The 57,138-nt window shown below is 55.1% G+C and carries 56 protein-coding genes and 1 pseudogene (1 of these 57 running past the window's edge); 12 read left to right on the top strand and 45 right to left on the bottom strand.

What is annotated here, in order from left to right:
* A partial coding sequence (locus ACTQ33_RS06495) for a hypothetical protein (RefSeq protein ID WP_441463169.1) occupies window positions 1-1,016 on the top strand: 1,016 nt, incomplete at its 5' end.
* A gap of 134 nt (window positions 1,017-1,150) precedes the next feature.
* Window positions 1,151-1,660: a hypothetical protein gene (locus ACTQ33_RS06490; protein ID WP_441463167.1), complete on the top strand. Its 510-nt coding sequence runs from the start codon at window positions 1,151-1,153 to the stop codon at window positions 1,658-1,660.
* Here the strand turns inward: ACTQ33_RS06490 and ACTQ33_RS06485 are convergent.
* The 4 genes and pseudogenes from ACTQ33_RS06485 to ACTQ33_RS06470 form a co-directional block, all read right to left on the bottom strand.
* Window positions 1,634-1,960, bottom strand: coding sequence for a helix-turn-helix domain-containing protein (locus ACTQ33_RS06485; protein WP_441463165.1), 327 nt, complete (start codon window positions 1,958-1,960; stop codon window positions 1,634-1,636). The two genes, ACTQ33_RS06490 and ACTQ33_RS06485, sit on opposite strands and share 27 nt — an antisense overlap.
* Before the next feature lie 129 nt (window positions 1,961-2,089).
* Entirely contained in the window at window positions 2,090-2,389 is a 300-nt protein-coding gene (locus ACTQ33_RS06480; protein WP_441463179.1) for an NlpC/P60 family protein, read from the bottom strand.
* Window positions 2,368-3,239, bottom strand: a pseudogene (locus tag ACTQ33_RS06475) (choice-of-anchor A family protein). Before ACTQ33_RS06475 ends, ACTQ33_RS06480 begins: the two are co-directional and overlap by 22 nt.
* Before the next feature lie 192 nt (window positions 3,240-3,431).
* Window positions 3,432-3,722 (bottom strand): hypothetical protein, encoded by a 291-nt coding sequence (locus ACTQ33_RS06470; RefSeq protein WP_441463163.1) that lies wholly within the window; start codon window positions 3,720-3,722, stop codon window positions 3,432-3,434.
* A 145-nt stretch (window positions 3,723-3,867) separates the two neighbouring features.
* Here ACTQ33_RS06470 and ACTQ33_RS06465 point away from each other — a divergent pair, with 145 nt between their 5' ends.
* From ACTQ33_RS06465 to ACTQ33_RS06455, 3 genes are all read left to right on the top strand, one after another.
* Window positions 3,868-4,596 (top strand): NAD-dependent protein deacylase, encoded by a 729-nt coding sequence (locus ACTQ33_RS06465; RefSeq protein ID WP_441463161.1) that lies wholly within the window; start codon window positions 3,868-3,870, stop codon window positions 4,594-4,596.
* An 89-nt stretch (window positions 4,597-4,685) separates the two neighbouring features.
* Window positions 4,686-4,865 (top strand): hypothetical protein, encoded by a 180-nt coding sequence (locus ACTQ33_RS06460; protein WP_441463159.1) that lies wholly within the window; start codon window positions 4,686-4,688, stop codon window positions 4,863-4,865.
* A 455-nt stretch (window positions 4,866-5,320) separates the two neighbouring features.
* Window positions 5,321-7,312, top strand: coding sequence for a methyl-accepting chemotaxis protein (locus ACTQ33_RS06455; RefSeq protein ID WP_441463157.1), 1,992 nt, complete (start codon window positions 5,321-5,323; stop codon window positions 7,310-7,312).
* A gap of 74 nt (window positions 7,313-7,386) precedes the next feature.
* Here the strand turns inward: ACTQ33_RS06455 and ACTQ33_RS06450 are convergent, their stop codons facing one another.
* Window positions 7,387-8,142 (bottom strand): hypothetical protein, encoded by a 756-nt coding sequence (locus ACTQ33_RS06450; protein WP_441463155.1) that lies wholly within the window; start codon window positions 8,140-8,142, stop codon window positions 7,387-7,389.
* A 14-nt stretch (window positions 8,143-8,156) separates the two neighbouring features.
* Window positions 8,157-8,894, bottom strand: a complete 738-nt coding sequence (locus tag ACTQ33_RS06445) for a cell division ATP-binding protein FtsE (protein WP_441463154.1) — start codon at window positions 8,892-8,894, stop codon at window positions 8,157-8,159.
* A 60-nt stretch (window positions 8,895-8,954) separates the two neighbouring features.
* Between ACTQ33_RS06445 and ACTQ33_RS06440 the strand changes: the two genes are divergently transcribed.
* Window positions 8,955-9,893, top strand: coding sequence for a C39 family peptidase (locus tag ACTQ33_RS06440; protein ID WP_441463152.1), 939 nt, complete (start codon window positions 8,955-8,957; stop codon window positions 9,891-9,893).
* 80 nt (window positions 9,894-9,973) lie between these two features.
* Here the strand turns inward: ACTQ33_RS06440 and ACTQ33_RS06435 are convergent, their stop codons facing one another.
* The 3 genes from ACTQ33_RS06435 to fliD are packed head-to-tail and all read right to left on the bottom strand — an operon-like array spanning window position 9,974 to window position 13,212.
* Window positions 9,974-10,375, bottom strand: a complete 402-nt coding sequence (locus ACTQ33_RS06435) for a hypothetical protein (protein WP_441463151.1) — start codon at window positions 10,373-10,375, stop codon at window positions 9,974-9,976.
* Window positions 10,372-10,767 (bottom strand): flagellar export chaperone FliS, encoded by a 396-nt coding sequence (locus tag ACTQ33_RS06430; protein ID WP_441463149.1) that lies wholly within the window; start codon window positions 10,765-10,767, stop codon window positions 10,372-10,374. Before ACTQ33_RS06430 ends, ACTQ33_RS06435 begins: the two co-directional genes overlap by 4 nt.
* A gap of 36 nt (window positions 10,768-10,803) precedes the next feature.
* A complete protein-coding gene (fliD, locus tag ACTQ33_RS06425) occupies window positions 10,804-13,212 on the bottom strand; it encodes a flagellar filament capping protein FliD (RefSeq protein ID WP_441463147.1) in 2,409 nt (802 codons plus the stop codon).
* Between the two features lie 193 nt (window positions 13,213-13,405).
* Between fliD and ACTQ33_RS06420 the strand changes: the two genes are divergently transcribed.
* A complete protein-coding gene (locus tag ACTQ33_RS06420) occupies window positions 13,406-14,194 on the top strand; it encodes a ParA family protein (protein WP_441463145.1) in 789 nt (262 codons plus the stop codon).
* Window positions 14,195-15,064: a late competence development ComFB family protein gene (locus ACTQ33_RS06415; RefSeq protein WP_441463143.1), complete on the top strand. Its 870-nt coding sequence runs from the start codon at window positions 14,195-14,197 to the stop codon at window positions 15,062-15,064. It abuts the gene before it with no gap.
* Window positions 15,065-15,143: 79 nt separating this feature from the next.
* On the opposite strand, the gene ACTQ33_RS06410 is transcribed toward ACTQ33_RS06415, so the two are convergent.
* The 36 genes from ACTQ33_RS06410 to ACTQ33_RS06235 all read right to left on the bottom strand — a co-directional run bounded on the left by ACTQ33_RS06410 (window position 15,144) and on the right by ACTQ33_RS06235 (window position 52,541).
* Entirely contained in the window at window positions 15,144-16,451 is a 1,308-nt protein-coding gene (locus ACTQ33_RS06410; protein WP_441463141.1) for an EAL and HDOD domain-containing protein, read from the bottom strand.
* Window positions 16,452-16,466: 15 nt separating this feature from the next.
* Entirely contained in the window at window positions 16,467-17,393 is a 927-nt protein-coding gene (locus ACTQ33_RS06405) for a chemotaxis protein (RefSeq protein WP_441463139.1), read from the bottom strand.
* Between the two features lie 30 nt (window positions 17,394-17,423).
* Entirely contained in the window at window positions 17,424-17,909 is a 486-nt protein-coding gene (locus tag ACTQ33_RS06400; protein ID WP_441463138.1) for a chemotaxis protein CheD, read from the bottom strand.
* Window positions 17,902-18,525 carry a chemotaxis protein CheC gene (locus ACTQ33_RS06395; protein WP_441463137.1) on the bottom strand — a complete coding sequence of 208 codons (624 nt, stop codon included), beginning with the start codon at window positions 18,523-18,525 and terminating at the stop codon, window positions 17,902-17,904. Before ACTQ33_RS06395 ends, ACTQ33_RS06400 begins: the two co-directional genes overlap by 8 nt.
* 17 nt (window positions 18,526-18,542) lie before the next feature.
* Window positions 18,543-19,286, bottom strand: a complete 744-nt coding sequence (locus tag ACTQ33_RS06390) for a flagellar hook-basal body protein (RefSeq protein ID WP_441463135.1) — start codon at window positions 19,284-19,286, stop codon at window positions 18,543-18,545.
* 17 nt (window positions 19,287-19,303) lie between these two features.
* Entirely contained in the window at window positions 19,304-20,062 is a 759-nt protein-coding gene (locus ACTQ33_RS06385) for a flagellar hook-basal body protein (protein WP_441463133.1), read from the bottom strand.
* Between the two features lie 21 nt (window positions 20,063-20,083).
* Window positions 20,084-20,911: a sigma-70 family RNA polymerase sigma factor gene (locus ACTQ33_RS06380; RefSeq protein WP_441463131.1), complete on the bottom strand. Its 828-nt coding sequence runs from the start codon at window positions 20,909-20,911 to the stop codon at window positions 20,084-20,086.
* Window positions 20,912-20,916: 5 nt separating this feature from the next.
* Window positions 20,917-23,022, bottom strand: a complete 2,106-nt coding sequence (gene flhA / locus ACTQ33_RS06375; RefSeq protein ID WP_441463129.1) for a flagellar biosynthesis protein FlhA — start codon at window positions 23,020-23,022, stop codon at window positions 20,917-20,919.
* Between the two features lie 6 nt (window positions 23,023-23,028).
* A complete protein-coding gene (flhB, locus tag ACTQ33_RS06370; RefSeq protein ID WP_441463128.1) occupies window positions 23,029-24,102 on the bottom strand; it encodes a flagellar biosynthesis protein FlhB in 1,074 nt (357 codons plus the stop codon).
* A gap of 38 nt (window positions 24,103-24,140) precedes the next feature.
* Window positions 24,141-24,917, bottom strand: a complete 777-nt coding sequence (locus tag ACTQ33_RS06365; RefSeq protein ID WP_441463126.1) for a flagellar biosynthetic protein FliR — start codon at window positions 24,915-24,917, stop codon at window positions 24,141-24,143.
* 13 nt (window positions 24,918-24,930) lie between these two features.
* A complete protein-coding gene (locus ACTQ33_RS06360; protein WP_441463124.1) occupies window positions 24,931-25,176 on the bottom strand; it encodes a flagellar biosynthetic protein FliQ in 246 nt (81 codons plus the stop codon).
* 22 nt (window positions 25,177-25,198) lie between these two features.
* The gene (gene fliP / locus ACTQ33_RS06355; protein ID WP_441463122.1) at window positions 25,199-25,858 is read right to left on the bottom strand and encodes a flagellar type III secretion system pore protein FliP; all 660 of its coding nucleotides are present in this window, start codon (window positions 25,856-25,858) and stop codon (window positions 25,199-25,201) included.
* 6 nt (window positions 25,859-25,864) lie between these two features.
* On the bottom strand, window positions 25,865-26,227 hold the full coding sequence (locus ACTQ33_RS06350; RefSeq protein WP_441463121.1) for a FliO/MopB family protein: 363 nt from the start codon (window positions 26,225-26,227) through the stop codon (window positions 25,865-25,867).
* On the bottom strand, window positions 26,227-26,592 hold the full coding sequence (locus tag ACTQ33_RS06345) for a response regulator (RefSeq protein WP_441463120.1): 366 nt from the start codon (window positions 26,590-26,592) through the stop codon (window positions 26,227-26,229). The genes ACTQ33_RS06350 and ACTQ33_RS06345 overlap by 1 nt, the downstream gene beginning before the upstream one ends.
* Window positions 26,593-26,610: 18 nt before the next feature.
* Window positions 26,611-28,032: a flagellar motor switch protein FliN gene (fliN, locus tag ACTQ33_RS06340; protein ID WP_441463118.1), complete on the bottom strand. Its 1,422-nt coding sequence runs from the start codon at window positions 28,030-28,032 to the stop codon at window positions 26,611-26,613.
* A 4-nt stretch (window positions 28,033-28,036) separates the two neighbouring features.
* Window positions 28,037-29,047: a flagellar motor switch protein FliM gene (locus ACTQ33_RS06335; protein ID WP_441463116.1), complete on the bottom strand. Its 1,011-nt coding sequence runs from the start codon at window positions 29,045-29,047 to the stop codon at window positions 28,037-28,039.
* Window positions 29,048-29,096: 49 nt separating this feature from the next.
* Window positions 29,097-29,924 carry an OmpA/MotB family protein gene (locus ACTQ33_RS06330; protein WP_441463114.1) on the bottom strand — a complete coding sequence of 276 codons (828 nt, stop codon included), beginning with the start codon at window positions 29,922-29,924 and terminating at the stop codon, window positions 29,097-29,099.
* 35 nt (window positions 29,925-29,959) lie between these two features.
* Entirely contained in the window at window positions 29,960-30,790 is an 831-nt protein-coding gene (locus ACTQ33_RS06325) for a motility protein A (RefSeq protein ID WP_441463112.1), read from the bottom strand.
* A 34-nt stretch (window positions 30,791-30,824) separates the two neighbouring features.
* Window positions 30,825-31,043 carry a flagellar FlbD family protein gene (locus tag ACTQ33_RS06320; RefSeq protein ID WP_441463110.1) on the bottom strand — a complete coding sequence of 73 codons (219 nt, stop codon included), beginning with the start codon at window positions 31,041-31,043 and terminating at the stop codon, window positions 30,825-30,827.
* 61 nt (window positions 31,044-31,104) lie between these two features.
* Window positions 31,105-32,184, bottom strand: coding sequence for a flagellar hook-basal body complex protein (locus ACTQ33_RS06315; RefSeq protein WP_441463108.1), 1,080 nt, complete (start codon window positions 32,182-32,184; stop codon window positions 31,105-31,107).
* A 97-nt stretch (window positions 32,185-32,281) separates the two neighbouring features.
* Window positions 32,282-32,653 (bottom strand): TIGR02530 family flagellar biosynthesis protein, encoded by a 372-nt coding sequence (locus ACTQ33_RS06310; RefSeq protein WP_441463106.1) that lies wholly within the window; start codon window positions 32,651-32,653, stop codon window positions 32,282-32,284.
* A gap of 35 nt (window positions 32,654-32,688) precedes the next feature.
* The gene (locus tag ACTQ33_RS06305; RefSeq protein WP_441463104.1) at window positions 32,689-33,297 is read right to left on the bottom strand and encodes a flagellar hook capping FlgD N-terminal domain-containing protein; all 609 of its coding nucleotides are present in this window, start codon (window positions 33,295-33,297) and stop codon (window positions 32,689-32,691) included.
* Window positions 33,298-33,325: 28 nt separating this feature from the next.
* Window positions 33,326-34,465: a flagellar hook-length control protein FliK gene (locus ACTQ33_RS06300; protein WP_441463102.1), complete on the bottom strand. Its 1,140-nt coding sequence runs from the start codon at window positions 34,463-34,465 to the stop codon at window positions 33,326-33,328.
* A gap of 27 nt (window positions 34,466-34,492) precedes the next feature.
* Window positions 34,493-34,939, bottom strand: a complete 447-nt coding sequence (fliJ, locus tag ACTQ33_RS06295; protein WP_441463100.1) for a flagellar export protein FliJ — start codon at window positions 34,937-34,939, stop codon at window positions 34,493-34,495.
* A 34-nt stretch (window positions 34,940-34,973) separates the two neighbouring features.
* Complete coding sequence (locus ACTQ33_RS06290) at window positions 34,974-36,275, bottom strand: FliI/YscN family ATPase (RefSeq protein ID WP_441463098.1); 1,302 nt, start codon at window positions 36,273-36,275, stop codon at window positions 34,974-34,976.
* 27 nt (window positions 36,276-36,302) lie between these two features.
* Window positions 36,303-37,127 carry a FliH/SctL family protein gene (locus ACTQ33_RS06285; protein ID WP_441463096.1) on the bottom strand — a complete coding sequence of 275 codons (825 nt, stop codon included), beginning with the start codon at window positions 37,125-37,127 and terminating at the stop codon, window positions 36,303-36,305.
* Window positions 37,120-38,151: a flagellar motor switch protein FliG gene (fliG, locus tag ACTQ33_RS06280; protein ID WP_441463095.1), complete on the bottom strand. Its 1,032-nt coding sequence runs from the start codon at window positions 38,149-38,151 to the stop codon at window positions 37,120-37,122. The genes ACTQ33_RS06285 and fliG overlap by 8 nt, the downstream gene beginning before the upstream one ends.
* Window positions 38,148-39,788, bottom strand: coding sequence for a flagellar basal-body MS-ring/collar protein FliF (fliF, locus tag ACTQ33_RS06275; RefSeq protein WP_441463093.1), 1,641 nt, complete (start codon window positions 39,786-39,788; stop codon window positions 38,148-38,150). The genes fliG and fliF overlap by 4 nt, the downstream gene beginning before the upstream one ends.
* A gap of 55 nt (window positions 39,789-39,843) precedes the next feature.
* Window positions 39,844-40,152 (bottom strand): flagellar hook-basal body complex protein FliE, encoded by a 309-nt coding sequence (locus ACTQ33_RS06270; protein ID WP_441463091.1) that lies wholly within the window; start codon window positions 40,150-40,152, stop codon window positions 39,844-39,846.
* A gap of 32 nt (window positions 40,153-40,184) precedes the next feature.
* Window positions 40,185-40,640, bottom strand: coding sequence for a flagellar basal body rod protein FlgC (flgC, locus tag ACTQ33_RS06265; RefSeq protein ID WP_441463089.1), 456 nt, complete (start codon window positions 40,638-40,640; stop codon window positions 40,185-40,187).
* Between the two features lie 13 nt (window positions 40,641-40,653).
* Window positions 40,654-41,043 (bottom strand): flagellar basal body rod protein FlgB, encoded by a 390-nt coding sequence (gene flgB, locus ACTQ33_RS06260; protein ID WP_441463087.1) that lies wholly within the window; start codon window positions 41,041-41,043, stop codon window positions 40,654-40,656.
* 447 nt (window positions 41,044-41,490) lie between these two features.
* The gene (locus ACTQ33_RS06255) at window positions 41,491-45,081 is read right to left on the bottom strand and encodes an S-layer homology domain-containing protein (protein WP_441463085.1); all 3,591 of its coding nucleotides are present in this window, start codon (window positions 45,079-45,081) and stop codon (window positions 41,491-41,493) included.
* Window positions 45,082-45,158: 77 nt separating this feature from the next.
* Window positions 45,159-50,099: an S-layer homology domain-containing protein gene (locus ACTQ33_RS06250; protein WP_441463083.1), complete on the bottom strand. Its 4,941-nt coding sequence runs from the start codon at window positions 50,097-50,099 to the stop codon at window positions 45,159-45,161.
* Window positions 50,100-50,131: 32 nt separating this feature from the next.
* Window positions 50,132-50,746, bottom strand: a complete 615-nt coding sequence (locus tag ACTQ33_RS06245; RefSeq protein WP_441463081.1) for a PilZ domain-containing protein — start codon at window positions 50,744-50,746, stop codon at window positions 50,132-50,134.
* Window positions 50,747-51,118, bottom strand: a complete 372-nt coding sequence (locus ACTQ33_RS06240) for an EscU/YscU/HrcU family type III secretion system export apparatus switch protein (RefSeq protein WP_441463079.1) — start codon at window positions 51,116-51,118, stop codon at window positions 50,747-50,749.
* Window positions 51,105-52,541, bottom strand: coding sequence for a hypothetical protein (locus ACTQ33_RS06235; protein ID WP_441463077.1), 1,437 nt, complete (start codon window positions 52,539-52,541; stop codon window positions 51,105-51,107). The genes ACTQ33_RS06240 and ACTQ33_RS06235 overlap by 14 nt, the downstream gene beginning before the upstream one ends.
* Before the next feature lie 169 nt (window positions 52,542-52,710).
* Between ACTQ33_RS06235 and ACTQ33_RS06230 the strand changes: the two genes are divergently transcribed.
* The 4 genes in view from ACTQ33_RS06230 to ACTQ33_RS06215 are tightly spaced (at most 35 nt apart) and all read left to right on the top strand, a layout consistent with a single transcriptional unit that may run on beyond the window.
* Complete coding sequence (locus ACTQ33_RS06230) at window positions 52,711-54,801, top strand: chemotaxis protein CheW (protein WP_441463075.1); 2,091 nt, start codon at window positions 52,711-52,713, stop codon at window positions 54,799-54,801.
* Between the two features lie 14 nt (window positions 54,802-54,815).
* On the top strand, window positions 54,816-55,280 hold the full coding sequence (locus ACTQ33_RS06225) for a chemotaxis protein CheW (protein WP_441463073.1): 465 nt from the start codon (window positions 54,816-54,818) through the stop codon (window positions 55,278-55,280).
* 21 nt (window positions 55,281-55,301) lie between these two features.
* A complete protein-coding gene (locus ACTQ33_RS06220; RefSeq protein WP_441463071.1) occupies window positions 55,302-56,120 on the top strand; it encodes a CheR family methyltransferase in 819 nt (272 codons plus the stop codon).
* A 35-nt stretch (window positions 56,121-56,155) separates the two neighbouring features.
* A protein-coding gene (locus ACTQ33_RS06215) for a protein-glutamate methylesterase/protein-glutamine glutaminase (protein ID WP_441463069.1) crosses the window boundary here: on the top strand, window positions 56,156-57,138 show its 5' portion. Its footprint extends 64 nt past the window's final position; 983 of the gene's 1,047 nt are visible here — the first part of the coding sequence; the start codon lies at window positions 56,156-56,158; the stop codon falls past the right edge of the window.

Below are 57,138 nucleotides of genomic sequence, written 5' to 3'. Positions count from 1 at the left end.
TCCGTACCTGCGCCAACTCATCACTAAGCGCAGACATTGTCATCTGTTTATCCATGGTCTTATTATATCACTTCTGGCAGTATCGCGCCTACTTTTCTGTGCGGTATTGCCTTAATATGAAAAAATTCTTATCTTTTATTCTCGTGTTGGCGATAATCTGCACTATTTCCATTTCGGCATTCGCTACAGAGTCTACCTCTATATTTGGTGAGCCTGAGCAAGCATTTGCATCTCATCAACTGCCCGATGATCCCGACATTTATGTTGACTTGGAAGACCCATCAGCGCTTATTGGAGAACTTGATGAAGACGCCACGTGCACAACTACAATCTCCCTTGATTCTCCTGGTGCTGGGCTTGTTCAGCCAAATGATATTCATATTCCTAATTTTATTGAGGTTTCATTAACACCGGGTAAAAAGGGGTTTGTAGTTTCTGTAACAAATATTGGTGTAGATGCACTGACTACGTTACATCTTGATTTAAGATTAACTGACTATAATAACAAGTACATTGATTCTCACGCTATTAATGACGTTAATATTCCAGTAGGTGTACGCACTTACACATGGTTAAAGAACAAATCTGCTACTATAAAGGAAAATATTACTTATTCTGGATATGCAATTGATGGACCCAAATACGACTTGGGTCCCATGTCTACATATCGGTACAACTTTGCTGGAGGAGCATACGGATCCATGAGTTCTTATGAAGGACAACGTCACCACATTCCGTCCGATGCTGTGAATGGGCTTACTACTTATTCTGGACCATGTATTCGTATGTTAACAGAGGATCATAAAAAAACATCCAGTTACGGAAGTAGTACATCTGCTAAAGAATTTCGTGCAAAGGAAGAAAAACTTGTTAAAGAAGGCAAATTTGCAGAAGCCATGCAAATGGGAATTAATGATATTCGAAAGTTATTTGGGACAAAATATGATGATGCAATCGACGAAATGATTTCTTATGCTGTTGCAAAAGAGTATATTGAATTGGGTTCTGTTAAATAAGTTACTCCAAAATTTTGCAAATTTACTTTTTACATACACGTATTTATGCTATATAATATAGTAAATCTGCTGCCAATAATAATTGGGGGTAAAATAATATTGATTGGCAGTATTTTTAGAAAAGGAGAATTCAAATGCTTTTTACAATACTGCCGTTAAAAGGAATTCAATGGGACAATCAGTATATCTTATTAGGAAACACGAGAGAAGCGGTGGAAGCAAAGCTAGGACAGCCTGAAATAGTTGGAAATTCATATTACTATTTCAAAAGTGAACTCCGCCTTGACTTTTCAGGAGAAGATAAACTCGAATTTATTGAATTTTTAGCGGGTTATAACGGTGATATTCAGCCGCTTATTTATGGAGTTCAGGCATTTCAAGTCGGTGCAGACGAACTATATCATGTTTTGAAAGAACACAATTATGGTGACATTATTGATAATGAAAATGGGTATTCGTTTGCGTTTCCTAACATTGGGATTGGAATTTTTCGAGAATCCATCCCAGACAATGTTACCGATTTGATAAGTGAAATGAAAGAAATGGATATAGATATTACAGAGAATTCCAACATCGAAGAAGAACGGTTAAAGGCTTCACATTGGGCAACTATCTCTTTAGCATCCCCCAATTATTCTTGGTAACGTAACACATCCAACGTCATTGCAAATTTTTGCTTTTGGCTCGTTCTCCACGGCAAATAAAATGTGCATTATGCTGATGATGTTTTTCATATCCGGTACTTTCAATATTTCGGTAGATACATCCAGCACATCAGAGATTTTCTCTAGTACAGCCGGTTGTGGTGATCCCTTGGCGAATTCATAATGGTACATCCGACTTCTGTTATTTGAAGTGAAAAGCCAACCAAATTCACTCAAATGATTTAGGATTAGTCCTTTCTGCTTCCAAAACAACTTGCTTCTTTTACCGTTAGTTTCCATACTTCCCCTGCATAATATGATACAAACTAGGGCAGCGGTTCCTCGCTGCCCTAGTTTTTCATCCTATTAAAGCTGGGATTCCTACTCACCGCTTCTGCATTTGCAGTGTTAATCATGGCGGCAGCGTCTTTATTTCCCTCCGTAAAAGCCCGGTCTGCCAACGGCTGCAAAATACTCCTGGCCGGTAATGACCACGCCGCCGCTGGGTGTACAATGGACGATCAACAGATTACCGTCTGCATCCCAGCCGCCTACAATACCCACATGGCTGTCATCCGGGTAAAATACCAGGTCACCGGGCTGGGCCTCGTCCCAGGAGATCGATGTACAATATGTGTGCTGCGACTGTGCGCCGCCGCCATGGCCCATCACATACGCACCGTTGCTGACATTGTAGAATGTCCAGTCTACGAAGCCCGAACAGTCCAGACCGTACTGCTGGTGCTCGACGTGGTACTGCTGGTGCTTGATGTCGTGCTGCTGGTGCTGCCGGTGGTGGTGCTGGTAGTCAGCGCGCAGTCCACGGGGTCGGGCAGCTCTCCGATAAACAGCTCATTGTGGCTTTCGGCGTTGCCGGAAAACGATGCCAGCATAATGTTGCCGTTGATCTGGCTGAAGGTAGTGCTGGCCGCCGCGAACGGCGCCAGCACGGAGCCATAGATGGCCGTGGTGCTGTTGGACCAGGTCAGTGCCCCGGGGAAATTCCATAGAATGCGCCGGGCATTTTCCCGGGTAGCCGCCGTACCGTTGCGGAAAATCTGATAGCTGCCGTACTGGATATTGGGGCCGGTGACGTTGATGAGGATGGTGGAGCTGACGGGTGCAATGATGTTGATGCCGTTGAGCTGATTCAACGCCAGACCGGTTCCATACACGTTGGTGCTGTCGAACTGGAAGATATTGAGGATTTCGCTGGTACCGGTCAGATTCAACTGGCCAAAGACCACCCCGCCGACGCCGTTGGCGGGCAGTGTATTCCAGAACACGGACACACATTTGAGATAGCGTTCTGTGTCGCTGAAGTCAATAGGTTGGCCCACCACCAGGGAACCGTTTGGATTGCCCATGGTGTAGTTCAGGACTGTGCTGGTGGGGCTGATGACCGTATTGCCGCTGGCATTGGAGCCGCCGGAGACGTTCAAGTTGCCGCCCACCACAAAGGATGGGTCGGTGTTGGCCGGCGGCAGGGGCGTAATGCCCGCGCCGATACCGTAGTTGCTCAGGGTGGCGTACCGCCGACGGCCACCCGGCCTTCGGCATCGGTGTTGCTGAGGTTCATATTGCCGAATACAAAGACGTTATATCCATTGGCAGGGCCAAAATTGATTGCCATGCTGGGATTCCTCCTCGGAAAGAAATCGTGCAGCCCACTGGCTCCACAGTACAGTGTATGCGTCGAATGCACCACCGTGTCCCCAGGGCAGCGAAAGGAGGATGCCGCTTGCCGCAGCATCCTCCCGTGGAACTACACTCAGACCGAAGGCTGATCGCCGTCGCACAGACAGCCGTCGAACACGGCCAGCTTGGACTGGAGAATCATCTCCAGACGGGACACGGCCCCCACCATGGACTCTACCGACTTGTTGACGGCCATCAGAACCTCGGGGGTCACATCGGACATGGCCACAACCTTCTGGATTTTCTCACCCTCGGCATTGAGGATGTGGGAAAGGGCGGTCTCCTGCAGGGCTACCGATTCAATGATATCGGTGACGGCCTGCGTGCGAGTGGTGTTGCTGGGGGTGATTACGGGCATTCCCATGATAAAATTCTCTCCCTGTTTTCATAAAATTGCGCCTGTGCTCCCCATATCCTATGCGCCTCGTGGAATGCTGGTGCAAGGCATCCGCTTGTATCCCCGACCGATTCGTGGTACACTGGCAAAAAAGGGAGAGGAGCGTATGGATATGAACGAGTCCTTACAGACCTTGCAGCGCTGGATTGACGAGAGCCGCTGCACCGTTTTTTTCGGCGGCGCCGGAGTGTCCACAGAATCGGGAATCCCCGATTTTCGCAGTGTGGACGGTCTGTACAACCAGAAGTACCGCTGGCCGCCGGAGACCATTCTGAGCCGCAGCTTTTTCGACCGGAACCCCGAGGAATTTTACCGGTTTTACCGGGACAAAATGCTGTGTCTTGCGGCCCGGCCCAATGCCGCCCACCGGAAACTGGCGGAACTGGAAGCGGCGGGCAAGCTGCGGTCCGTGGTAACTCAGAACATCGACGGTCTTCATCAGATGGCCGGGTCCCAACGGGTCTGGGAGCTCCACGGCTCCGTCCACCGCAACCACTGTATGCGATGCAAAGCCGCCTATCCGGTGGAATTGATCCGCGACAGCACCGGCGTCCCCACCTGTACCTGCGGCGGCATCGTCAAGCCTGACGTGGTCCTTTATGAAGAAGGACTGGACAACCGCGTAATCGAAGGCGCGATCCACGACATTCTCAGCGCCGACCTGCTGATCATCGGCGGTACCTCTCTGGCCGTTTATCCGGCTGCCGGGCTTATCGACTATTTTTCCGGCCGCCATCTGGTTCTCATCAACAAAACGCCTACGCCCTGTGATGACCGGGCCGACCTGGTTTTGACCGGTCCCATCGGCCAGCTGCTGAACCAGATTCACGCCGACGCCTGACGGTCTCCGCCATGAGTATGTCCCATCCGAAACCGGCCATACTAGGAAAAACCGGCCCATGGCCGGGTAGGATGGAAGGAGGCGATCCCATGGCCAAACAGGGAATGGCACGGCCCGACTGGACCGAGACGCGGCCCCGCAATGACGAACCGCCGGTACCGGAGATTCAGGGTAAGGCCAAGCATGGCAAAACCCCGGCCCGGCCCATCATCAGCGGCACCAGCGGGCCCAATCTGAAGGTTTACCACCACAAGCCCCACGGAGACTGACAAACGGGAGGCGGCCTCTTCGCCGGAGGCCGCCTCCTTTGTATACTCTTTTTCATTGACTGGGTATGAATCGTATGGTACAGTATACAACTGTTCGGATATTACCAGATTGCGCTGGTTTTATCCTGTATTTTTTAGATTTTGTACCGCGATATAAGGAGTTATACCATGAAGCATCCCATCCGGCTGGTCCAGTCCTGACGATGAGGGTGGCCAACTTGCGCAACTCTGAACGGACTGACTGGCGCCGTCCTCTGGGCCCAGAAGCTGAATGGCGCTTCCTCCCGCTCCATGGAGTCTGTTCCCTCCCAGCAAAAGCGTCCACTGAATGGGCGCTTTTGTTTTTGGGAATTTTTTTACCATCATATTATTTTTTTATGTTTTTTGCCGATAAAATAATATAGAGTATATAGTTTCGCACTATTGTTCTAGTATACGCTTTGGGAGGTACATCCATGAAAAGCATTCAGCGAAAAATCGCCATTCGAGTGTTGTCGATGATTGGTGTCGCCGCACTTCTGTGCGGCGGTATCGGCATCTTCACCAATTACAACAGCAGCCAGAATCTTTTACAACAAAACCTGGAAACTACCGCGTCTTTAGCCGCAGAACGCGTTTCCTATGAGCTGATGGCCTATAAAAATGCCGTTGCGTCCCTGGGTATGGTGCCTCAGCTCAGTGACAATACGCCCATCGCACAAAAGCAGGAAATCGTACAACAGTGGGTTGATAACTACGGCATGGTCTGCGGCAATTTGCTGGATACCACCGGCAACAGTCTTTTTGACGGCAATAACTACGCCGACCGGGAATACTTTCAGAAAGCCCTGGAAGGCAACATCTGGATTTCTACTCCTACCATCAGCAAAACCACTGGTGAGTTGTCGATCATGGTTGCAGCTCCTGTATGGCGCGATGGAGAAGCCAATTCCGTTGTTTCTCGTGTAGTCTATTTGGTACCGCCGGAAACCTTCCTCAATGATATTGTAAATTCCATCCAGATCAGCGAAAACAGCATGGCATACATCATTTCCTCTGACGGCACCACCATTGCCGACCCGGACATCTCCCTGGTGGCCACGGAGAACATTGAAGAAGAGGCCAAAACCAACAGCGACTACGCGGACTTGGCAGCCATTCACGCCAAAATGCGCAATGGTGAAACCGGCCAGGGCACCTACACCCTTGACGGTGTGAAAAAAACTGTGGGCTATGCGCCGATCCCCGGTACCGACGGCTGGAGCATCGCCATCAACGCCCATACGGCCGACTTTATGAGTTCTACCTACCAGAGCATCTTCTTGATTTTCGGTATGCTCATTGCCGTATTGATCATTGGTTCCCTGATTACCATTCGTATGTCCCGGAACATCAGTCAGCCCATTCAGATCTGTGCACGCCGTCTGGAGCAGTTGAGCCAGGGCGATCTCACCACCCCCGCGCCGCAGATGCAGCGGGATGATGAAATCGGTATTTTGGCCACCGCCACCTCCGGTATTGTATCGACGCTGACCGGTCTAATCCACGATATTGACTATCTGCTGGGTGAGATGGCAAACGGTAATTTCCGCGTTTCCTCCCGGAATTACAAGTTATACCAGGGCGATATGTCCCAGATTCTCACCTCCCTGCGGAATATCAAGTATAACCTGAACAACACCCTGCGCCAGATGGATACGGCGGCCTCCCAGGTTTCCGCCGGCGCCGAGCAGGTCTCTTCCGGTGCCCAGGCCCTGGCCCAGGGCGCCACTGAGCAGGCCAGTGCCGTACAGGAGCTGTCGGCTACGGTGGCGGATATCAATACCGGTGTTCAGAACAACACCGCCGCCGCCCAGACCGCCAAGGAAAAGGCCAACGCCGCCGGTACCCAGGTAACGCTGAGCAACGAGAAAATGCACGAGCTCCGCGACGCCATGGCCACCATTTTGGAAGGCCATCAGGAAATTGGTCAGATCATCACCACCATCGAAAACATTGCATTCCAGACCAATATTCTGGCTCTCAACGCCGCTGTCGAGGCAGCTCGCGCCGGTAATGCCGGCAAAGGCTTTGCCGTGGTGGCCGACGAGGTCCGCAATCTGGCCTCCAAGTCCGATCAGGCCGCCAAACACACCAAGGAGCTTATCGAGCACTCCACCGTCAGCGTGGAGGAAGGCAGCCGCCTCAGCGAGGAGGTTACCGCTACTCTGGATGAGAGCAAGGAACTGACCAGCGTCGCCGTCACCTACATTGAGCAGGTGGTGGAGAACGCCATGAACGAAGCCAACTCCATTGCCCAGATCACGGAAGGCATCGACCAGATTGCCAGCGTGGTGCAGACCAACTCCGCCACGGCTCAGGAAAGTGCTGCTGCCAGCGAAGAGTTGTCGAGTCAGGCCCAACTGCTTAAGGACCTGGCCGCTCAGTTCCAGCTGCAGGAAGATACCTCTACGGCTGGCGCAAACTGATACAAAAAGTGGACGCCTGGAAAGGCGTCCACTACCAGACAGGGAGCGCCGCATTGCGGCGCTCCCTGCTTCCCTTATGACCGATTCAATGGCTCCGCCTGATTGTCCCCGTTGAGCCGGTAGATAGTACTGCCGTCCAGAGACATCAGATAGATTCCCACGATTTCCCGCGTGTCCACTGCCGTCCGGCGGTACAGCTTCAGACGGTAGCACGCCTCATCGTCGACCATGATGTAGCCGTCATCGGCATAGACCATATACGTCTCTCCCTCTGGAACTCCCAGTTCTTCCGGCGTCATGGATTTCAGTTCTGCCACAGCCGCAGTGACACCAATGGGTTCCTTTTCCGGCTCTGCCGGGTCTTGCAACTGCATTCCCTCCAGAATGGAAGCTGTCAGCTGACATGTGGTTTCCGCCCACTGGATATCCAGGCGCAGGATTCCGGAACCGTCGGCCATATCCTTGCCCACCAGAATCGAGCCCTCCGCGTCGGTGACAGCCGCATTGGCTTGACGCACGCCTTCCTCATCCATGGGGGAGCAGCCGTACTGCGTCTCTAACGCCTCCAGATAGGCCGCTGCAGTCTCCTGACCCGATGTCAGGCCACTATAGGCATAGATGGTCTCTCCCGTCTCGCTGTCAGTGGTGACCTCACAGGACACGCCTTGTTCCGTACCGACGCCCTGATCCTCGCCCATGGCAGGCAGCATCTCCTGACCGAATACGTAGTTGTTCGGCAGGGATGCGGCCTCCTCTGTTTCTCCGCAGCTCGTCAACAACAGCAGCAGCGCGCCTGCGGTACCCAGCGCTTTCCATACATTCTTTCCCATGCGTTCCTTCCTCCCTATCCGCGTGCGGCGGTTCCATCGTCCCGATTGGAAAGCACGTCGCCGTAGCGGCCCTTGGGCACGTCGCCGAAGATGCTGCCATCCACCAGGGTAATCACCCGCTTACGCATCATATTGACAAACATTTTGGCGTGGGTCGCCATGATCACGGTGGTGCCCCGGTGATTCAGCTCTTCCAGCAGGTGAAAGGCATCCCAAATGGCATCCTCGTCCAGATTGGCCGTCAGCTCATCCAGCACCAAAACCGACGGACTGGTGATGATGGCCCGTGCCAGTTCCACCTGTCGGCACTGGCCCTGGGACAGCTCCACCGGATACCGGTCAATCACATCCCGCAGGCCCACCATGGCAAGGGCTTTTTGTACCCGCTCCTCCACCGTGCCATCCAGACGTCGTCGGTGAGCCATGATGACCTGTTCCAGGTTCTGACCGATGGTGCGACGGCGGATCAGCTGCGGCAATTGGGGCACATAGCCAAAGTAGTTGCGCCGCCGGAGCAGCCCCCAACGGGCAAGCCGTACCACATCCATGTTATTGACATAGACTTTGCCCTGATCCGGGCGGAGTTCGCCGGTAATCAGCTTCAGCAGGGTGCTTTTCCCCGCACCGCTGCTGCCGGTGACAAAGATAAATTCTCCCTGCTCTATGGTCAGATCCACCTGCCGGATGGCAAAGTTTTTCCGTCCCTCCTGCATGAAGTATTTGCTGACGCTGTCCAATCGAATCTGTGGCATGGTTTTTCTCCTGTTCCGGACCGTGTCGGGTCTATGTCTAGTTTAATTTGAGGTGTTCCCATGAAAGGTCGTCGTAAAACCGTTCTGAAAATCGCCGCTATTCTCTGTCTGGCGACGGTATGCATTGGCGGTGTAGAGCTGGCGGTCTGCCGCTTTGCCGCGCCGGACCTGTACCGGCGTGTCACCGCTCCGGTGATCGCCGCGGCCCATCGGGTGGGAGACACCGGAAGCGCCATTGTCGACGAAGCAGTTCAGGCCGGTCACGCACTGGTCGTTCGGATATCGGCCGCCTGGAAGCCAGAAGAAACAGAAACACCGCCCCCCGCCGAGGAGACCGCAGAACCAGAGGAACCCCTGGAAAGCCAGTTGGCCGAAGCCCCTGCTGTGAATGAGAATCGCCCAATCGAAGATCCAGCTGTCACTGAGCTGTCTGAACGGGACGGTCTGGAAGTGCTTACAGGCGGCAGCGCCGAGTTTGTATACTATTGCCAGAGCGAAGCGCCCTGGGCCGACGCACCTTATGGGCCCGATCATGTGGGCGGCTATGGCTGCGGCCCCACTGCCATGGCCATGGTGGTCTCCACTCTTTCGGACACCGTGGTAAATCCGGCACAGATGGCTCAGTGGGCCTATGAAAACGGCTACTGCGCTCCCGGCAGCGGCTCGTACCATGACCTGATTCCCGCCGCCGCCGAGGCTTGGGGTCTGGAGGGAATCATCTGGGAGGACCGCACTGCCGACTCGATTCTCAGCACATTGGCCTCCGGCAAAATTTTCGTAGCACTGATGGGACCCGGCCACTTTACAGCCGGCGGCCATTTTATCATTCTGCGGGGCGTTACTCTGGACGGCCGCATATTGGTATCTGATCCCAACAGTCGCCAACGGAGTCTCACCGCTTGGGAGCCAGATCTTATTATAGACGAATTATCATCATCCCGCAACGACGGTGCGCCGCTTTGGTGCATTACTACTCCGGGTGGAAAGAAAGCCTTCTGAACCGATGCCGGTTTACTCCAACATAACTAACAGGGAAGTCCCCTGCCGCGGTCACGCCCGGCAGGGGACTCTTGTTTCTGTTACTGGGCTGCCTTTTGCTCATAGAAAGACTTCTTGCCGCCCATACGCCGGTTGATGCGTTCATCCATTCGGGTGATTTGCTCCAGCAGCTGCCGGTTCTGCCGGACGGTCCGTTCCAGTCCCTGAGTGGTCGCTGTTCCGCCACTCTGACCATTAAGGACCTGTCGTAACTGTGCACTCTCTGCCTGTGGCAGTGAGCTGCACAGCCGCCGCAGGTGGGCGTCACAAATCCGCAGCCGCTCCAAAGGCTCTTGGCGCATGCTTAGAAACAGCTGTACCGAAACCTGATCCTGCCGTTGAATGGCCTCCGATAAGTCGGTGGTCAGTTCCAACAGTTCCGACAAGGCCGTATACATTGTACGGCATGCGCCATGGGCCTCGGTAATCGTCTGTTGGTTCAAAGCTGTGCCTCCATCTGCTTGTCTGATGTGGTATTTTTATCGGCCTGTCGGAAGCTGTCACGCAACTCGTCAACCATGTGAGTCACCCGCTCCAGCTCTATCTGGTTGCGTCCCGCTTCTACACGGCAAAGCTCATAGCAGAAAAATTCGTACAAGCGATCTAACTTTTGGCTGATCGGATAGCTGTGATCCAATGTATCAGACAAATAGTGGATAATGGCCACCGACCGGTGGAGTGCCTGTTCAAAGGTATCATATTGCTGCCGTTCCAGCTCCATTTCCGCCAACTTCAGCCGTTTGACCAGTTCATCATAGAGCAACAGCAGCAGCTCTCCTTGGGTCATAGTATCGAGAGAGTCCTCCCGATACCGCTGATAACCTCTTATATCCATCTGTTGGTTTTCCTTTCTTATGACGTCATCCGCACATCAATAGCCGCCTGTCAAGCCAGCCAGAGCAGAACTCTGGGAATTCATCTGGTTGATGAGGACCTCCAGCTGAGTGAATCTACTGGTATAGTAATCCACCTGATTGTTCATTTTTTCCTGCCATCTGCTAATCTGCTCCTCGATATCCTGCATTTTGCTCAACATCGTATTTTTCAAAGAAGCAGTAGGAGAGTACTTGGAACCGGCTCTCTCAATCAGGATGCCCTTTGTGGCGCCTGTAGTAGATGCATAGCGGTCAATGACATCCTGCAGTGCTGCCATGACACCATCGCTGCTGGAACCGGTATCTTTACTGCTGGTAAACGCATTACGGACACCATCCAAATCGCTTTCCAAAGCTTCGGTCAATTTGGTTTCATCCACCGACAGCGTGGTCAAACCATTTTCATAGCTTGTAGTAATGCCAATGGAACGCAGATATGCTGCATTACTATTGTTGACCACAGCATCACGCAGAGCCGAATAGAGGCTGGATAAGTCACGATCCATAAAGAGAATACCAGTCTTAGCTTTTTCTTCATAAGCTTTGATCTCATTTTCGGTCATATCCGCTTCATCTTCAGCACTCAAAGGCTCATATTTATCTCCATTAGACTGCTGCAGCGGCATATCTGAATAGGCTTTCTTGACCTCTGTGGCAATGGTATTAAAATCAGAAACCATCTGCTTGATGGCCTCTACGATTTTACTCGAGTCGGTCTTGCTGTTAAATGTAACACCTTGTGTACCATCAATTTCCTGAATATTGGAGGTATCATTTCCATTTTTATCTTTTGCCGAAAACTTACCTTCCAGTGTAACTTTCAGGCCATCCAAATCTACCGTATTGGAACTACGGGTGTAAGTGGTCGTTTGGCCGTTAATGGTTGCCGTAAATTCAGCGTCATCTCCAGTGACTGTCTGCACACCAAACAGGGCCGCACCCAAATCGTCGGCGGTTGTTTCGATCTTGCTGGCTTTACCGGTTTCATCAGACACCAGATTGAACTGATTGGTCAACTTCGAGTAGCTAACCTGTATACCGGCGTCAGATGCGTTGATGGCATTCATGATCTTGTCTATGGTAGCATTCTGATCAAACGTCATCGTCTCTCCATTAATGGTCATTGTATACTCATAAATTTTCTCGCCGTTCTCGTCCACTCCCTTGTCTGTTCCCGTCAGGGTCGCGCCGGCCAGTTTCAATGTTCCATCAGCTTCAAGGGTTCCCAATGCCTTTAGTGACTTGCTGGTGTCCAGGTAGCTGGTCATACCGCCGTCAAAACCCATAAACTCATCCACACTGGACTGAACCGACAAAGTGGAACCCTTCTGTACGGTAAAGGAAAGTTTCCCATCTTGTGTAACATCTGCCGTAACGGTCCCATCGCCAAACGCTTTTCCCAGCTGTTCATTCAGCTTTGTTTTGAACTCATCCGCAGAGGTAATAAAACTACCATTCGGCTTCACCACATCTTTCAGAGCGATGGTCTTGGTTGTACCATTCACCGTCACGCTGATTGTCTTATCCGACAGATATTCTGCCTTGCTGACCTGCGACGTGGCGGCAGTGCCCGCTACGTCAAGGGATGTGACTTTCCCATCTGCCTCCAGCTGGTCTTTCAAATTCAGCGTCTCTGCCAGCTTACCTGTAGCGCCGCTGATATAGGCCTCTCCAAACGTGATCTGCCCATTCTCTACTTTGACATCAATCCGTTCATTTGCAGCAACACTGCCAATCGTGGTTTCTCCCAGCTTTTTCACAATGGCATCTTTCAGCTTGTCTGCGGAAATATTGCCGCTTCCGTCACTATTCTCACCGAGGAGCTCCTGCTCATCAAAAGAAATCGTGACTTTCTGAGCGCCATAGGTCAGAGTCAAAGAACCTTCCAACTTGCTGATGTTGACTTTATCGGAAAAATTCAATTTTTCATTAGCTGATACGGTGATCGCACCGGTTCCCTGATCGACAGAGGTACCCGGGGCTGTTATCGGACTGTAAGCCTGGGCAGCTTTTGCCAGTTTTGTAACACTGTTAATCACAATCTCGCTACTGCTCTTGCCTGTGGCCGTAATCATATTGGCATAGTCGCCCTTAGCAGTGGTAACCACAGAATTATTAAAGAACGCAGAACTCATCAAATTGCTGGTAGAAGAATAGGATATGTACTTCCTGCTAAATTCTACCAGCTTATCAGAAATGCTCTGATACGACTCCTGCTGCCATTGGACCGTGGTCTTATTTTTCTGCAGTTGCAGGATCTTCTGCTTGTATCCCTGCACCATACCCTCAATCATGGCCTCGGTATCCATGCCACTGGCCAGACCGGTGATCATATTATTTGTTCGGTTGCCATAAATACTGCTGGATGATGAACTGCTGCTCATAAGACTGGTAATCGATGCCATAATAATTCACTCCTTAAAAACCCTTTGGTTTGATACGTCCGATTGACAAATACTGCAATACCCGATAAAATAATTTATGATTATCAGTATTGCTGTTTCTTTTCATCTACTATATCGGCCAAATATAAAGAAAAATAAGCCGTCTGCGCTGATTTCTTTTACAGGCCCAAAAAACAGGAGGAATCGACCCAGGATGCCTGCCACCATCACCACCATTACCAACCAGAAAGGCGGCGTCGGTAAAACCACTACTGCCGCTGCTCTGCTGTCCTGCCTGTCCCAGCGGGGCGCCCGGGTCCTGGGCGTAGACCTGGACCCTCAGGGCAGTCTCGGCTTCAGTATGGGTCTGGACATTGAGCACTGTGCCACCATCTATGATGTCTTTCGCGGCGTTGCCGAACCGGCGGATGTAATTCGTTCCACCGATGTCTGTGATGTTCTGCCATCCAACATTTTACTTTCCGCCGCTGAACTGGAGTTTAACAAGCCCGGCCGGGAATTTCTTCTCAAAGCTGCCCTGTCCAAGGTGGCCGATCACTATGACTATATTCTCATTGACACACCTCCGGCCCTGAATATTCTCACAGTCAACGCCTATGTGGCCTCGGACAGCCTGATTATCCCCATGGCGCCGGAGGTCCTGAGCCTCCTGGGCGTATCCCAGATCAAAGAGACCATCGAGAGTGTGCGCAGCTATTACAACTCCCGTCTCCAGGTTCTGGGCATTCTCCTCAACCGCTACAACGGCCGGTTGAATCTCAGCCGTGAAATGCTGGAGCTGGCCCAGGAAATTGCCCGGCAATTGAATACCCGGGTGTTTAACAGCAAAATTCGCAGTAGTGTTTCCGTGGCAGAGGCCCCGGCCCACGGCCAGAGCATCAACGACTATGCCCCCCGCTCCAAGCCTGCCCTGGACTTTGCAGCCCTGTGTGAGGAGATTGCCGGCGATGTCTTCCCCCTGCCCACTGAGGAGGTAGACTAAATGGCGACAAAGAAAAGCAACCGCAGCAGCAAGACCGATCACGTTTTGAGTCTGCTGTCCAACAGCAGTGCCCCGGAACCGCCCACAGAAGACGTTCCGGCAGCCGAAGCTCCCAGTGGGGAGCCCCCGGTAAAAGTGGCGGCGCCTGCCGCTGAAGTCCCAACCGGTGGTGCCCAGCGGCTGTCGCCGCCTATTCTGGAAGTGGCCCGTACCAACAACGAAGCCCTGGAAGCAACCATTCAGCAAGCTCTGGAAGCCGCCTTGGAGGAGGATATACCCGCTCCTTCCGCCCCGGAAGCCATGCCCCCGCAGGCTCCCATTGCCCCGACAGAGACAGTGTCTGTGCCGGTATCGGAATCTGTGCCCGATTTGTCAGCCATGTCCGAGCCAGCTTCCACGGAGGTGCCTGAGCCCGTGGCGGAATCGGTCCCCCAGCCGGTATCGGAGCCTGTGGCAGAGCGTATTCCGGAACCGACACCCGCAGCGGTTTCCGCCGCTGAACCGACACCGGTCTCCGTGTCCGTACCGGAACCGGACACAGTCGCATCGATTGTTCCGTCAGACCCAGAAGCCGCAGCTACCAGGCAAATCCTGCCCGATGGTTCCCGGATGATCAACGTCATGGAATATCTGGTAAGTCAGAAGGTGGAATACTACGCCCGCATGTTCCATCTGTGCTGCTGCCCCCGCTGTCTGGCTGATTCTATGGCTCTGGCTCTGTCCCGGCTCCCCGCTAAGTATGTGGTTCTGCCGGAGCAGTCCTATCGTCCCATGCTGAGTTTTTTGGAAGCCAAATTTGATTCTATGGTAACAGCTCAGGTCATTTATGCTTGCAAACAGGTGCTGGAAGTACCGCGTCACAACTTATAACATTATAACACCGAACGGGAGCGCCGCAGCATGCGGCGCTCCCGTTTTATTAAAGAATTATGTAGTTTTGCGCTGCATCTTACACCGGTTGCTTTTCAGCATTGGCTTCCGTCGTTTCCTCCGGCGGCAACTGGTTGGGCTCGGGGCTGGTGATTTCCTTCCAAATCCGGTTGACTTCTTCCATGCAGTTGAAATAGACGCTGGTCAGCAGATTCGTGGGAATACCCAGTGCTTCCGCCAGATCATCAATCCGGCCCCAGTCGGCTTCTTCATAGCTTAAGGCCAGATCATAGAGCATACCACAGCGGCCCGTCCGCTTCAGCAGCGCTTCCTTGACCTCATCCCGCAGGGGTACCTGCTCCAGAATCTCGTCCATAGGCGCGTCGATCAGGTAATTCAGTGTGGAGAACATACCCATCATATAGGCATCCGGCTTGGAAATGGGCATGTTTTTTGCATAGTTCATCAAAGCGCTGCAAAAACTGGCCCGCATAAAGGACAGGCGCAAGAAGTCCTCGGCGCCATCTTCCAGCTGGTTCTCTGCGTTGCTGGCGCTGAGCAGATAGGCCCACTGGCGCAGTTCGCTCAGGCCCATGATGACAATGGCCTGCCGAACGGTATTGACCCGGTGACGCAGGGCAAAATAGCAGGAATTGACCATTTTGAGAATGCCATAGGTCAGGGTAGCGTCCACCGAAATGATTCGCTCGATTTCCTCCATATTGGGTTCATTCTGCGTGATGGCCATCAGCAGCCGGAAGAAATTGCTTTGCAGATATCCGCTGCTGTGGGCCTTGGTAGTCAGCTGGGAAGCCACATAGGTACCCTGTAAAGCGTCTACACCTACCTTCATGGCTCTTTCATACAGTTCCTGGCTGTCCACTTCGGTAGCAATGCACTGTTTATTCATGCTGTGGGCAATATCGACAATATTTTTCAGCGTCATCTGAGAGGTCGTCTTCAGATTCAACTTGATATAATCAATGGTGTCCAGCAGGGCCAGATACCGGGGGGCAAACTGGAATTCATTGACGGCCACCCGATAGCCCTCTTTGACGTACTGCTGAACGATGTGCATAGCCAGGGGATGGATGATCACACTGTCATCAATCTGAATGACAACCTCGTCTTTTCCGAAGAGCCGGGGTGTTTTCTTCATCAGCAGCGTGGTGGTAAATGTCATAAAGTTCAGTGTACCACGGAGTAATTTGTCGGTATTTTGTGTCAAAAAGCTGTAGATGGTATCCGCCGCAGCGAAATCAGTAACGGTAACGCTGCGTTCACCGTCGCTGAACGCATGGTTTTCGCCGTGGTAGCGAATCTCATAGCCAATGGTCTTTTTGTTGCAGTCCTTGATGGGCTGCCGCACAATGTATTTGCTGCTCATTTAGGAAACGCCTCCTTAGATGCCGTTGCCGCTGACTTCCAACAGATGATCGATAACGCCGATGAGATGGCCGATTTCCGGCTTACTCAACTGCTCGTCAGCGCCCAACTGCTTACCCTTGATATACATCTCCGGTGTGATCAGAGAGGAGAAGATAATCAAAGGAATCCGCTGCAAGACGGCGTCATCTTTCATCAGCTTGGTCAGCCGGTGGCCGTCCATCTGAGGCATCTCAATATCGGTGATTACCAGCGCTACCTGGTTGAACAAATCCTTGGAATCCCGGATTTTCTGCGCCTGCTCCCACAGCTCGGCACCGTTGGAGAACGCCCGCAGATTGTCATAGCCAGCCTTGCTCAGCGCCTCCTGAATCATGCGGGACAGGAGGATGGAATCCTCAGCAATCCAAATGGGCTTATCGCTGCGGTTGCGGTAGCCCATGTCCTCCACCTCTTTCATCTGAATGGTGGTCTCCGGAGCGATCTCCGCCACAATGCGCTCAAAGTCCAAAATGGTCACCAGCTGCTGACCGCACTGGGCAATACCGGTAGCCACACCGTCAGGACCCCCGGACACGGTCTTGTCAGGCTTCTGGATATCCTGCCAGGAAATCCGGCTGATCCCCACAACAGTATGAACCCGGAAAGCAATAAACATCTTATTGAAGTTGGTGATGATGAATAAGTCCTTCTCGCCCTTTTCCTCTTCCCGCTGGTTGAGGTATTTGGGCAGATCAACCACCGTGATCACCTGATCTCTGGGCTTGAAAATGCCCTCCACGGCCATATGGGAATGGGGCATGGGACGCACTTCCTGCGCCAGCATGATCTCCCGCACCTTGGCCACGTTGATGCCATACAGATTCCCGTCGATGGTAAACTGCATAATCTCAATTTCATTGGTTCCCGATTCCAGTAAAATGCCGTTTTTACCCTGATCCATGGCGCTTTCCTCGCTCTCTTAATTCTTGATTTACAGAATCTGTTCCGGCCGGTTGTAGCTGCGAATCCGGCCCACGCCGGTGGCCACATCGAACAGCATCGTTCTGGCCACGGTGCCGCCCACGTCCTCTTTCAGAAGCCGGATGTTCTCCCGCTTGAGGGTCATATGGGCGCTCTCAATGTTGCGCTGGCCGATGTTGCCCAGGCTGCCGCAGCCCGGCGTGTCAAACATCCGGGCGCCGCCGGCCATTTTGGCCACAATGCGGCTGCGCTTGGCGCCCTGGAGTTCCATACGGCGCAGTGTCTCCCGGATTCCCGTATCGGCATATTTCAGCGGCGATGTCCGGCCGGTTTCCATGTTGATGGGCAGCATTACATGGACCAGGGCCCCCAGTTTAATGACCGGGTCATAGAGACATACACCCACGCAGGAGCCCAACGCATATGTAATCAATTCTCCCTCCCGCTGGGCCATTTTCATATCGGCAATGCCGATGGTCAATTTGTTACTAGTCATCCAATACCCCCAGCTTTCTCAGCAGGAAGTTCAGGGAACGCACATCCGGCGACATCAGCAGACGGCATGGTACCGTGCAGTCATCATCAAAAATAAAGTTGGTGCCGATGGCCATAATATAGTCCGACTGACCGCCAAATTCCGCCATGGGCACCGCCATAATGGCGCCCTGCATATCCACCGCAAAGGCCGGAACCGTGGGCCGAATCTTCATATTGGTCAGCCCCGACATGGCATTGGTGTAGGCGGAGATCATAATGTTGCCCACTTCCCGCAGAGCGGAAATATCCATCTCCTCCAGCTCATCAAAGCTGTGGAAAGCCCGCCCCAGGACGCAGGCCAGAACCTGCTCTACAAAGGCTGCCTGCTCAATACAGAGGATAATGCCGTTGATCTCGCCCTCCATACGGGCCAGTACACCGGCGGTAATGATCTCCGGACCACCAATCCAATCGATGGCCTCATTGTAGCCCATGATACGGACCTCGGGCATCTCAATGCGAACGCGGCGTCCAATCATACCTGACAGGGCGGTTGCAGCATTACCGGTACCCATGCTGCCGATTTCCCGGAGTGTATCCAGCTCCATGCTGTTGAGTTCATTATAATTCTTCATTCGTCCACACCATCCTGTCAGTTGGCCAGATTGACCACCGTGGTCTCCACCTCGTCGGCAGTAGTCACCATGCGGAGTGCATAGCTGTACGCCCGCTGGGCCTCAATGACCTTGCCCAGCTCCGTGGCCAGATCCGCATTGGAGGTCTCCAGATAGCCCTGGCGCACTTCCGCCTGGCTAATCCAAATCTGTCCGTTTTTATCGCCGGCCACAAACCGGCCGCTGCCCACATGCTGTAAGCCATCCTCATACTGAATGGTGAAGACGCCTACGGGTTGGACGTCGTCATAGCCGCCGTCCCCCACCACAATGGGGTAGCCCTGGCGGTCCAGAACCTGCCGTCCCTCGCCGTCGGTCAGATAGAACACCTGCTCATAATACGGCTCTTCGCCCTCTTCCTCCACCAGCTGCTGGAAGGAACCCAGTGCAAAGGAACCGTCTCGTGTAAAGGAAATCTCCTCCGTCGCCGGATCGTAAAGGCCAAAGTATCCTTCTCCAATGATGGCGTAGTCCTGTTTCCGTCCGGTCTCCTCGATGGCCGCATCGCTGAAATCTGTGCCGGTGGACACCACCGCCGCGCCGCTGCCTCTGGGCAGATTTCCCTCGGTGCCCTCTACCATACCGTACATCAGAGCGCCAAAGGCTGCCCGTTCGGCCTTAAAGCCGTAGGTATTGACATTTGCAATGTTGTTGGCCTGGACGTCCATCTTTTTCATCTGCTGCTGGGCGCCGATGGCCGCACTGTAAAACCCTTGAATCATGGTACTACCTCCAACCCTTACAATCTGCCGACATCGCTGGTGGCCTTGGTCAGCACGCCGTCATAGAGCTGCAGCACCGTGGCCGCGCCCTGCAAGGCCCGCTGGGCCGTCATCATACGGCTCATCTCCTGGATCATATCCACATTGGAATTCTCCAGGCTCTTCCACACCACCTGGGCGTTGGAAGCCGCCGCCTGCTGACCGTTGGCGCCGAACAGGCCGCTTTCATTCTTCACCAGCTGCTGCGGATCGGCAAAGGTGAACACGCCGATCTGGCCATAATAGGCCGTTTTGTCACCGGCGTTATAAATTCGGCCGGTATCATCGGCCTCTATGTAATCGGTATCCAGATGGATGGGCTGTTGGTCCGTCCCCAGCACCCGGCCGTGATTGGGCAGATACAAATATCCCTCATTATCTAGGGAGAAGTTGCCGTTGCGGGTGTACTCCACCCCGTTGGCCGTGTCAATGGCAAAATACCCGTCACCGTTGATGGCAAAATCCAGCGTCAGTCCTGTCTCCTCCACAATGCCCTGGTCATGGTGGATGTACAGCTCACTGGGCACCAGCATATAGCTGGCCTGGCCGATTGGGGCGGGATTGGATTTGTCAAGATTGCCTGTGCGGCTGAGCAGCACCTCCTGGAAGGTGGTGTCTGTATACGTCTCCCGCTTGTAGCCTGCCGTAGTCAGGTTGGTCATGTTGTTGCCCACCACGTCCAGACGACGGGTTTGGGACAGCATACCGGATGTCAGATCATAAAATCCTCTTGTCATTTCCGTCACTCCCTCCTGGCGCTACTGCGCCATCTGCTCCTTCAGGTGCGTCCGCAGCCGCGCAATGGCGTGACTGTGAATCTGCGAGACCCGTGGGGCGCTGATGCCCAGCACCTCGGCGATCTCCTTCATGGTCAATTCTTTTTCATAGTATAGCGATAGCACCAACTGTTCGTTGGGCCGCAAGTTTTCGATGCCTGTGATCAACGCCTTGTGGAGCTCCTGCTCCTCGAAGTGAACCTCCGGCGAATCCAGCCGTTCCTGCCGCTCCAGCGGCTGGCCTGTGACGCTGCCGTAGGCGTCCAGCAGCATCTCAAAGGACATCAAGTTGGCGCCCGCCGTCTCCGACAGGGTCTTTTCATACTCCTTGAGACTCATGTTTAAGCGCCGGGCCACCTCCCAGCTGTAGGGTGTGCGGCCCAGCTCCATGGACAGTTCATCCACCGCCCGATTGACCTTGGTGAATTTCTGCCGCAGCTGCCGGGGCAGCCAGTCCTCTTTGCGGCTCAGATCAATCATCATGCCCCGCAAACGCTTGGTCACATATGTCTCCAGCTTCACACCTTTGTCCGGGTCGAAGCGATCCACAGCCCCCAGCAGCGTCAGCAGTCCTTCATGGACCACATCTTCCAGCTGATTGCCCCCCACTCCTATGCCATAAGCCCGGGCGGCGATGCGGCGGATCTGGTTCTCAAACCGTAAAACCAGCTCCCATTTAAGGGCGTCGTCTCCGGTTTCCTTGTACCGCCGCAGCAGAGACTCGCTGCTTTCCTGGCCGGTGTCCGGTCCCTCTTCGGGACCGTCCGTGGCCATGGCGGCACTGCCGTCATATCTTGTCATGGTCGTCATGGCGGTTACCGTCCTTTACTCTCGGTACGTTTCTCCTTGGTGGGCAACGTGATATTGCCAATGGCCTGAATCTGGACGTTGCTGGTGATCTCATTGAACGATAGCACGTAGACATCCGGATAGAACTGGGCAATCATCCGACTGACATAAACGCGGATTACCTGGCTCGTCAGCACAATGGGTGTCTGAGACAATTCGTTGAACTTTTTGCGCAGCTCGCCCAGTTCTGCAATGATCTGCTGCATGATTTCGGGACTCAGCGCCAAATAGACGCCGTGTTCGTTCTTCGTCAGCGCCGACAGAATCTTCGTCTCCACTTCGGCGTCGAATGTTACCACCCGCAGCTGGCCGTTTTCGCAGAACTTGCGGGTAATGGTACGGCTCAACGCGCTGCGGACCTGCTCGGTAATCAGGTCCATATCCCGTGTGGTGGCGCCCACATCCACAATGGTTTCCAGAATGGCGCTCAGGTCCTTGATGGGAATGCCCTCCCGCAGCAGATTCTTGAGAATCTTCTCCAGGTTGGCGTAGGTGACAATATTGGGGATGGCGTCGGCCACCAGATCGGGTTCGGTCTTCTTGAGGTTTTCCACCAGCTGCATGGTCTCCGTACGGTTGACCAGCTCGTGGACATGCTTCTTGACGGTTTCCGACAGATGGGTCAGCATAACCGTCAGCGGCGTAATCACCGTATAGCCATAGATTTCGGCCATCTCCTTGTTCTCCGGCAGAATCCACCGGGACGGAATACCGTAAGCCGGTTCCACGGTTTCAATACCGTCGATTTCACCGCTGGGGTTGGCCGGCTCCAGGGCCAGATAATAGTCCACCAGAATTTCGCCGGAGGCCACTTCCTCGCCGCGAATCTTGATGACATACTGGTTGGTTCCCAATGCCGCGCCGTCGTGGAGTCGGATGGAGGGGATGACAAAGCCCATATCCTGCGCAAACTGGCGGCGGAAGATGACAATGCGGCTAATGAGTTTGCCGCCGCTGCTCTCATCCACCAGAGGAATCAGGCTGTAGCCAAACTCCATCTCAATGGGTTCCACATTGAGCAGGGAATAGACATTGTTGATGTCCTTGAAGTAATCGGCTTCGCTGGGGGCCTGCACCTCCTGGGCCGCCGCCATCGCCGGGGCTTCCTCCGGCGGAGGCATCAGCTTCTGCTGCTCCATCCGTCTGGAACTGAAAAAGCCGCCAGCGCCCAGACCGCCGCCCACCAAAATCAGGGGCACAGTAGGCGTACCGGGAATTACAGCCAGGAAAAGCAGAATGACACCGGTGGACAGAATAGCCCTGGGCTGGGCCTTGAACTGGCCGATGACATCGGTATTGAGGCTGCCGTCGGACACGGAACGGGTGACGATCATACCCGTGGCCGTGGAGATCATCAGGGCTGGAATCTGGGAAACCAGGCCGTCACCGATGGTGGCAATGGAATAGGTGCTGATAACGGTGCCAATGTCGCCGCCACCCTGGACAATACCGATGATGGCACCGGCCACAAAGTTGATGACCGTAATGATCAGGGACATGATGGCGTCGCCCTTGACGATCTTGGTGGCGCCGTCCATGGCGCCATAGAAGTCAGCTTCCTTCTGAATCTTGTAGCGCCGCTGCCGGGCCTCTTTTTCATCAATGAGGCCGGAGCTCAAATCGGCGTCAATGGCCATCTGCTTGCCTGGCATGGCGTCCAAGGTGAAGCGGGCTGCCACTTCAGAGACACGTTCGGCGCCTTTCGTAATGACGATGAACTGCACCAGGACGATGATGAGAAAGATCAGCACGCCGATGACGATATTGCCGCGGGTGATGAGTGTACCGAAGGATTTTATGACCACACCGGCATTGCCGCCCTCGGACAGGATCAATCGGGTGGAGGATACATTCAATCCCAATCGGAATAGCGTTGTGATCAGCAGCAGCGATGGGAAAATGGAAAACTCCAGCGTCTCCTTGATGTTCATGGTGATCATCAAAATCAGGATGGACATGGAGATGTTGACAATGATCAATACGTCCAGCATGAAAGCCGGCAGGGGGATCACCAGGAACAATACGATGACCACGACCATCAGCGATATGGCGTTGTTGAGAATCTTGTTCATGGTATCTTAGTTTCCTACTTTCTTGCCTTTTTTCAGCTTGCCGTCCATACGATAGAGGTACACCAGTACCTCGGCCACCGCATTGTATAGTTCCGGTGGAATGGGCATATTCAACTCAGTGGAGGCGTAGAGGGCACGCGCCAGGGGAACGTTTTCCACCACAGCAATCTGGTGCTCTTCGGCGACACGGACAATGCGCAGCGCCAATTCATCCTGACCCTTGGCCAAAACGACGGGCGCATCGTCCCGTTCGGCGTTGTACCGCAGGGCCACCGCAAAGTGGGTGGGGTTACGGATGACCACATCGGCCTGAGGCACCTGCTGCATCATCCGGGACTGTGCCCGGCGGCGCTGGGCCTCCTTGATCTTGCCCTTGATCTGGGGATCGCCTTCCATCTGTTTGTATTCTTCTTTGATTTCCTGCTTGGACATACGCATCTGCCGCTCATAGTCCCACCACTGGTAGAACACGTCGGCGCCGGCCAGAATCACATAGACCAGAAGGATTTGGTTTACCATCTGGAACGTCTCGTCAAAGAGATGGGCGCAAGCCGTTAGCAGGTCGGTATCTAAATATTTGGTAAACAGTCCCACCGCACCGGAAATGAACTGATAAATCAGCACCAGCAGCAGTAGGATTTTCAGCAGGCCCTTGAGGGCCTCAATGATACTGCGCAGGGAAAACAGCCGGGTAAATCCCTGAATGGGATTCAGACGGCTAAGCTTGGGGCGAATGGATTCTCCCGACACCAAAAACTTTGTCTGGAAAAATGTAGCGCCCAAACCTACTGCCACAGAAACAGCCAGCAGCGGCCCTGCAGTTTTTGCAAACGTGACCAGCAGACGAATGACCAATTCGGTATCTGGCAGCTCTGCGGAATCCGCAGACATCTGCATACAGAGACGAAAAAATGACGCCAGCTCTTCCGCCGCACCGGGACCCAGCAATTTGATGGTCCAGAAGCAAGCCAGCAGCACCACGACAGAAACAGCGTCATTACTAAAAACGATATGACCTTTCTTTCGCTCATCCCGTCGTTTCTTTGGTGTGGCTTTTTCAGTTTTGGAGCTGTCGGCCATGGTCTGTCACCACCTCCTCCGCCGTCCGTCACGGTTCCCTAGGCACCCGCCGCCAAATGTTGCAGCATATGCTCCAGCTCCTGCAACATCTCTTGTTCGATCCCCAACAGAAATTCGTGAATAGGTGTGAGAAAGAAAAACAACAATCCCATTCCAATGATAACCTTCAACTCCATATTGATAACAAAGGCGTTGATCTGCGGAATGGCTTTCATTAAAATGCCCATGCCGATTTCACCCAGCAGCTCTGCCGCCAAAATCGGCAGCGCCAGTTTGATGGACAAAAGCATACAGCTCACAAATATCTCTGCCGTATAGGTAGCCAGCTCTCGGCTCAGCGTAACCGTACCGTAAGGCAGCAGCTCCCCTGACAACGTCAATATTCGCAAAAGCGTATAATGCCCGTTGGCCGTGAAAAAAATCAAAACCATCAAAATATTAAGCAGAGAGCCGGTAACGCTCATATTGCTCTGGTTGCCGGCATCGTAGATTTGGGCCATTGTAAGGCCCATCTGGGTATCGATGACACTGCCACCGGTCTGAACCACCGAGAAAAACAACCGCATGATAAAGCTGAGAGCAAAGCCTGCGGCCAATTCCAACAGCAGAATTACAGAAAATTCCAGATAGTGCTCCGGCACCGCCACCGTCAGCTCCGGCCCGGTGCCGTAAACCGCCATGGTTAATACCAGAATAAATCCCGCCTTCACCAGGCCCGGAAGATTATTCCGGCCCAGCAAGGGATTAAACAGAACGAAGCCTGTCATCCGCACGAAAATACATTCCAGCAGCCACAGCTGCCTCCAGTCGATCACAGGCCCACCTCCGTCACATCAAGGTGAACAGATAGCGGGTGTAGTCCAGCAGGACCTCCAGCATCCAGCTGCCGCCTACCAGTAGCACCCCCACTACCACAATCAGTTTTAGAATAAACGCCAAGGATTGCTCATGGATTTGGGTTACTGCCTGGAAAATGGCTACCAATACACCCACCAGCATACTGAGAAGCAGCATGGGGCCGCTGATTTTTATAATTACGCCAATGCCCTGGCGCATAATGTCTACCACTTCCATGAATCACCCAGTCTCCTTTCCGCTATCGGAATCCCTGCACCAGCGTGGAAAACAACAATTCCCATCCGTTAAGCGCCAGAAACAGCAACAGCTTAAAGGGCATGGAGATCATGGCCGGCGGCAGCATAATCATACCCATGGACATCAGCGCCGTCGCAACAACGGCATCAATGAGCACAAAGGGGATGTACAGATAAAACCCAATGAGGAACGCCCGCTTTAACTCGCTGGTCATAAACGCCGGCACCAGAACCCGCAGGGGCAGATCAGCGGCCTCCTGGTCCTGTGGCTGATCCATATGGGCCAGGTCGGTAAACAGCTGCAAGGCGCTGCTCTCCGTTTGCCGGGCCATAAACTCCTTTAAAGGCACCTGGGCGCGGTCGATAAATTCCTCCTGGGTGATCTGATCCTGCGTATACGGCGTGTACGCCTCCTGCTGAATCTGATCAATGACCGGCGACATGGTAAACAACGTGAGAAAGAGTGCCATACCAATGAGGACCATATTAGGCGGGTTCTGCTGCAAGCCCATGGCCGACCGCAGAAAGGAAAAGGAAATTACATACCGGGTGAATGACGTCATCATCACCAGGATGGAGGGCATCAGGGTAATGAGCGTGGTGAGTAAGAGGATTTGCAGGGTTTGGACCTGCTCACCGTTCACATTAATCAACGCATCCACAGCTTCTCACTGTCCCCCCTTGTTTTTCCTCTGCTCCAGGACCTGCCGAAGTGCCGCCTGAAAACCGGGCGTCCGGGTATCTTCACCAGTTTGATCCCAGTGCTCTGCCTCTTCCGGCGGCACCTGCCGTAAACAGGTTACGGTTCCCTGGCTCACGCCCAAAAACTGATAGGTGTCTCCCAGCTTTACCAGCAGCAGATGGCTGTCCTTGCCCATAGAGACCCTTTCCAATATGCGAATCCGCTGACCGCTGCCAGTGACGGTACCGGGCAGCCGTCCCGCCAGCAGACGGGTGCAGCCATAAGCCAGCGCCATCACCAGGAGTACCGTAACCACGGCGCCCAGCAGCGTCAGCAGTTCGTCTCCCATCAGGGATTGCCCACGATGGAGGTCACGGCCTTCATGAGACGATCCTCCTTAAACGGCTTGACGATAAAGTCCTTGATACCGGACTGCACGGCCTCCACAACCATGGCCTCCTGGCCCATGGCAGAACACATTACTATATTCGCATTGCTGTCCTTGGCGCGGATAGCCTTCAATGCCTCCAAGCCATCCATGTTGGGCATGGTAATGTCCATGAGCACCAGATCCGGCTTCAGCTCAAAGTACTTTTCCACAGCGTCCGCACCGTCCACCGCTTCGTGCAGATCGGTATACCCATTTTTGGAGAGGGTGTCGCGGATCACCTTGCGCATAAATGCGGCATCGTCAACAATCATAATCTTGGCCATAATTCCCATCCTTTTTTATCAATTCTTCTGAGGATTATTTGCAGACAAATTCAGCAGCCCCGGCTGGCGGAGCACCTCGGTGATACGAACGCCGAAGTTGTCGTCTACCACTACCACATCGCCACGGGCCACGCACAGCCCGTTGACAAACAGGTCCACCTGATCGCCGGCCAGTTTGTCCAGCACCACCAAGGACCCCTTGGAGAAGGTGAGAATGTCCTCCACCTTCCGTCTTGTGCGTCCAATTTCCACCGATACCTCCAACGGCACCGACATGATCAGCTCCAGATTCTGGGCCTGTTCCTCGCCAAGCTGCTGAGCAACATCCAAAGGCTCCATCTGCAGGGGGCGGGCACTGATGACCTTGGGCTCCTGCTGTGGGTACATGGGCTGCTGATACATCGGCTGCTGGTACATGGGCTGCTGATACATCGGCTGCTGGTATGCAGGCTGCGGCGCTGCCGGCTGCTGGTATGCAGGCTGCGGCGCTGCCGGCTGCTGGTATGCAGGCTGCGGTGCTGCCGGCTGCTGATAGGCTGGCTGCTGCTGTGCGGGAGCCGGCGCCGGTGCCGCTGCTGGAGCAGAGGCTGGATCCGGAGCTGCAGTACCACCGCCGCCCATCAGGCGTTCGATCTGTTCCTGGCTCAGGACACCGCCGGAATCCGATGCCGGTGCCGATGCAGGCGCAGGCGCCGCGCCGCCGCCGCCCATCAGGCGTTCGATCTGTTCCTGACTCAGGACGCCGCCGGAATCCGACGCGGGAGCCGGGGCAGGCGCCGCAGCAGGTTCTGCAGCAGGTTCTGCAGCGGGAGCCGGAGCAGCGGCAGACTCCGACATGTTGCTGAAGTCCATGCCAAAACCGCTCAGCAGCTCCCGGGCCAAATCCACGGACATGACGTTGACAAATTCACTGTTGAGGACATTTTCGATGCGCAGCATAAAGCGCACCACCACCAGGGGACCATTGACGCCCTTGAAGTGCTCCTCCTTGAATGTGGGCAAATCATCCAGGGTGTAGGACTTCGGCGTTGAGATGTTAACGGGCCGCCCCAGAAAATCCGACAGGGCCGTGGACGAAGCGCCCATCATTTGATTCATGACCTCGCAGACGGCGCTGATGGTCAGATCATTAAACTCGAACTCCTCATCGGACATTTCCGTGCCCATGAGAATATCCACAATCACCTTTACGTCGCCGCGCTTTAGCAGCATAATATTGCTGCCTTCCAGACCGGACACATACTTGATCTCCACGGCGATAGCCGGTTCCAAAGCGCCCAGTGAGAAATCTTCCACCGACACCAACGACGCCGACGGCGTTGTGATATCCACACGATGGTCCAACAGATTGGACACCGCCGTAGCCGAGGATCCCAGGCTGATATTCATGACCTCGCCAATGGCGTCCAATTCCATTGCGCTAAATATGTTCTGCTCCATAGCCCTACTGTTCCCTTCTTCCCTGATTGTCATAGGTCTCCATGATCTTCACGGCCATATTCTTATTCTGTGTGCCGATTTTGCCGCTGAACCAGGGCGCATTGCCCACATACAGCTGAATGGTGCCCGACGCGGGCTGTCCCAGATCGATCACATCACCTGCATGGAGGAAATAGATGTCCTGTAGCTGCAGCTTGGTCCGTCCCAGCTCCGCCACCACATCCAGCTCTGAATCCCGCAGAATATCCATAATCTCTTGGCGATTGTCTTCACCGCTGCCGCGACCCGTTTGATTGGCCGCCGCAATCTGGGTAAAGATGTTGGTCAGCGTCAAGCCCGGCAGGCAGATATTGAGCCGACCCTCGCAGTTGGAAAATCGGATATTGATACCGACTATGACCACCGTCTCGTCCAGACCAATCAGCTGTACCAAAGTGGGGTTGGTCTCCACCCGTCGGTACTGAAAATCCAGATCCACATAGTTCTCCCAGCTGCTGCCCAACGGCGTGATCATATCCTTGACCATATTCTCATACAGTTTCAGTTCCAGATTGGTCATGGAATAGCCACTGGAAATCTTGTTGCCCAGGTCACCGTCGCCGCCCATCAGGCGGTCCATCATACTGAGCATCAAGGTGGTGGTATAGTGGAACAGTACCGGTTGTGCATCGGGCTCAGTACGATGCTCCACACACACATCGGATAAGGCCAACACATCTCCCTCGGATAGGCCGTTGGAAAACTCGTAGTAGCGCTGTTCCTCCACCGATTCCACCTGCATTTCACAGGTGGTGTGCAGCTGTGCGTTGATACGGGAATTGATGAGCCTCGTATAGTTTTCAAAGATACCGTTGAGCATTTTCAATCGGTCTTTGGTAAACTTTCTCGGGCTGTAAAAGTCGTATTTTCTATATTTTTTGTCGTTTTTCTCCGCTGAGGCGGATAGATCCATCTCTCCGCTTCGCGCTGCGTTCAGCAATGCATCGATTTGGCTCTGCGACAGAACCTCTGCCATGTTGTTACCTCCCTACGGGACAACGGTCCACGTTCGCGTTGCGTTCCTCTCAGGACGAAGGAATTGCCTGCGAAGCGGTTTCCTCCGTGACGTTGACCGCCCCTTCGTCACGCATGGTGTAATACTGCGTCAAGCTGTCCCCTTCGGTACTGTCGGGCTGTATACCGCTGATAATCAGTTCCACCCGGCGGTTTTGCGCCCGTTCCTCGGCTGTTCCATTGCCGGTGATCGGCCGCCATTGGCCGTAGCCCACACTGACCAGCCGGGCTGGATCAATAATGTTCTTCTCCTGGAGATAGATCGTCACCACGGTGGCGCGGTCCGAGGAGAGGAACCGGTCCACATCCACATAGTTGGGCCGGTCCGGCGAAGCCTGCGCCGTGTGACCCAGAACGCGGATCTCATTGATGGATTCACTGGCCTCTGCCAGCGGGACAGCGATCTGGTCAAGAACGGCCTTGCCGCCCTCCTTGAGCACAGAACTGTCGCCGTCAAAAAATATAGTATCGTCAAAGGAGATGAATACATAGCCGCTGCCCTTGCTGAGACTGACCATGTCCTGAAGGCCAGCGGAAGAGACTGTCTCCGCCATAGAGAGATACAGTGTCTCCAACGCCTCCTCCACCTGTTCCTCGGTCAGCCCCGACGGCAAATCTGTCACCGGCTCATTGGCAATTTCGCCGCCCACAACAATCTGCGACGGCTCATCCACCGCATAGTCGGGATTAAACGACTGCACCAGGGCAATCCATTTGCTTTCATCCATTCTGGACATGGAGTAGAGCATAACAAAGAAACACAGCAGCAAGGTCACCATATCGCCATAGGTGTCCATCCAGTTGGCACCGCCGCCGCCGCTCTTTTTGTTCCGTTTCATTGGGTCCATCTCCTTATATGGTCAAGACAATGCGTTTATTCTTCGCTGCTCTTACCGCCGCGCTTGCCCTTACCGCCGGATTCCCCATCGCGCTTATTCTGGTTGGTAAAGGTCAGCAGACGCTCCCGCAGGTACTTGGGATTCTCGCCGGACTGAATGGCCATGATACCCTCCAGAATAATCTCCCGACAAACCATTTCCTCTTCGTCGCGGGCCGTCAGATTGGCGGCAATGGGGTTAAAGACCACGTGGGCCAGTAAGGAGCCGTAGAACGTCGTAATTAGGGCCACGCCCATGTTGGGACCCAGGCTGCTCATATCTGCGTCATCCAGGCCGTAAAGCATTTTGATCAGACCGATCAGGGTACCGATCATACCAAACGCCGGAGCAGCGTTGGAACCACGCTCATACATGGCAATGACCTCCTGATGGCGGGCAGAGGTCTGTTCAATATCATTGGTGAGAATGCTGCGGACCCGGTCGGGGTCCGTGGCATCCACAATCAGCATGATCGCTTGCTTGAAAAACGGGTCCGGCTGGGCGTTGGCCCGCTCTTCCAGGGCCAGCAGGCCGTTTTTACGGGCAATCTGTGCCAGTTCCACCAGCTCGTCAATATATTTCTCCGGATTAAACGCCTTAGCGCCCAACATAATGCGGAAATGCTTGAGCATGGACCGCACCTGCTTGGGATAGCAGGCTACAACCACGGCAATGGTGCCGCCCACAACAATCAGAATACTGGCCAGATCAAAAAATTGAACCAGTGCCTTAGGATCGAATGGCGGCGTTGCCTTGAGGTCCACCATGATACCAAACAACACAAATACAATCGCTAACAGCAGGCCAATTAAATATACGATATTCATATCCAACTACCTTCTTTATACGCTGCAGGACCGCTTATACACGGAAATCATTAACCGAAATCTCCCGCCGGATATCCTGCACTTTTGCATTGTATTCCGCGATCTTGTGGATAATCTCCTCCACCGTATCCTTTACGATGTAGTAATCACGGTTCATCATGACGATCTTGCTTTCCGGAATCAGTTCGATATACTCGATTTGATTGTGGTTGAGCACAAACCGTTCGCCGTTCATCTTCTGCAGTACGATCATGTCGTTCCCTTTCCCCTCTGGACCGGCGGGCATCAGCCCGCCGGTACCTGTAACCTATAAATTATCGTTTGATGTTGACCAGCTCTTCGAGCATGGTGTCGGTAACGGTGATGATACGGGTATTGGCCTGATAGCCTCTCTGGTAGATGATCATATTGGCAAACTCCGTGGCCAGGTCCGTGCCGGAAGCTTCCAGGAAGCCGGGCATCAACGAAGCGCCGCCCTTGCCAAGCAACTGTTCGCCGGTGGTGCCATCCGGTGCATTGTTAAGATATCGATCTGACAAGGAACCACCAGGGGCGCTGATGGACATCTCGCCGCAGCCTTCCATGGCCTGATAGTAGGAATCGCTCATATGGGTCAGGCCATTGGGGTTGGTGACCGTAGCCAGCGCAATATAGCCGAGAACTACCGGTTCTTTGGTGGTGCCGTTGGTGCAGGTGATCTTGCCATCTTTGCCGATACTGAGATTGGCATAGGTGATGCAGGAATGGTTATTCAGGTTCGTATCGTAAATATGCTCATTGTTATTTACGCCGGGGTAAATTGCATCGCCAGGCTGTGCACCCGTCGGTTCACCCGCGGCACCAGCAACACCTGTTGCTGCCAGCGGGAGCCGAATCGGTACCAGTTTGGTACTGACATCCGTACCATTGAGACCAGAGGTTGTTTCCTGTGCCGTACCATCCGCATTCATGTTGCAGGTGATAAAGCCATAGACAACATTGCCTCTGCCGTCGGTGAGATAACCGTCCGCATCGATTTTAAAGTCGCCATAGCGGCTCAAATACATGCTTTCCGGGTCGGTCAGACCTTTTTCGCCCACCAGGAAAAATCCGTCGCCCTGGATAGCGACGTCACCGTTGACGCCGGTAGGTTCCAGGTTTATGGAGGACATATCCAGATCGATTGTAGAAATGTTGCAGCCATAGCCAATCTGACGGGGATTGGTGCCGCCGCTGACATCGTTACCGTTGGAACCAGCGGCTTCCGTGGAGTAAATGCTCTCACGGAAGGTGACACGGCCGGGCTTATAGCCATAGGTGTTGACATTGGCCACGTTGTTGCCCACTACGTTCAGGGCATCCATCTGGGCCTTCATGCCGGAAATACCTGTGCTCATTGCACCTGACAAAGCCATAGTGATTAGTCTCCTTCTCTGATTGCCGTTCGACGGGCCGCCGGGGCCGTATCATTCGGACACGCCCCAGGGCATCCTTACGGTCCTGCCCTCTGTGTTACAGGATCACAGCGCCGTCGATATTGGTGAATATGCTGTCTTTCATCTCATCCTGGGACATGGTAGTAATGACCCGGCCATGGGGAACGTTGATGATAAAGGCCAGGCTCCGGTCCAGGGCCAGAATATTGGTGGCGCCTTTGGCTTCCGCCCGGGCCACAGAATCGCTGAGCCGTTCGATGAGATGGGGCGTCACCTCGATGCCCCGTTCCTCCGCCCGCGCCATGGCGTGCTTGGAAAAGGCCACCGTCTGCTGTTGGGTCCGCTCCAGTTCCTGCCGGAGGGCCGATGCAAAGGCGTCGCCGTTTTGGCTTCCGGAGACGGACTTCTGTCCCGAGACCGGTGTGAGCCGCTCAATACGGTCGATCATGGGACCGCCTCCCTCCTAAATTGTGGTGCTCTGCCTCAGTGCAGACTCATGGCAGACGGATCGGTTTCCCCGTCGCCGGGATTTGTCTGGTCCGTCGGAACAGTGGTATCTGTCTGGTTTGTGGATTCCCCGGGTTCCTCAGGCAGATCGGGCAAAGTGCCCACAGCCATGATATCATTGAGATAATACATTTCGTTGTCATCCAGGAAAATGACAAATGCGCCCTGATATGTACCGGTACCGGTGACCTTGCCCACCACTTCCTGAAGATTGCCATCACTATCCAGCTTGCCCACCGTGACGGTCTTTCCCACCAGGGACGCCGAATAGCTGAGGGAACTGGCATTGATCAAAGCCTCCATGCTGTCCTGCACCGTGGCAAGCATCTGTACCGTGGACATCTGCACCATCTGGTTCAGCATCTCACCGGTGTCCGCCGTGTTGTCCATAGTCTGATTCTGGAGCTGCTGGACCATCAGCTGTAAAAAGTCTTCAAAGTTGAGACCGAACTGATCGTCCTCATCCTTGACGGTAATACCCAGTTTCTCCAACTCACTGTAATCCGTGGCGTTGGCCTTGGCATACTGAGCCCGGCTCTGGGCCGAAAGTCCTGTCAAAGACATGGGCATAAATTCTGTATCCATATACTGTCAGCCTTCTTTCTCAGAGTGCTTATGTAGGAAGCAAGCCCAACCGCAGCTGCTGCAGGAACCGCTCCGGGTCTGCCTGCTGCCGGCGCTGCTGTTGCTGCTGCCCCCGGCCCTGGCCGCCGTTCTGATCCGGCTGCTGCTGGGAGTTCTGGTTCTGCTGAGACTGCTGCACCTCTACCCGCACTTCCGTGTGCTGTGTATTTTGCAGCATCAGTCCCAAGGCGCTGGAATGCTCACTGAGGAGTTTCGCTGCCTGACTGTTCTCCGTACGGAGCACCACCTGCAGCACACCTTCCGGGTCCCGCTGCATCTCAATGACCACGCGGCCCAGGTTCTCAGGCGTCAGACGGATCTCCACCCGCTGGCTGCCCTTGGACAGCGCCTCATTCAACTTGGTGGCCAGCTTGCTCTCCAGGTCACCGCTCTCGGTATCGATCACCGGGGCGTCGCCTACCCGTTGGGGCATGGTCTCTGTGTCCGTAAAGAGGGGTTTCGACACTCCGTCGGTCTGTACCGCCGTCTCATCCACTTCCTGCTCCTGCCGCCGGACCGGTGCAGCGTCCTGTTCCACCGTAACCTGAACTTCATCCTCCACCGGAAGGGTCTGGGTCTCCGTCTCCGGCGCAGCTGTTGCAACGACCGGCGTCTCCGCTTCCACTGGAGCCTCTACACTCTTCTGCTGGGGTTCCTCCGTGGGAACCGCCACCGGCTGGGCCGTCGCTTCCGGGACCGGCGTCTCCACCGCGGTCTGCATCTGCGGCAGTACCGTCTCCTGGGGCAGGGCCTCCTGCACCACCGTCTCCGGCATAGCCGTCGATACCATCGTCACGGCTTCCACCGCCGATGCGTCACCATTGGGAATTGCAACCGCAGTGTTCACCACAGTCGGAATCACTGCGGTATCCGTCACCATAACCGCCAACTGCTGCATCACCGGTGCACCGTTGGCCGCGACCTGAGACTGCTGGGCCGTCTCGGTGGCTGCCGCACCTGCTTCAGCTGTCTTGCTCTCCCGTTCCGTCCGCTTTTCGTCCATCAGATTCTGGAAGCTCTTGCCGTCCTCCGTGCGGGTCGGCTCCTGGGTCTGGGGCAAGGTGCTCTGCGCCACCTGGGCGGCGGCATACGTCATTTGCAGCACCAGCTCGTTGATATCCATTTTCATCGCTCTCACCTCCTTTCCCTGATTGCATCAAGGGGCCGTAGCCCCCCATTGGGACGCCACCAGTTCTTCAATGAACAGCTCCTCGCTCTTCTGAACCTGATGGCGGTATTCTTCGTGCTTCCGCTCCCGCACCTTTTCCAAAGAGGCCGTCTCCTGCCGTGCCACCACCAGTTCCGCCCGCTTGGCCTCGGCGGCCCGGCGGCACTGGACCAAATGGGCTCTGGCCTCATGAATTTGCTGTTCCCAATAGCGCAGGGCGCTCTGGTATTTCAAAGCCTCAGCGACTGTAATGCCTTTGGCCTCCGCCTCCCGCAATTCCCGATTACAGCTGCGGTAGGCTTCCTCCAGTTCTTCCAGCCGCTGCTCCGCTTCCCGGACTCGGTGGACCAACTGTGCGTGCTCGTTCTGCAATCCCTCCTGCACCTGCTGCTTATAACCCAGCACCGTGCTGAGGGAAAATTGAAACTTTTTCATGTCACCCACTCTTTCTCCTGTTCAGGGATATGACTTACAAAAGTTTTCGCATAATATCCAAATCCTGTTCGTAGGTAAAGGACTCGTCCACACCCTGGCACAAAAACCGGTTAATGCCGTCGATTTTTCCCAGGGCATAATCCAGTTTGGGATTGGTGCCGGCCTTATAGGCGCCGATGGACACCAGATCGGAGTTCTTTTCATAGACGGCCAGCACATCCCGGATTTGGGCGGCCAGCTTCTTGTGTTCCGGCGAAACGATATCGGCCATCAGACGGGAAATGCTTGCGCTGACATCAATCGCCGGGAAGTGACTGCTGTTTGCCAGCTTTCTCGACAGGACAATATGGCCGTCGAGAATACCGCGGACCGTATCGGCAATGGGTTCGTTGGTATCGTCGCCTTCCACCAGCACCGTATAGACACCGGTGATGGAACCTCTCTGGAAATTGCCGCTGCGCTCCAGGAGCTTGGGCAGTTCCGCATAAATAGACGGCGTGTAGCCTCTGGACACCGGCGGTTCGCCGACGGCTAAGCCGATTTCACGCTGTGCCATGGCAAAACGGGTCAGGGAATCCATCATCAGCAGCACATCATAACCCTGGTCCCGGAAATACTCTGCCACACCGGTGGCCACCGACGGGCACTGTTTCCGCAGCATGGCGGGCTGGTCGGAGGTCGCAACCACCAGGACCGACCGGGCCATACCCTCAGGACCCAAGTCCTTTTCCATGAACTCCAGCACCTCACGACCACGTTCGCCCACCAGGGCAATGACGTTGATGTCAGCCTTGACGTTCTTGGCGATCATACCCATCAGGGTACTCTTGCCGACGCCGGAACCGGCGAAGATGCCGATACGCTGGCCCTTGCCGATGGTCAACATGCTGTCAATGGCCTTGACACCAAACTCCATTCGCTGGCGGATGGGGGGGCGGTTCATGGGATTGATATAGTTGTTGTTTTCCACGCAGAACAAGGTTCCACCGCTGAACGGTCCCTTGCCGTCAATGGGCTGACCCAGGGCGTTGATGACGCGGCCTTTGAGAAAGGGTCCCATCTTGAGGCTCAGCCGGTGACCCGTGTTACGGACAAAGTTGCCCGCGGAGATGCCGCTCATATCGGAGTAGGGCATCAGCAAAATGCGGTCGTTTTTAAATCCAACCACCTGGGCCATGACCTGGCTGCCGGTGGCGCTGTTGTAAATCTGGCAGATATCGCCCACGGCGGCATGGCCGCCGGAAGCCTCGATGGACATACCGACAATGTTCTCGATTTTTCCCGTATAGCTGATGGTTTCTGCATTTTGTACCTGTTGGATCAGTTCCCGGAACATCGTCTCGCCTCCATCTGGAATGGATTTCTAGGACTGGCCCAGAATTTCCCGGATATTCTGCAACTGGGTGGAGGCGCTGGCATCGATGATGGCGTCGGGCATTTCAATGATGCACGCGCCGCGCTCGTCCTCCGGCATGGGTGTAATTTTAATATGGTCGGAGATACCCGACAGGGCCATGGTCAGCTCCGGCGTGATCTGAGACAGTTCCCGGGCGCTGTAACCGCCCACATAGATATGGACCCATTCGCGCCGCCGCAGCTTCTCCGTGGCCATCTGAATCATCCGGCCAATGACGTCCAGGCTGCTCTTGAGACTGATATGAATGACCTTCTCCGCAATGGCAACGGTCAAATCCAGCAGCTCGTCCCGGGTTTTTTGCAGCATATCCTCCCGGGCTTCCTGAGCCTGTTCCAGAAATTGCTGCACCTGTCGGGCCTGTTCCTGGAGGTACTGCTCCATCTGCTGCTGCCCCTCCACACGGGCCTGCTGTACGCCCTCAGCATAGCCCTGACGGTATCCGTCATCGTGGGCTTCCTGCCGGACGCGCAGAGCCTCTTCCTCCATATCCCGGCGGTGCTGCTCCAGCATGGCTTCAGCTTCCCGTCGGGCGGCGGCCACAATTTCATCGGCCTGTACTTTGGCAAAGGAGATGACGGAGGCGGCGTTGGCCCGCTCCTCATCTTCCTCCGGCTCCGGCGCTTGATCGTCTCCGTCGTATTCCGCGACGGCCGTATCTTCTTCCGGCTCCGGATCGGCTTCCACTGGAATGTCCTCTACCTGGGGGAAGATGTACTGGTCCACCGACCGTTCATCACTGGACTTCCAGAAGCTCTTAAAAATATTAGGCAATGATATCGTCCTTTCCGCCCTTGCTGATGATCAGCTCGTTCTTTTCCTCCAGGTTGCGGATGATGGTGACGATACGCTGCTGGGCCTCTTCCACATCGCGGATACGAACGTTGGTGGTGATCTCCAGATCGTCGCGGATGGTCTGGGCCATACGAGTGGACATATTGCTGAAAATCTTGTTGGCCACGTCGTTGTTGCTGCCCTTGAGGGCCAGCACCACGTCTCTGGGATCGCACTCCCGCAGGAAGCGCTGCACAGAGCGATTGTCCATGATCATGATATCCTCGAAGACGAACATCCGCTTGCGGATCTCCTCCACCAGGTCGGCGTTGTGGACCGTCAGGCGGTCGAAGATGCTCTTCTCGCTGGAGCGGTCCAGGTTGTTCATGATCTGAGCCACATAGTCCACGCCGCCCACCTTGACATTGCTGGTGGCCATGAGGTTGGTGAACTTCTTCTCCATCTCCGCCTCGATGATTTTCACCGCCGCCGGAGAGGCGCTCTCCATGTTGGCAATGTTCTCTACCACCTTGGTCTGCCGCTGGGAGTCCAGCTCTTCAATGACGGCCGCCGCCTTCTCCGGGTCCACATAGGACAGGACCAAGGCAATGGTCTGGGGCCGCTCATGCTGCAAGGCGGCGTACAGGGATTTTTCGTCGGCCTTGTTGAGGAAGGCAAATTCCCGGTTTTTCAGGGATTTTGTAACCTTTTCCAACAGGTTTTCAGCAGCCTGACTGCCAAAGGCTTTTTCCAGGACCGCACGGGCATACTCCATGCCGCCCTCCGTGACCGCCTTGTTGGTCAGGCACATCTGATAGTATTCGTTGAGGACCTCTTCGGTGGTTTCCGCATCGAGGTAGCCCATCCGGGCCACCTCGATGGTCAGCTGTTCCACATCAGCCGGGTCCATGTATTGGTAGAGCTGGGAGGCCTTTTCAGCGCCCAGGGAGATGATGACCGCCGCCGCCTTCTGCTGCTGCGTCAGTTTCCCCGGCTCCCGGCCGGCTCTGGCGGCTTCGCTCATTCCATGCTCTCCCCTTCCTTCAGCCAGTTCTTAACCATCTGCGCGGCAATTTCCGGGTTCTCCTCAGCGAACTTCCGTACATCCTTGCGCAGTTCCATGCTCTTCTCTGTCTGCATTTCCATAATATCCGCGCCTTCAGGCACCGGCGCCGCCTCTTGCAGCATCTCCTCCGGCTGCTCCAACTCGGCAGCCATGGCTGCGGCCTTCTTGCGACGGTGACGGCGGATCAGCAGCAGCACCAGTACCAGAATCAGCACAAACAGTACCAAGCCGCCAAGTGCTGCATACAGAATCCAGCTGTCAAGCAGCAGGCCGTCCTCTGCCGGAGTGTCCTCGTTGGTGTCGGTCGGCGTGTTGTCTCCCGTGTTGAAGGGCGCAATCAAAATGTGCACCTTTTCCATCTGGTCCGCTGTGGTAATACCGGCAGCTCGGGCCACGTGGGGATAGAGATCCTCCACATTCACACCGCCGCTGACGGCTTCATTGATGGTGACGGACACCATGACGTCGGCAATGGTACCGCCCACGCGTTCCACCTGCCGGTTCTCCTCATCTACCAAATAGTTGGTCTGGCCCGTGGAACTGACAACACCGTTGCCAGGCTCCTGCTCGCCCTCATTCTCCGGGTAAGTGGGAATGTCGGCGTTGGTGTCTGTGCCAACGGTACCGCCCACTGCACCGTTTTCATCGGCGATATACTCATTGTCGTAAATCTTCTGGCCGATAATGCCCTCGCCATTGGTGGAGCCGTCGGCCGCCCAGTCCTCGGTGGAATAGTTGGTGGAGTCGGTGTATACCTTGTCCACATCCACAATGCTGTTGACGCTGACGTGGACATTCTCCGCGCCGTAGATGGGCAGCAACACCGCGAGAATCTTTTTCTCCAGCGTGTTGTTGACCTGTTCCTCCAACCGCAGCTTCAGGGCAGAGGAGTCCTCTAAATCCCCCAGACCATCGTCAGGGAGATATGTATTGCCATAGGAGTCCACAATGGTGACGTTTTCCACTTTCAGGCCCTGGATGGCGCTGCCCACCAAATTGCGGATACCTTCCGCCATGGTGTCGCTGAGGGGCACACCGTCCTTCATCGTCACCTTGACATAGGCGGTAGCTTCCACTACATTGCCGCTGTCCAGGACATAGGTGTTATCCTCACCAGGGGTAAACCGAACCGTAGCGTCCTTGACGCCCTCCATGCTGCGGATGACGGCAGACGTGCTGTCGTTGAGTTCATAGAGTGCCAGCTGCTGCCGTTCGGACTCGGTGGTCAATGCGCTGACGTTATCTAAATAGGTGGAATAGTTATAGGCATAGCCGGAGTTGAAGTAACCTTGCGACACCAGCTGGCCCTTGAGCTGAACCTCCTGGTCCGCCGGTACCATGATGGTATCGTCGTCCACAATGCGGAAATCCGACACGCCATTTTCCGTCAGATACGACGTAATCGCAGTCATATCCGTTTGGCTCAGCTCCGTGAACAACGTCGCGTAGGGCTGGTTCTGACTGGCCACCACCACGGCGACAATGGCGCCGGCCGCAACCACCAGGACCGCCGCCGCCAGGATTTTCGTCCGCTTTTTCGCGCCTGTCCACAGCTGCTTTCCTTTATTTAAAAAGCCCTTTACCTTCTCTTGCACGGCCAATGCCCTCGCTCCCGGATCTTCAGATTCTTTCTATACGTTCCCGCTTCACTTACATGCTAATGCGCATAACTTCGCTGTAAGCGTCCAGCGCTCTGTCACGGAGCTGCACCAGCAGCTGCACAGACAGAATTGCCTGATTCTCAGCAATCACCAGTTCCGCCGGATTGTCCAGCTGACCGGTGGCCTGTAAATACTGCAGCTCATTCTTGGTGGCGTCCGTCTCCTGCACCGAATCAATGGCAGACTGAAAAACGTCTGCAAAAGGAATGGCAGGAGCTTCGTTGTTCCGTGCAGCAGAGGACTCCTGTACCAGATCGTCGTTCCAAAGCGGAGCGATTGGGCTCATATGTACTTCCATATCTTACTCTCCTATCCCCGCAGCCTGTCAGATCACTTGCCGATCTCCAGGCCCTTGGCGGCCACTTGCTTCAACACATTAAACGCAGTTACGTTGGCGGAATATGCCTGATTCGCAGCCATGGCATCGGCCATTTCCTTGACCAGGTCCACATTGGGCAGCTCCACATACCCTTCATCGTTGGCATCGGGGTGGGTGGGGTCGTATACCAACTTGAAGTCCGAGGGGTCCTCGGCAATCTCCGTCACCCGCACACCGCCGGCCACGCTGTCGGCCGAAACGTTTCGTCCTTGGGCTCTGGCCAATGCCGCCTGAAAGGTCGTCTGACCCTCGATGGCTTCCATGGTCACGGTCTTGCGGCGGTATGTGCCGCCAGCCTCGGTCCGGGTGGTGTTGATATTGGTAATATTTTCGGAGATCACATCCAGTCGCAGCTGCTGGGCCGTCAGACCCGAGCCTACGATATTCATGGAACTCAGAAATGCCATATGCTATCGCTCCTTATCCTCGAATGGCTGTCCGCAGCAGTGTAAACTCATTGGAGATGGAGTTGAACACATACTGCTGCTGATAGCCGTTGCGGGCCAGTTCTACAGCCTGCTCCGTAATATTGACGCCGTTTCCGTCGGCGCGGACACTTTCCGCAGCCTCATGGATCTCCACCTGCGGTGCGGCAATGGCCTCCCGCAAAGCCGCCGACGACGCGGTATTGCTTTTGCCGGCAGTCTCCTGCAATGCGTTATTCAGGGCATCTTCAAAGGTGGCATACTTGACCTGGTAGTCCGGCGTCTCCACATTGGCAATGTTGTCCAGAATGCAGGTTTGCTTTTGCCATAGATATTCCATGGAACGCTGCAACATCAATTGGGTGTTGGTCTCCAGCAACTGCATTTTCATTCCTCCAATTTCTGGTAAAAATAAGACTTTTACAATACTCCAAACAACAAATACACTGTGTATTATCGCATAATTCAGTGCTCCGTCACATTTTACAGCTATACAGCTGAAATTTCAACCCTTATTCGTGCATAGCCAAAAATTATAAATTATTTTGTTATACACATTGTAAATTGTAAACTTCCTCCTGTCAATGTGTTTATATAGATATTTTGCTAATGTATACATATTTATTTTCCTATGTAAAAAAACTATAGTATTCATTTCGTGCAAAATGTTGGAATTTCTCATTTTTTTACAGAATCAGCGTTGATATCGCAATAAAAAAATTAAAAAGTGTGATGGCCCAATGGCACCACACTTTTTAATTTTACACACTATTTATAAAATTTCATTGGGCAACAGCGCTCTATTTTTCCTATATTATCCACAAATTGTAATTTATAGGTCCAGCACTCTAGTCAGCACCACGGCCATTTCCGCCCGAGACATGTAGGCAGTGGGGTTCAACTCGCTGTTGTTGTTGCCTGTGAGTATCCCATAGCCAACCATGGTGGACACAGCATCTACGGCATATTCCGCCACATAGGCGCCGTCTCGGAAGCCCTGAAGCATCAGCCGGTCGCCGCTGCCCATGTTCCAACCGTCGGCTGCCATGGCCCGCTTCAGGAACACCATGGCATCCTGCCGCGTTACCGGCGCATTGGGCTGGAACGTACCGTTGGCATAGCCGGTGGCAATGCCCAACGCCTTGGCAGACGCAATGGCGGAGCCGTAGTAGCTGCCCGCCGGCACATCGGTAAAGCCTGTACCGGACACATCCGCAAAGTCAAAGGCCCGGTCCAGCATCAGCATAAAATCACCGCGGGAGATGCTGTTCTGGGGGCTGAACCGTCCGCCGCCGGTGCCGGTGACCACACCCATCTCATAGAGCCGGTCAATGGAGGACACGGCCCAGGCGTAATTGGTCAGATCGTTGAAATAGCGGGAGGTTCCAGCAATCGGCACATTGATGCGTATTTGTCCCTGATAGGTATTGCCCCGGCTGTCGGTTCCCGTATAGGTCACCGTCGCCTGACCGCTGAAGCCTGCCGCCGCCACAAAGGTGACGTCGGAAATTCGCGGTGTAGTGGATGGATAATAGGACGTGGTGTTCTGGACAGAGGTGGAACCGCTCTGGGAGCTGTTGTACCGGTAGTACAGCTTACCCTGGCTGGACGAGGGCAACTGGAACCGCACCGACGACAAACTGCCCAGGCCCCGATCGTCACAGGCCGACACAAAATCGCTGCTCTGGAAGTTCACTGTACCATTGGCCGCCGTGTAATAGATGGTTGCCGGACCCTGCGGCGCTTCTACTATTACTTGAACGGTGCTCGTAAAGGATTTTCCAGCGGTGCTCCAGCCGGTAAAGGAAATCTCAAAGGTCCCCGCATAGCCGTCGTCCGCCACAAAGGAAACCCGCTCCAGGTAGGGGCTGGAGGAGAAGTAGTAGTTGGTGTAAGACGATACCTTGCTGCCGTAGCTGCCGCTGGTGGTATTGTAGTCATAGTACAATACACCGCGGGAAGAGGCGGGCAGGGTAAAGCGGACGTAGCGCAGGGGATCGCCGGTGTAGTATTCGCAGAGACGGTCAAAGTCCACAGCATTAAAATCCGCCACACCGCCGCTGCGAATCGTATAGGATATCTGCTGTGCTGAGTTATACACGTCAATGGTAACGGTACCGGTGAAGCTTTTGCCGTTGGTGGACCATCCGGTATACGGAATCGTTGCCGTACCGACGAAGCTGCTGTTGGGGACAAAGGTCACCTTGTCCAGATACGGAGTGGAGTAGCGGTAATACTTCCGGCTGCTGGTAACGGCGCTGTCATAGTTGCCGCTGCTGGTGTAGTTGTAGTACAGCGCCCCCTGAGAGGACGAGGGCAGCTGGAACTGGACATAGCTGAGACTGGAGCCGGTGCGCTTCTGGCACTCGCTGTTAAAATCCGCGTCATCAAAGTTGACCTTGCCGCCCTGATAGGCCGTATAGCGGACATTGCCGCCGTCATTGGATTCCACCAGAATCGTGACGGTACCGCTGAACTGGTTCCCCTTGGTATCCCAGGCCCGGAACGGAATGTTGACCGTACCGGTATAAGACGAGGTAGCCGCAAAGGTCACACGGCGCAGGTAAGGCGTGCTGTTGTAATAATAGTTGCGCTCGGCGGTAACCTCTTCGCTATAGCCGCCGGTGCTGCCGGAATAGTTATAGTAGAGTTTGCCCTGACTGGACGGAGGCAGGGTGAAACGGACATAGTCCAGAGAATAGCCCGTGGCGCTGCGGCACAACGTGTTAAACTCGTTGTTGTCCATCGTCACCCATCCGCCTTTGGTAATGGTGTAGTTGATGTCACCATTGCCGGTGGCTTTGGAAACCTGGACCCGCACACTGCTCCGGAAAGAAGTGCCGTTGACATCTCTGGCCAGGAAGGACAGTATCACTTCCCCGCTGTATCCGCTGCTGGGCACAAAATAGACGTCATTGAGGGCAGGGGAGCCGTTGAGCTTGTACTCCTTGGTAGCCTCCACCGGGGTATTGTAGGAAGCGCCGACGGTATAGCGGTAATAGAGCGTACCGCGGTTGCTGTCGGGCAGGGAGAAGGAGACGCTGGCCAGGTCCCGGCCTGTGCGGCTGCGGCAGAGACGGTTAAAATCGTCGGCATTGAATTGCAGCGGTTTGTTGGCCGCAATCGTATAGACAATGTCCTCCACCTGGGCTACGGTGACCTCAATGGTTCCCTGGAAAAAGGTGGTGGCATCGGCATAGCCGGTATAGGAGATGACGGCCTTACCGCTGAAATCCGCCTTGGGCACAAAGGTCACATCGCTGAGTCCCCGCTGGGCCAGCGTGGGCGTCACGTAGTACAGCTCGCCCGCGCCGATGCCAGCGCCGGTGTCCGAGTCGGACTGATAGCGATAGTACAGCGTTCCCTCCTTGGTGGCGACCGTCAGGCCGCCCACATGGCTGAGGGAACGGCCCAGTACCTTGCTGCACTCGGTCTGAATCCGGCTGACCAGACTGGAGAAGGGTACAGGCTCTCCGGCGTCCACAGATACGGTAATGGGATCGGCGGTATTGCGTTCCACCTTTACCTCACAGGTGGCGGAATATGTACTGCCGCTGACCTTGGCGGTGATGGTGGCGGTACCCTCTTTAATACCATAGAGGTATCCGTTATTGACCTGGACCACCGTCGTGTCGCTGCTGCTCCATTCAATGGTCTGCTTTTTCAGCGTGGAGCCGAACACCTCATACTGTAAGGTATGATTGCCCCGCTCCCGCATAGTGACAGACGTCTCTTTCAGCACAATACCCAGCACCGTTACAGCGCAGGTACCCACATTGCTGCCAGCGGTGGCAGTGATCTCCGTCTGACCCGCACTGACACCGGTCAGCAAGCCGTTGCTGTCCACTGTGGCCACAACGGCATTTTTGGTACCCCATGTCACCGTGGGAGGCGGATTGGTCTCCGGCTTCACTGTGGCATAGAGCTGGAGTTTGCCGCCCGGTGCAATTTCTGTGCTGGAGGGCGTTACGGTCACACTGGCCGGGTCCTCCGGCGATACCGTCACCTCACAGGTGGCAATTCTGACCAGATTATTCCACCTTGCCGTCACCTTGATGGTAACTTCCTTGTGCTCCGCGTTGGTGGGCGCCACATCAATGGCAGTTACCGTGGCTTTCAGCGGGTCAGCCGTGGGCGTGACCGTCACTTCATTATTTCGGTTGTCTTCCACGGTCCACTCCACCGTCATCCCCACGGGCAGCGTATCGCTGCCCACGGCATAGGCCGAGTTGTTGCTCAAAACCACCGTCGCGGTCAGGTCTGTGGTCTGTCCCACTTTCATGGCCAGCGTTTTATTGCTGACCGTCACATTTTTTAAAGTCGGCTGGTCCGCAGCGGCGGCGGGCAATACAAACAGCTGCATCGGCAGCAGCGCCACACACAGCAGCAGTGCCAGCAATCGACTGCTCCACTTCAATTTCATGGCTCAAGTTCCTCCTTTGGAACGCTGCCCCTGAGGATCAGGGGCAGCAGAGGTACGGATTTATCCGGCACTTCAGGTTATTGCTGTACAATCACCCAGCCGCCTGCGGTGATAGCACCACCAACGCCTGTCTTGGTCTCCTCGTAGCGAAGCGTAATGGTATTGACGGTACTGTTGCCGCTGCGGTCACAGATGAAGCCATCCGTAAACAGTTTCAACGTATAGCCAACCCGAACACCGGAATAGCTGAACGTAAAGGTATTGGTGGGACTGTCTGTTGCTGCGGCGTTGGGGGTTAGCTTGTCCACATTACCGCCCATATGCGCCAGCATCGAAGTCTTGCCCGGTACAATCTTGCCATCCGAGTCAATCTGCGGCGGTTCATTCACGCCATTTTTGCCAACGACAGCACAGATTTTACTGGTATCACGGTCTTCCGGAATCCAGTACACCACCTCGCTGAACGACAGCGTCAATGTGCCGGAATAGGTGCCATCCGATTTTTTGACGCCCTCTGCACCTGGGTCAAACAATGTGGGCGGCGTGGTATCCGGGATATGGACGTTGGCTACGGCCTTAAACGCATATTCACCGCCTAGAACATTTTTGGCTGTCGCAATGCAGTAGTAGTTCGTAGCGTTAATGGGGTCCATATCCTTGGTAAAGTCGTGCTTGTACTCCTGGTTAGCCGTTGTCGTGGTGCTGCCGGTTGCACCGGGTGTGCCGCCGCTGCCCTGTCCACGGGTAATGATCTGCTGGATCTCATCGCGGATCTTGGTACCTTCACCGGGCTTGGCTGGCGGCTGAGCATAAAGGTCAAACCAAGAATACCCTCCCGTGCCGGTCTGCATCAAAGCATCCAGTACGGTCATGGTTTCCGCCTTGGAACCGGCCGCCTGCCGGAACTCCGCTTCCAATTCCTTGTCCACATAGGTAATAAACTTCTGACGGAAAATGGTGGGCAGCTGCGTATCGGCAAACAATACAAAGCTCAGGTCAGAATCCTCTGTGGTCTCGAAGGACACATTAGGGCTCAGTTCCTGCAACATCAGTGCCGGTTTCTGCACGTCGCCCGTACTGAACCGGTAACAGTAGACATCGGAATACACCTGAGATGTACCCTGAATGACAAAGTACACCACATAATCCTGATTCGGCATCAACCCGTCCACCGCGACTGTCTTGACGCTGGCGCCGCAGGTCAGGGAACCGCTCTGCACGTCCTCACTGACCAGATATTTGCCCGCATCCACAATCCAGTTATAGGGCGGTGTAGCCACCGGTGTATTAAATGTGCCGGTACCGTCATTATCTATACCATCGTTCTTGCCCGATTCTGCCAGCTTGTTATAGTACGTCAAATCCGTACCGCTGGGGCTGTAGTCTTCCCCGTTGGGGCCGATGGTGCTGATGTCGCCGCGCTTTGCCACGACCCAGTAGATGGTACCCATGCGGTCCAGCATCAGGTCCATACGGACGGTGGAGTCGCCGGCTGGAAAGGTGGGACGGTCACCGATGAAGTGGGGCGCTGTCTGATCCCGGAAGGGCTTGTGCAGCGTCAGCGTCTCCGGCAAACTGATGTTGGTCAGGGTAGTGCCCACCAGCTCATTCCACTTGCTCTCGGTGACGTCGGCGCCCAGCCGGGGCAGCTCCAGACCGCTGCCGGCAACCACGTTAATATCAAAGGTGACGGTCTGGCTCCAGGTGCTGCGGTCTGGCTCGCCCTCCACCTTGGTAAAGCTGATGGCATACTCGTACACTGTGCCCTCTTTCAGTGTATTCAGCTGGTCAAAGGTAGGATTGTTGTTTTTGGGGTCCTCCAGGTTCATCCGCAGGCTGTTGCCGGCTCTGGCAATATTCTCCGAAACCATGATGGATGAGTTGCCCACCAGCTCCCACTTACCATTCAGCGCGCCGCTGACGCGCCGGAACAGCTGGAATTCCACATGGGTATTGGACCAGAGAATCATATCCCAGCAGATGGAGTTTTCTACCTTTTGCGTGGAAATGGGGTCCATCCGCCAGTACAGGTCGATGGGGGCGCTGCCATCGGGCAGGGATACCGGCGTACCGTTCTTGTCCACCGCCTCGGTAATGGCCGTCTCTGTGTTGTTGCCCACGGACAGATTGACCTGGGCGAACACCGTCTCAAACTCCGGCAGCTTCGTCTGGCCCATGACATTCTGGGCCTGAGAGGTGTCGGAAATGGTCTTGGCGGCAATTTCAAAATAGTATTTTGCGCCGCTCTTGAGGTTGATGGCACCCGTATCATAGGGGAAGATCACGACGGTCTTACTGTCTTCCAACACGATTTCCGCATAGCGGTAATCGATGGTCCAGTCATCGGTGTTCTTATTCGTAGCCGCCGTGGCGCCCTGAATCAGCTGCGGCTGGCCGTCGGTGGGATTGATATACAGCTGAATGGCCTCTTCCAAAACAGCGGCCATCTCATTGCGGGCGTCCATCTCTGTGGCCTGGCCGATGACCTTGGTCACCCGATCATAGTAGTCCACCAGGGGTGTGTTGGTGGTCACGGACTGTACTGGCTCGCTGAACACCAGACGTACATCCGAATCCGGCAGGGGACGGTTTGTTTCCGTGCCGTTGTACTTGGTAAACTCCTGGGTCACAGTGGGCTTGCTGTCATCCTGCGTGTGAATGGTGATCTTGCCGATGCTGGCAGCATAGTTTCCGGCCTTGTCCTGGGCCACATAGTAGAGATCATAGGACTGCTCGTTGTCCAGGCCGCTGACCGTAAAACTCACGTCCTTGCCTTCTGTCATGGTCACCTTGCCGCTCTTCAGCGCGTTCATACCCGCCGACACCTGGAGCTTGGCCGTATCGCTGGTCCAATCCACGGGACCGGACTGGCCTGCCAGGGGCTTGGGGTAGACCTCGCCCTCCCTGACCACAACCCAGTACAGGGTACCGGCTTCGTTGAGGTTGGCGTACAGGCCCACGGAGGTCTTGTCCACCTTATTGATGGTGGGCTCCGTGTTGAACACCGGCGGCGTCTTATCCACCGTGGTAAAGCTCAGCTTTTTGACGGCCGAACTGGCCCCGCCATCGACATCGGTCAACCACAAGTACAGGTCGTAGTCAGCCAGCTCCTCCAGCGGCACGCTGTTGACATCGAAGGTATAGGGCTTGTTCTTAGTCACGTCCAACGCACCATAACCCAGGTTGCCGGTGACGGCGTTGGCCTTAAAATCTTCGCCGGTAGGCGCCGTCGCACCCTTGGGCAGCACGGCATAGTACAGGCGGCAGGTCTTGGTGGCCATGGTGGTCACCTGGGCGGAAATGTTGGTAATCCGGGACATGTAGGGATAACCAGTCGCAAAGTTCGGAGCCGTATTATCCGGCGTGGTAAAGGAAATGGCTTTCACCGGGCTGCGATCCTCCCGACCATCCACAAAGACGGCGGACAGGTAGTAGGAGCCGCCGGCGGTGAGACCGGAAATTTTGGCTGTGGCCGCCTGATTGGCTCCGCCAATGGACACACTGCCCCGCTTGAGGATTTTGGCGCTGTAGGAGGGGGGATTGATCAGATCATCGGCCGTTACAGAGCCGTCGGTCACAGAGGTGACAGCCCAGTAAACAATGCCCTTTTTATTGGTACTGAAGCTGGCCGTTGCGGTGGTGGGGGCCAGATCGGTCATCTTGGGATAGCCCGCCAGCATCCGGGGGTCGGCCGAGGCTTCCGCTGCCGCCGCGCTATCCATCTTTTCGCCGTCAATGGTGGCGGTCTCGCCGGGCCGAATAACAATTTCATCGGGCAGCATGGAGACGGTGCTGCCGGAGGCGTTGACCGTCAGTTTGCCGATGTCGCCGTCGCCGGTAATCGTGGCGGCCACATCCAGGTTGACTTCCTCTACCTCGGCTCCGGCCACGATGTTCAGGGTAGTACCGGTGGCGGTCTCATCGACGGTAATGCTCTGGGCCTGTCCGGCTCCCAGGCTCAGGTAGGACTTGGGCGTCAAATTGACGACATCCTTGATATTGCCGGCCAGTTCCAGGGAACGGCCGTCCTCGCCGTCCAGCTCAATGCGCAGTGCGCCGCTGTTGGCCGGGGTGTTGTCCTCCAAAAAGGCGTTGGTGCGGACGCTGGTCACATCGATGACGCCGTCGCCCTCCAGGCGCACGGACACCTCGGTGTTCTTCACGTTGTCCAGCACCAGCTTGGGACTGGTGACGTTGCGCAGGACCACGCTGTCCTCGCCGCTTTCACTGACGCCGCCGCCGCTGACAACAATTTCGCCCAGGACCGTCACATTTTCCAGCAGCACGTTGCCCTCGGCCACACCGGCGGTGACATACAGGTTGCCGGCAATGACCGTGTTACGCAGCGTCACGCCGGAGGTGTTGATGGTCACATTGCCGTAGACATTTCCCAGGGAATGGACGCCGGCGGTCTGCACCGGCGTGCCGATGGCCCGGACCATCAGAATGGCTGTCTCACCCCGAGTGATGGGAGCCTGGGGCCGGAAGGTGCCGTCGGCATAGCCGTTGATGATCTCATAGTCGGCCAGGGACGTCAGGAGGCCGCGGCTCCAGTTGCTGATGTCGCGGCTGTCGGTAAAGTCGGTATTTTCTCCCGACGCAGCCTGAAGCATCAGATTGCGGGCCAGAATCGCCGCCGCCTCTTCCCGGGTGATCTGCCGGTTGGGGGAGAAGGTATTCTGGGAGGTGCCCTGTATGTACCCGATATTGTAGGCAATGGACACATCCTCGGCATACCAATCGCTGGATTTCACATCGGTAAAGGGCATATCACCGGTGCGGGTATACCCGAACGCCCGGTTTACAATGGTGACAAATTCTGCCCGGGTGATGTTGCTGTACGGGCGCAGATTGCCTTCAATATCACCCCGCAGGAAGCCCCATTCCACCATTTGGTTGAGATAGGGGTCCTGGAAGTCGGCCGCATGGGCCGTCAGGCCGGTGGGGACCACCGTCAGCAGCGTGGCCGCCGTCAAAACCAGGGCCAACATCCGCCGGAAGAGTTTCAGAGTTTGCATACGGTTTCCTTTCATCGTATCGGCGTTCCTTTCTACCTGATCTGTCCTTTTTCGGAACTGGAAGCGTGATGGAATTGCAGACCGAACACGGCCTCACGGACCATATTCTCCTCTTCCCGCAACAAATCCACAAATTTTGCCGCATACATGGGCACCGATTCCTTGGAGGAGCAGCGGCGAATGATCTCAATGTTCAAAATCAGCGGCTGCGATGTGACGGGAATGACCACCTGGGCCCGCATCCCATCGGGCAGCGCCTTGGCGCAGAAGAACGAAATACCGCCGCAGCTCAGGTCAAAGCTGAAAATGGGCAGCCGTCCCTGGGGCTTCTTGGCGGAATAAATGAAGCTCTCAAACCGCACGGGAAGCCGCAGATTCTGCCGCAGCTCCTGCCCCAGCCGTTTGGTCATCTGGACCATGGCCACCGTATCGCCGTCCCAGCGCAAAATCTCGCCCTCCACGGCCACACAGTACTCCGCCGCGCCCACCAGACGGATGTCTTTCATGTTCCACAGCTTGGGGGCGTCGGCATAGTCCACTTCCAGCCGCCATATCTCTGTGTCTGGGTCATCCCGGCATGTACAATGGCCCACGGGTATGCTCTGGGTGTTCAGAATCAAATACCGGTTTTTTAAATTTCCCGCCATTTATTGCACCTCCTGCTGCTCCACCTTGTCCAGTTCCACTTTTTGCTGTTCCACTTTCTTCTGTTCTGCTCTCCACTTCTCCCGCTCCCGCCGGAATTTCTCCGGGTCGCTGGGGTCAAAATTCAAAAAGTAAAGATAGATTTCCACGATGGCTCCGTAGAGCTCCTCGGGGATTTCCCGGCCCAGTTCCATCTGGGACAGAACCGTGGCCAGGGAATTGTCTTCATAGATGGGCACGCCGTTCTCCGACGCCACCTCCACGATCTTCTCGGCCAGGTTGCCCATACCCGAGGCAATGATCACCGGGGCGGAGTGTTCCGTGCCGTATTGCAAGGCAACGGCCCGCTGGGCCCCGCCGTTAGACTTTGACATTGACGCTTCGCTTCCCTTCAAAAAGATCCGGAAATACATCCGTAATAGCCAGAGGCTTCTCCGACTTGCGGACCTGTACACTGCGGCCCGTCAGCCCATGATCCTGGAGAATCTGCTGTAGGTCCTCAGCCACCCGCGCCCGGTGGCGCAGAATGCTCTCCGGTGCGTAAAGGTCCAGGTCTACCTGCTCGTTGCGGGCCCCCAGGACCATCTCCACAAATCCCAGACCCTGAATGTCCATTTTAAACAGGAACTGGATTTTGCCGTCCTCTTCCCGCCGGCCGCTCTCGCTGTCCGCGTCGGGGTCCACCCAGTACTCCGAGTACATGACCCGGTCCTGCCACATCAGCGGCACCATGCCATGACGCAGCGGCATATAGACGCTCTCGTTGATAAGCATGGCCCGGACAATCTCCGTGAATGTTTCCCGCAGATCCGTACCGCCGTCGCCCCGCAGCGCACGGGAGGCCAGCGACGCCAGCCGCTCCGAAAAGGTATCGGTCCGGGCCGCTTTCGTGAAGTCGTTCTCCCGCAGCAGCTTCAGCAGTGCCTTGTCATCCAGCTGATTCAGCCCCGCCAGGGATTCGCCGTAACGGCTCAGCTGCCGGAACGCCTGAAGCATGCTCGCCTCATCCCCGTTTTCATAGCGGGTCACATTGAGAATCAGCATGCTGATCAGGGTCCTGGCGGTTCCCATATCGTGGGTCCGTTCCACATAGTTTGCCAGATGGGGAATGACCTCTCCTTGCAGCAGCTTCAGGTTGCCCTGCCGGTCTCCGGCCTGGAGCCCCAACTCCAAACGGGCGCTGTAGTTGGCCAATGCCTCGCCCCAGCTTTTGGGCATATAATCCGGCAGCTGCCGCAGCAGCTGGTTCATCGTCCGACCGATGTGATCGGTGGAAGAAAAATCGCTGTAGCGCTTGAGAAACATCAGGATATCCTGCCGGATGGCGGGGCTGTTGGTGGCCTGGAACGTCTGACGCAGCAGCGACATGAGGGGACCGGCAAACCGATTACCCGCTTTCATCTGCGCACTGAACATCTCATTGAGCCCCTGGGCGTCCATATGCAGCATCTGCAAAAACGCCTTCATTTCTGTCGCCACGCCCTCGGTCAGTCCCGGCGTGGCGGCCATGACGTTGAGCCAGCCCACCATCTTGGTGAACTCCGCCGCCAAGTCCGGGGATTCCCGCAGCGCTTGCAGGAACATCTGCAAGTTGGAGTCGTAGCGGAGCCCGTCGGACAGAAGAGCGTCATTGGCGCCGTTCTGGTCCGTACGGGCGTCGGGCCGTCCCACTCGAGTTGGGTCGGGAATATTCTGTATGGAGGTGTCTCCGGGGCGGATTGCCGTGGGCTGGACCCGGGTGTTGTTGGGACCGTCATACCCCGGTACAGGGTTGGTCACTCCCATCAGGTTGGCCATATCGTTGTCACCTTTTTCTTATGGTATCGCCGTCCACACCGCAGCGGCGGCGGAACGACCGGGATGTTTTCAATGTTTTCTTATAGTTTTTGTATCGTCGCCTTAATTATTGCAAATTTCTGCCGATATGTATATTATAAGTTCTGCAGAAAAAGGAAGGGTGCCGCTTATGAGTATGGGCAACGACAGCATTCTGGACGCTTATCTCTATGAAACCGACGGGCTTTTAGAGCAGTTGGACAGCATCGTGTTGGCCGCGGAGCAGGCTGACGCATTTTCAAATGATGACATCAATACGATTTTCCGTATTATGCACACCATCAAGGGTTCTTCGGCCATGATGGAGTTCAATTCTCTCATGACCATCGCCCACCGGGCCGAGGATCTCTTTGCTATCCTGCGGGAGCAATCCATTTCCATCGTACCCGAGAGCCTTCGGCCGGAGTTGTTTGATCTGCTATTCCAGACCATCGACTTCTTCCGTCAGGAGATCGAGCACATTCAAAACGGGGAAGCTCTCACAGATAATATCGACACGCTGCTGGAGAAAATTAATAGCTTTATCGCACAAATTAATGGTTCTGCACCGGCAGCGGCCAAGGAGCCTGCCGACAGCAGCGAACCGGCAGCCGATGCCGCGCCGCATGGATTCCCCTACGGGCTGCGGGTATTTTTCGACGAGGGCTGCGGCATGGAAAACCTGCGGGCCTTTATGCTCGTGACCTCCATCCACGATATTTGCCCCGAAGAGGATTTCACATTTGAGCCTGCCGATGTGGAGCACAACCCGGCCACCTCAGCGCAGGTGGCCCAGTCGGGCTTCACCATGTACTTCCGCAACCAGACGGATCGGGACAATGCCATCCACTCTGTGACCGGCATGGGTTCCGTCCGCAACTACCAGACCATGGACCCGGCGCCGCAGCCCGCTCCAGCCGCAGAGCAGCCTGCATCGGCTGCGGCACAATCGGAAACGCCGGCCGCACAGCAGCCGGCTCCGGCGCCTGCTGCGTCCGCAGCGCCGGCACAGCCCGCCGCACCGGCGCCGCAGCCCAAGGCCACGCCGGTAAAGACCGAAAACCACCACAAAGAAAGCCTCATCAGCGTCAGCCTCAGCAAGCTGGACCAATTGGCGGCAGTGGTGGGCGAAATTGTCATCACCGAATCCATGGTCACCGCTTCCCCCGACCTGAAGGGGCTTAAGCTGGACGCTTTTACCAAGTCGGCCCGGCAGCTGCGCAAGCTCACCGACGAGTTGCAGGATGTGGCCATGTCCCTGCGCATGGTTCCTGTGTCGGCCACGTTCCAGAAGATGAACCGCATTGTCCGCGATATGTGCAAGAAGCTGGATAAGCAGGCCCATCTGACCCTCATCGGCGAAGACACGGAAGTGGATAAGACCATTGTGGACAGCATCGGCGATCCCATTATGCACATCGTCCGTAACTCCATGGACCACGGCATCGAAGAGCACGTTGAGGACCGCATCGCCGCCGGTAAGGACCCGGTGGGCGAGATTGTCCTGTCGGCCCGTCACACAGGCAGCGAGGTCATCATCGAGATCCGCGACGACGGTCAGGGCGTCAATGATGACGCGGTTTTGTCCAAAGCCATTCGGCAGGGTCTGGCCTTTGAGGGCGTGGAGTACTCCCACAAGGATATTCTGGCCTTCCTGCTGGCGCCCGGCTTCTCTACCAACAACGAAGTGACAGAATTCTCCGGCCGCGGCGTTGGCATGGACGTAGTGAAAAAGAACGTGGAGGACATTGGCGGCTCTGTATTCATCACCAGTGAGCAGGGCAAGGGCATGACCACCACACTGAAGATTCCCCTGACCATGGCCATCATGGACGGTATGGAGGTCAGTGTGGGCAGTTCTATCTTCACCATTCCCATCCACAATATCCGTCAGTCCTTCCGCATTTCCCAGAAGGACCTCATCAGCGACGCCTCCGACGGTGAACTGTTCAAATGCATGGGCGAGTTCTATCCGGTGGTGCGCATGCGGGACCTGTATCAGATTGAAGACGGCCGCGTCAACGTGGAGGAGGGCATTCTGATCTGGCTGGAAGCCGGCGAGCTGTCCTATTGTCTCTTCGTTGACGAACTGCTGGGCGAGCAGCAGGTGGTTGTGAAGCCCCTGCCCAGCTACCTCAACAGCTTCAACATCAAGCGCAGCGGCATTGCCGGATGCACCATTCTGGGCGACGGCAACATCAGCCTGATTCTGGACGTTAACAATCTCTATCAGGGCCAATAAAAGGAGGGTTCCCCATGGAAGACTACGAGCTGCAGACCGATCAGGTCCAGGCCCCCGACACAGCCGACGACACACTGTGTAAATATTTGCTGTTTCGCTCCGACGCCCTGCTGTTTGGCGCGGCGGCGGATTATGTAGTAGAAATTATTACCAACCACCCCATTACGCCGATTCCGCTGGTGCCGTCTTACGTCTGTGGCATTATCAATCTGCGCGGTCAGATTATCCCTATCGTCGATATCCGCATTATGTTGGGTCAAATGCCGGCAAACAGCGACTGCATTATCATCCTTACTATTAACGGCATGCTGGTGGGCATTTTGGTGGACACTGTTCTGCGGATGATCGATTTGGACACAGCCACCCTGTGCATGTCTCCAGCCAAGGAGCACCAGCGCCTGGTTTCCGGTATGTGCTCTCTGCCCGATGGCGAGACCATGCTGGAGTTTGACTGCTCCAATCTTCTGACACAGGCGTAACAGAAAGGAGAGGGGAGATTCTTGGACTTTTTTCACGATCTCACCGTAACCGACGAAGATTTTCACAAGTTGGTGCAATTTATTCAAAAGAACTACGGCATTGATCTGAGCAAGAAGCGAGCCTTGATCACCAGCCGTCTGTCCCACTCTCTCAAGGAACGGGGCTACACCAGTATGAAGCCCTTTCTGGAACACCTGTTCCGGACGAAGTCCCAGGAGGATCTGGAGCTGGTTCTGAACAAACTGACCACCAATTATACGTATTTTCTCCGGGAGAAGGATCACTTTACCTATCTTTCCAACACCATTCTTCCCCAGCTGGCCGTGGCCCGGCAGCGGGAACGCAGCATCTCCATTTGGAGCGCCGGCTGTTCCAGCGGCGAGGAGCCTTACACCCTGTCCATCTACCTTAAAGAATTTTTCAATGGCAAGGGGACATGGGATACCCGTATCCTGGCCACGGACATCTCTCATCAGGCCATGGAAAAAGCGCAGAAGGGCCTCTACGACATGCCTGCCGACATGCCGGAGGCCTGGGTGCGCCGGTACTTTACCAAGGATGCCGCATCCGGCAAGTACAAGGTATCCAAGGCCCTGCGGGATAATGTGATTTTTCGGCCCTTTAACCTGATGGAACCCATGCATTTCCGGCGGAAGTTTGACGTGATTTTCTGTCGTAATGTGATGATTTACTTCGACCAACCTACCCGCGACGCGTTGGTGTCGCGGTTTTACGATGTGCTGGAGCCGAACGGCTACTTTTTCATCAGCCATTCGGAATCCCTGGGCCAGAACCCCAAGTTCCGCCAGGTGTCTCCATCCATCTACCAGAAAAAGTGACGCAGCAGCGTCACAGGAAGGAAGGCTTCTGACACATGATCGCAAACAACAAGCCGATTCGGGTGCTGGTAGTGGACGATTCAGCTGTGGCGCGGAATCTGATTACCCAAGGACTGGACCAGCATCCCCGAATCGAGGTTGTGGGTACAGCCGTCAACACCACTGACGCCCGCAATAAAATTCTCCGGCTGCATCCGGACGTGGTGACCATGGATGTGGAAATGCCGGGGGAGAGCGGTATTGAATTCCTGACAAAGTTTTTGCCAGAATATCCGTTGCCGGTAATCCTCGTATCGTCGTTGAATCTGCGTGTTTTTGATGCTTTAAGCGCCGGCGCTGTGGACTTTGTCCGCAAGCCCGATGGCCCCCATGGCAACGCGTCGTTCCTACTGGCGCTGGCCCAAAAAATTCTGGTGGCCTCCTGTGCCAGAGTGCCCCACCACCTGCCGGCGCGGAGCGTAACGCCGGCTCCGGCGCCCCTGCTGGGCCGTCCACAGGGACGCCTGCCCAAGCCTACCATTATCGGTTTGGGCGCTTCTACCGGCGGTACTGAAGCCACGCTGGAAGTGCTGCGGCGGCTGCCTGCGGATATCCCCGGCATGGTCATCGTGCAGCACATGCCTGTGGGCTTCACCAAAATGTATGCCGAACGTCTGAACCGCCTTTGTCAAATGGAAGTTCGGGAAGCCGTCCACGGCGATGAAATCCGGCCAGGTCTGGCCCTCATTGCTCCTGCCGACTTGCAGATGCGGGTTGTACGGCTGGGCACCCGGTACACGGTATCCTGCCAGCCGGGAGAAAAGGTCAGTGGCCACCGTCCGTCGGTGGACGCGCTGTTTTCCTCCATGGCATCTACGGTCCAGTGTCATATGGTTGGCATTATCATGACCGGCATGGGTCGGGATGGCGCCGATGGTCTGCTGAAAATGCGCACGGCTGGTGCATACACCATTGGCCAGGATCGGGAATCTTGCGTGGTTTACGGTATGCCCTGTGCAGCTTACGAAATCGGCGCTGT

Origin of the sequence: Candidatus Avoscillospira sp. LCP25S3_F1, from assembly GCF_052117125.1 — a bacterium.
GTDB lineage: Bacteria > Bacillota > Clostridia > Oscillospirales > Oscillospiraceae > Avoscillospira_A.
Note: the sequence above shows the minus strand (reverse complement) of the source record. Positions and strands in the feature narration are given on the sequence as shown.

Excerpts from the sequence above, each read along its gene's own strand:
- ACTQ33_RS06490 (WP_441463167.1), top strand. The coding sequence starts at position 1,151 with ATGCTTTTTACAATACTGCCGTTAAAAGGAATTCAATGGGACAATCAG.
- ACTQ33_RS06485 (WP_441463165.1), bottom strand. The coding sequence starts at position 1,960 with ATGGAAACTAACGGTAAAAGAAGCAAGTTGTTTTGGAAGCAGAAAGGA.
- ACTQ33_RS06470 (WP_441463163.1), bottom strand. The coding sequence starts at position 3,722 with ATGGGAATGCCCGTAATCACCCCCAGCAACACCACTCGCACGCAGGCC.
- ACTQ33_RS06465 (WP_441463161.1), top strand. The coding sequence starts at position 3,868 with ATGAACGAGTCCTTACAGACCTTGCAGCGCTGGATTGACGAGAGCCGC.
- ACTQ33_RS06460 (WP_441463159.1), top strand. The coding sequence starts at position 4,686 with ATGGCCAAACAGGGAATGGCACGGCCCGACTGGACCGAGACGCGGCCC.
- ACTQ33_RS06455 (WP_441463157.1), top strand. The coding sequence starts at position 5,321 with ATGAAAAGCATTCAGCGAAAAATCGCCATTCGAGTGTTGTCGATGATT.
- ACTQ33_RS06450 (WP_441463155.1), bottom strand. The coding sequence starts at position 8,142 with ATGGGAAAGAATGTATGGAAAGCGCTGGGTACCGCAGGCGCGCTGCTG.
- ACTQ33_RS06445 (WP_441463154.1), bottom strand. The coding sequence starts at position 8,894 with ATGCCACAGATTCGATTGGACAGCGTCAGCAAATACTTCATGCAGGAG.
- ACTQ33_RS06440 (WP_441463152.1), top strand. The coding sequence starts at position 8,955 with ATGAAAGGTCGTCGTAAAACCGTTCTGAAAATCGCCGCTATTCTCTGT.
- ACTQ33_RS06430 (WP_441463149.1), bottom strand. The coding sequence starts at position 10,767 with ATGGATATAAGAGGTTATCAGCGGTATCGGGAGGACTCTCTCGATACT.
- fliD (WP_441463147.1), bottom strand. The coding sequence starts at position 13,212 with ATGGCATCGATTACCAGTCTTATGAGCAGCAGTTCATCATCCAGCAGT.
- ACTQ33_RS06420 (WP_441463145.1), top strand. The coding sequence starts at position 13,406 with ATGCCTGCCACCATCACCACCATTACCAACCAGAAAGGCGGCGTCGGT.
- ACTQ33_RS06415 (WP_441463143.1), top strand. The coding sequence starts at position 14,195 with ATGGCGACAAAGAAAAGCAACCGCAGCAGCAAGACCGATCACGTTTTG.
- ACTQ33_RS06410 (WP_441463141.1), bottom strand. The coding sequence starts at position 16,451 with ATGAGCAGCAAATACATTGTGCGGCAGCCCATCAAGGACTGCAACAAA.
- ACTQ33_RS06405 (WP_441463139.1), bottom strand. The coding sequence starts at position 17,393 with ATGGATCAGGGTAAAAACGGCATTTTACTGGAATCGGGAACCAATGAA.
- ACTQ33_RS06400 (WP_441463138.1), bottom strand. The coding sequence starts at position 17,909 with ATGACTAGTAACAAATTGACCATCGGCATTGCCGATATGAAAATGGCC.
- ACTQ33_RS06395 (WP_441463137.1), bottom strand. The coding sequence starts at position 18,525 with ATGAAGAATTATAATGAACTCAACAGCATGGAGCTGGATACACTCCGG.
- ACTQ33_RS06390 (WP_441463135.1), bottom strand. The coding sequence starts at position 19,286 with ATGATTCAAGGGTTTTACAGTGCGGCCATCGGCGCCCAGCAGCAGATG.
- ACTQ33_RS06385 (WP_441463133.1), bottom strand. The coding sequence starts at position 20,062 with ATGACAAGAGGATTTTATGATCTGACATCCGGTATGCTGTCCCAAACC.
- ACTQ33_RS06380 (WP_441463131.1), bottom strand. The coding sequence starts at position 20,911 with ATGACGACCATGACAAGATATGACGGCAGTGCCGCCATGGCCACGGAC.
- flhA (WP_441463129.1), bottom strand. The coding sequence starts at position 23,022 with ATGAACAAGATTCTCAACAACGCCATATCGCTGATGGTCGTGGTCATC.
- flhB (WP_441463128.1), bottom strand. The coding sequence starts at position 24,102 with ATGGCCGACAGCTCCAAAACTGAAAAAGCCACACCAAAGAAACGACGG.
- ACTQ33_RS06360 (WP_441463124.1), bottom strand. The coding sequence starts at position 25,176 with ATGGAAGTGGTAGACATTATGCGCCAGGGCATTGGCGTAATTATAAAA.
- ACTQ33_RS06350 (WP_441463121.1), bottom strand. The coding sequence starts at position 26,227 with ATGGGAGACGAACTGCTGACGCTGCTGGGCGCCGTGGTTACGGTACTC.
- ACTQ33_RS06345 (WP_441463120.1), bottom strand. The coding sequence starts at position 26,592 with ATGGCCAAGATTATGATTGTTGACGATGCCGCATTTATGCGCAAGGTG.
- fliN (WP_441463118.1), bottom strand. The coding sequence starts at position 28,032 with ATGGAGCAGAACATATTTAGCGCAATGGAATTGGACGCCATTGGCGAG.
- ACTQ33_RS06335 (WP_441463116.1), bottom strand. The coding sequence starts at position 29,047 with ATGGCAGAGGTTCTGTCGCAGAGCCAAATCGATGCATTGCTGAACGCA.
- ACTQ33_RS06330 (WP_441463114.1), bottom strand. The coding sequence starts at position 29,924 with ATGAAACGGAACAAAAAGAGCGGCGGCGGCGGTGCCAACTGGATGGAC.
- ACTQ33_RS06325 (WP_441463112.1), bottom strand. The coding sequence starts at position 30,790 with ATGAATATCGTATATTTAATTGGCCTGCTGTTAGCGATTGTATTTGTG.
- ACTQ33_RS06320 (WP_441463110.1), bottom strand. The coding sequence starts at position 31,043 with ATGATCGTACTGCAGAAGATGAACGGCGAACGGTTTGTGCTCAACCAC.
- ACTQ33_RS06315 (WP_441463108.1), bottom strand. The coding sequence starts at position 32,184 with ATGGCTTTGTCAGGTGCAATGAGCACAGGTATTTCCGGCATGAAGGCC.
- ACTQ33_RS06310 (WP_441463106.1), bottom strand. The coding sequence starts at position 32,653 with ATGATCGACCGTATTGAGCGGCTCACACCGGTCTCGGGACAGAAGTCC.
- ACTQ33_RS06305 (WP_441463104.1), bottom strand. The coding sequence starts at position 33,297 with ATGGATACAGAATTTATGCCCATGTCTTTGACAGGACTTTCGGCCCAG.
- ACTQ33_RS06300 (WP_441463102.1), bottom strand. The coding sequence starts at position 34,465 with ATGAAAATGGATATCAACGAGCTGGTGCTGCAAATGACGTATGCCGCC.
- fliJ (WP_441463100.1), bottom strand. The coding sequence starts at position 34,939 with ATGAAAAAGTTTCAATTTTCCCTCAGCACGGTGCTGGGTTATAAGCAG.
- ACTQ33_RS06290 (WP_441463098.1), bottom strand. The coding sequence starts at position 36,275 with ATGTTCCGGGAACTGATCCAACAGGTACAAAATGCAGAAACCATCAGC.
- fliG (WP_441463095.1), bottom strand. The coding sequence starts at position 38,151 with ATGAGCGAAGCCGCCAGAGCCGGCCGGGAGCCGGGGAAACTGACGCAG.
- ACTQ33_RS06270 (WP_441463091.1), bottom strand. The coding sequence starts at position 40,152 with ATGGAAGTACATATGAGCCCAATCGCTCCGCTTTGGAACGACGATCTG.
- flgC (WP_441463089.1), bottom strand. The coding sequence starts at position 40,640 with ATGGCATTTCTGAGTTCCATGAATATCGTAGGCTCGGGTCTGACGGCC.
- flgB (WP_441463087.1), bottom strand. The coding sequence starts at position 41,043 with ATGCAGTTGCTGGAGACCAACACCCAATTGATGTTGCAGCGTTCCATG.
- ACTQ33_RS06255 (WP_441463085.1), bottom strand. The coding sequence starts at position 45,081 with ATGAAATTGAAGTGGAGCAGTCGATTGCTGGCACTGCTGCTGTGTGTG.
- ACTQ33_RS06250 (WP_441463083.1), bottom strand. The coding sequence starts at position 50,099 with ATGCAAACTCTGAAACTCTTCCGGCGGATGTTGGCCCTGGTTTTGACG.
- ACTQ33_RS06245 (WP_441463081.1), bottom strand. The coding sequence starts at position 50,746 with ATGGCGGGAAATTTAAAAAACCGGTATTTGATTCTGAACACCCAGAGC.
- ACTQ33_RS06240 (WP_441463079.1), bottom strand. The coding sequence starts at position 51,118 with ATGTCAAAGTCTAACGGCGGGGCCCAGCGGGCCGTTGCCTTGCAATAC.
- ACTQ33_RS06235 (WP_441463077.1), bottom strand. The coding sequence starts at position 52,541 with ATGGCCAACCTGATGGGAGTGACCAACCCTGTACCGGGGTATGACGGT.
- ACTQ33_RS06230 (WP_441463075.1), top strand. The coding sequence starts at position 52,711 with ATGAGTATGGGCAACGACAGCATTCTGGACGCTTATCTCTATGAAACC.
- ACTQ33_RS06225 (WP_441463073.1), top strand. The coding sequence starts at position 54,816 with ATGGAAGACTACGAGCTGCAGACCGATCAGGTCCAGGCCCCCGACACA.